Below are 57,222 nucleotides of genomic sequence, written 5' to 3' on the forward strand. Positions count from 1 at the left end.
GCCACCAGGGTCGTGGCCAGTCCGAGCGCGACCAGCCGTACGAGGCGGGTCCTGAGGTCGCGGGCGGTGGTGCTCACGGCCGCTCCTGGAGCCGGTGGCCGCAGCGGGGGCAGAACCGGGCGGTGACCGGTGCCCGCCCGTCGCACGCCGGGCAGGGGGCGGTGGCGGTCGCCGGGTCCCGCGGTGCGTCGCCGTCGTCCGGTTCGGGGCCGTACGTGCTGTGGCTGCTGGTGGTGATCAGGTGTTCGAAGTCGACGGGGGCGAGGTCGGGGCGGAGCCTGACCCGTCCGGCGGCGGCGTCGACGACCTCCACCAGCCGCTGGAGGTCGGCGAGGGGCCGGACCGCGCCGATGGTGTGGGCGAGCCGGACGCCGCGGCCGAGGTGGTGCTCGGCGCGTTCGCGGTCGTCCCGGCGGTAGGCGTCGGCCGCGGCGGCGACGGCCTGGCCGAGCTGCGCGTACAGCTGGAAGTGGGCGACCTGGGTGTCGGTGTGCCGGGAGAGCGCCGGGTCCTCCGTCCAGTGGACGACGCAGGGGCGCGGGGGCGGCAGGCGCACGGCGTGGCCGGCGGGCTGCGCGAGCGCGACGACGGCCAGCTGCAGGTCCTCGTGGCGGGGGCGCCCGGTGGGGTCGGCGGAGAGGCACAGGTGGTAGCGGCGGGTCTCGTCGCCCCAGGCGCGGGTGGTGAAGCGGTGCGCGCCGCCGGGCTCCAGCGGGCCGGCGGGCTCCAGGTCGGCCTCCGTGGGGAACACCTGCTTGAGGTACCGGAGGGCGGTGCCCGGCGCGGGCGTGACCTCGACGGTCAGTTCGGGCACGGTCTTGGCGAGCAGCCGGGCGGTGAGCCTCTCGTACTCGCCGGGCAGCGCGGACTCCTCGCGCACGGCTCCGGCGCCGCCGTGCAGCCGCCGGGTGATCCGCAGCAGTTCGCGGGCGTCCCAGCCGTCGCCGATGCCCCAGGCGTCGCAGACGAACCGGCCGTCCCAGGTGTTTAGGACCCGGTCGAGCGGCATGGCGCCGTCGTGCTCGTTCCTGCCGTCCGTGAGGAGCAGCACGTGCCCGATGGGCGCGCCCCGTTCGGCGAGGAGCCGCCCGGCCAGGTCGAGCCAGGCGCCGATGCAGGTGCCGCCGCCGGCCGGCAGGCCGTGCAGGGCCGACGTGGCGCGGCGGCGCTCCTCCGCGGAGGAGACGGCCATGCGCTCCTGCGCCGGGTACGCCATGACGGCGTCCTCGGTGCCCTGGACGACGGCGAACGGCGTGCCGTCCGGCAGCATCCGGATCGCCGCGGCGGCGGCCTGGCGGGCGGCGCGGAACTTCTCCTGCGGCCAGGTCATGGAGCCGGAGCAGTCCACGACGAGGACCTGGGCGAGCAGCGGGCCGCCGCCGGGCCGGCCCTCCGCCGCCGCGCCGCCCGTGCCCTCGACGCGGACGGTCAGCACGACGTGCATCTCCTGCTCGCGGCCCTGCGCCGGCAGGTACTTCCACTGGCTGGTCTCCAGGCCGGCCGTCGTGCCCGCCGTGTCGTCCCCGGTGCTTCCCGGTGTCATGTCCTCGCCTGCCCCTCGTCGCGCGTGCGCGCCCTCAGCCCTGTCCCTTGCCGTGCCGCCCCGCCGGTACGAGCCGCAGGCGCGGCGGCGGGAGGACCGCGTACGAGCGGTCCAGCAGGTCGCCGCGGAGGCGGCCGTCGCGCGCCCGGTCGGCGAGGTCCCGCAGGGAGCGGGAGAGCAGTCCGCTCAGCGCGGGCACGCTGTCCTCCGTGCCGAGCACCTCGCCCGCCGGGAAGCCGGGCCCCCATCCGCCGGGCGGCCGGCAGGCGAGCGCGCTCTCCCGCACCTCGGCGACGAGCCGCTCCCGGGTCGCGGGGTCGTCGCCCGCGCCGCCCGGTTCCGCGAGCCGCTCGACGGCCTCCCGCAGCTCCCGCGCGGTGGGCCCGCGGCCCGCGGTCCCGGCCGCGCCCGCTCCCCGGTGCCCGGCCGGCAGTCGGCCGGCCAGGGCGCGTACGGCGGCGACACGGGCCGCGTCGTGGTGGCGGGAGGTGGTGGGCACCGCGTCCAGCACGGCGACGGCGCCCCGCCGGTCGCCCTCCCGCAGGCGGGCCCGCACCAGGCCGAACGCGGCGCTGCCCTGCGTGCGGTCGCGCTGCCAGACCGCCTCGTAGCAGTCCCGCGTCCACTCCGCCTCGGCGTTCAGGTACTCGGCGCAGTAGCCGAGCGCCAGCTTGGGCGCCCACTCGCCGGGCAGCGCCGCGTACACGGCGGCGAACTCCTCCTCCGCGGCCCGCACCCGGTACTCCGCGAGGCGGACGAGGCCCCGGTGCCAGGAGAGCCGCCAGTCGTACTCGCCGGCGCCCCGCCGGCCGGCCGTGTCCAGCCAGCGCCCGGCCTCCTCGGGGGCGCCGCGGTCCGCGTACGCGCGGCACAGCCACAGGGCCGCCTCGACGGTGTCCAGCGCCGGGTCGCGCCCGGCCCGTTCGGCGACGCGTTCGGGGCTGTGCGCGGCGAGCCCGCCGAGCAGGACGGCCGCCGGGTCGCCGGGGTCCGGGATCGGGGTGGGCAGGCCCCGCAGGACCTCCCGGGGGTCCGGTGCGGCCGCGGGCAGGGGGCGCGGGCCGGCCGGGTCGGCGCCCGCCCAGTGGCGGAGGTCCGGCACCGTGCCGAGGGCGGAGCCGAACAGCGCCGCGGTGGGCGTGAACCGGGTGGACCGCTCGGGGTAGGGCTCGTGCCAGGTCAGGGCCTGGTGCTCGCGCAGCACCTCCCACAGCTGGCGGGACATCTCGGCGGCCGAGGAGAACCGGGCGGCCGGCTCGGAGCGGGTGGCGCGGTCGACGAGCGCCTTGAAGGAGCGGTCGGCGAGCCCGGAGGCGGGGGCGGCGCGGGCGGCGAGGGCCCGGAGGGTGCAGCCGACGGTGTACAGGTCGGTGTCGACGTGGAAGCCGCGCCGGTCGCGCTCCGCCTTCGGCGGCGCGTAGTCGCGGGTGTAGACGAGGCCGGAGTCGCGGTCGTCGACGCGGCGGATGGCGCCGAGGTCGATGACCTTGATGTCGCGGCCGTAGTGGATGACGTTGTCGGGCTTCATGTCGCAGTACAGGAGGCCCTGGTCGTGGAGGTACTCCAGGGCGCCGAGGATCTTGCAGCCGTACGTGAGGACGTGGTCGATGCCGAAGGGCCGGCCGAAGGCGGCCGTCAGCTCCTCGTCGGAGGCGCGCGTGATCCAGGCGAGGGAGCGGCCGGCTATGTACTCCATGACGATGTAGCCGGTCGGCTCGTCGTCGCCGGGCGCCCGGTGCTGGACGTGGGTGATGATGCGGACGATGTCCCGGTGGTGGAGTGTGGTGAGGGAGCGGCGCTCCTCGACGGCGGCACGGCGGGCGACGGCGTCGCTGGTGTTGATCAGGCCCTTGAGGACGACGAGGTGGTCGGGGACCTCGGTGTCCTCGGCGAGGTAGACCCAGCCGAGGCCGCCGGCCGCGAGGTAGCCGAGGACGCGGTAGTGGCCGCCGACGGTGTCGCCCGGGCGGAGGCGGGGCTCGAACGAGTACGGCCGTCCGCACTCGGGGCAGAAGCCGTGGTCGGGGGCGGGGCCGCCGTCGTAGCCGATGCCGATGGTGCCGGTGCAGTTCTCGAAGCCGCAGCGGCGGCCGCCGGTGGGCGGGCGTGCGGTGGCGGCGGCGGCGACGCCGGGGTCCGGGGCGGCGATGTGCGGAAGGAGGACGAGGCCGTCGCGGTCGAGCGGGGCCGGCCCGGCGGGCGGGTCGGCGGAGCCGGGGCCGGTGGAGCCGGGGCCGCCGGTGGGGCCCGGGTCGCCGGTGGAGGCGGCGGGACCGGCCGGGGGCAGGCGGTGGCAGGTGTCGCAGAAGCCGGTGGCCATGAGCGTGCCGGCGCAGCCGGGCCGGGCGCAGGGCGTGGGGGCGGATGGCGTCATGACGGTGTGGCACCTCCCCGCTCCCGCGGGTTCCGTTCGCTTCCGGGGCGGTCGGCGTGTTCGACGAGGCGGACGTACGCGTCGACGGCCTCCTCGACGGCGCGCATGTCGCAGGGCCGGGCGCGCAGCAGCCGGTGGGCGCTGCGGTAGAGGGCGTCGGTCTCCAGGTCCTCGGCGCCCCCGGTGAGGCTCCGGTGGAGGGCGTGGTAGCCGTCGAGCCGGCCGGCGAGCTCGCCGCGGCGGCGGCGCAGGGCGTCGAGGCGGCCGGCGGCGGCGCGGAGCCGGGCGTCCAGCCGGTCGGTGAGCCGCTCGAACGCGGCCAGGTCGGGGCCCCCGCCGGGCGGGTCCGGCCGCTCGGCGCCGGTGAGGATGTGGAGGGCGCCGCCGGCCCGGTAGAGGGCCTCGTGGACGGACTCGGGGTCCTCGGCCCGTACGGTCGCCATGGCCTCGCCGAGGGACGCGGCGAGCGGCCCGGTGAGCTCCCGGAGCCGGGTGACGAGACGGTCGCGGCGCTCCCGGGCGGGCCGGCCGACCAGGTCGGACCGGGCGCGTTCGTAGCAGGGGCCGGTCTCGTGGAAGACGAGGAGGAGGCGGCTTCCGCCTTCTCGGAGGACGGCGAGGAGGTCGAGGAGGGCGGGCGGGTCGGCGGCCCGGTCGACGCCGACGACCACGAGGGTGAGGGCGACGCCCCCGGTCCTGATCCGCTCGGCCGCCGGGCCGGCGGGGTGCCGCCACAAGCCCATGCGTTCCGCGACGCGCTCGGCCGTCTCGGCGGCGGTGACGCCGGTGACGTCGAGGGCCAGGTCGTGGCCGCCGGCGGAGGGGACGGTGCCGGGCGGGTCGAGGGAGGCCCTGCCGACGGAGGCGGCGGTGCGCAACTCGCGGTCGGCGAGGGTGATCGCGCGGCGTAAGGTCGCGGCGCGGGCGTGGTCCCCGGGCGGTACGAGGCTGATCTCCACCTGTTCCCCGTCGCCGCGGAGCCAGGCGGCGAGGCGCTGGGCGAACGGCTCGTCGAGGTCCCGTGCGGGCGGCCCGTCGGTGCGGGAGCGGAGCCGGTCGTCGACGGCGGTGGGGCCGCGGGTCCACGCGGCGACCTGCGGCAGGTGCCGGACGATGGTCTCGGCGGGGCTCATGAACGAGAACGCGTTGCCGTGCCGGTCGTGTTTGGCGGTGAGGACGATGCCGATGACCTCTCCGGTCAGGTCGTCGACGACGCCGGCGCCGCTGCAGCCGGGGCGGGCCGTCTCACCGGGGGTCCGCGGGCCGAGCTGGACCTGCCCGTCGCGTCCGCAGCCGCCGATGATGGTGGCGCGGAACCAGATCCCGCCGTTGTGCTCGTGGGGGAAGCCGTACATGCGGACCGTGCGGTTCGGCGCGGAGAGCCGGCGGAGGGCGACCGTCTCGTGGGCGGGCCGGGGGTGTTCGAGCCGGAGGAGCGCCACGTCGCCGCTGGGGTCGTCGTCCGCGTCGCAGGTCTCGGGGACGTACGCGTCCCCGTCGACCCGGGCGGTGACGGCGGGGACCTCGCGGCCGGGCGCGCCGACGAACTCGGCGGTGACGGGCGCGCCGGGGGCGACGACGTGGGCGCAGGTGAGGACGCGGTCGGGGCTCAGCAGGACGCCGGCGCCCGCGATCTCGCCGTTCCCCCACCGGATGCGGACCGCCCAGGGCGGGGTCTTCGAGGAAGGATCGGCTTGGACACCCCCGTCGGCCACCATGGTGCGAAACTATACGCGGGAGGTGCCTTCCACCCCATACTTGGCGATCGGGAAATCACGAACAGGGGGCCGTGTATGGCGGACGGACAGGACTTCGTCGGGCTGGCCGAGGTGGTGCGGCAGATTCGCGGGGAGTTGGAGAAGGCCCGCGACGAGGCGGAGGGCCGCGCCCTGGGATTCACCGTGGAGAAGGTGAACCTCGAGTTCACGGTGCAGGTGCACCGCTCCGGTTCGGGCCGCGGCGGGCTGCGCATCGGCGTGGTGACGGCCGAACTGGGCGGTCAGGTGGACCGCCAGACGACCCACCAGGTGCAGGTGGAGCTGGTTCCCGAGTACGAGGGCCGCCGCGTCCGGGTGAGCCGGGGCGCGCCGCCGCCCCCCGCCGCGCACTGACCTGCCGCCGCCCGGCTCCGGCTTCCCGCGGCGGGGCCGGGGCGGCGGTGCGGAGCGGGGAGCGCGACGGTACGGCGGTGCGGTGGCGGTACGGCGTCCCGACGGTGCGGCCGTCCACCGGGGGCGCGCGGCGCCGTGTGCATACCGGCCGGCACCGCCCGCGCCGGGAACGGAGAGCGCGCCCCGGTCGGTCCCGGGGCGAAACCGGCGGGACCGGGACCGGCCGGGGCCGGCCCTCGGTGCCGCTGCGGACCGGGGGTGGCACGGCGTGCAGGACCGCCCGCACCGCGCCCGGGACGGTCGGGACCGGCCGCGCCGCCCCGGCGGGCGGGCCGCCCGGACGGCGCCGGGCCGTACGGGGGCGGTGGCAGGCCGTAGGCGGCCGGTACCGGGCCGGTACCGACGGCACCGGCCCGTACGGGGGTGGTGCCGGAAGCCTCCGGGCGCCCCCGCACGGTCCCCGCGGGGCCGGCCCTGCGGCCACCGCGGAGCCCGGCGGGCGGCGGCGGGACGGGACGGGGGCGAGCGGGCGGGAGCGGCGCGGCCGGGCCGCGGGGACGTGTCCGGGGGTGTCCGATTGCCGGGGCATCGCCACCCGGTGTGTGGTGCACTATTGCCCCCAAGCGCAGGGTCCACGGGGAGGGAAGGCATGTTCACGGGGATCGACGAGGTCGACTGGGCCTCGCTGGGTCATGCCTACGGCCCGGCCGACGACGTGCCCGCGCTGCTGCGCGGTCTGGCATCCGACGACCCGGCGGAGCGCGAGTGGGCGCTGGACGGTATGTACGGGACGGTGCACCACCAGGGCGACGTCTACGACTCGACGCTGGCGTGCATCCCGTTCCTTCTGGAGCTCGCGGCCTGCCCGGACGTCCAGGACCGGGGCTGCGTCGTGGAGTTGCTCGCCAGCATCGGCGGCATCGACCTGTCCGGCGACGACGAGCTGCAGGAACTCGACCCGGAGGGCGAGGAGTTCGAGGGAGCCGCCAACTACGCCATGGCCGCGGCGGCCGTGGCCGCCGGTGCGGACGTGTTCCTGGCCCTGGTCGGCGACGGGGACCGGGAGGTGCGGCTCGCGGTCCCCGGCGCGCTGGCCTCCCTGCACGGCGACCCGGTGCGCGTGCTGGACCTGCTGCGGGAGCGGCTCACCGTCGAGCGCGACACGGAGGTGAGGCTCGCGCTGGTGGAGGCGGTCGGCAGGATCGCCCTGCGGTACGAGTCCCTGCGCCAGGAGACGGCGGGCTGGCTCTCCTGGCTCTCCGGCGCCGCCCAGGACCCCGCCCTGCGGCTGGCCGCGCTGGCCCAGCTCGCCCGGTGCGCGCCGGGACGGCTGCCGCGCGACGTCGTGCCGACCGTGACCGGGCTGCTGGCGGAGCTGCGCCTGCCCGGTCCCCGGCCGCCCGGCGTCGGCGCCGGGCGGCCGGGGACGGGCGGCGGCACGGCTCCCGGGGCGCCCGGCACCGCTTCGACCCCGTGGGATTCGGCCAACTCCTGGGCCCCGCCCGGTGCTCGGGAGGCGTCGGCCCCGGCGGGCCCGGTGCACCCCGTGCCACCGGTTGAGCCGGCCGAGCTGCGGCCCGCCGCCCCGACGCTCCTCGGACAGGTGCGGGAGCAGCGGGCGGGGCGCGGCACGGCGTGGGCGGACGACCTGCTCCGTACGCTGCACGGGGCCCTCGACGACCGGGTCGACGACCGCATCGCCCTGGTCGCCGCCCAGTTGCGCAGCCCCGACAGCGCGCAGCGGACCGACGCGGTGTGGATGTGCGGCAACCTCGTCCGCACCTGGCGCGGGGCGTACGACGAGGTGGTGCGGCTCGTGGGGGCGCAACTGCGCGACCCGGAGCCGCGGCTGCGGGCGGCGGCGGCGGGCCGGCTGGAGGAGCTCTTCTCGTTGGCGGCGCCCGCGGCGGACGATCTGGCCGCACGGGTGGCCGCGGACCCGGCGCCGTGGGTTCCCGAGCGGGTGGGCGGCCGGGCCGGCGCGGTGAGCGCGCTGCTGGCGCTGGCCCGGGCGGGGGACGCGCGGGCGGTGCCGGCACTGGCCCGGGCGCTGGAGCAGCCGGAGCCGGACGGCAGGCTGTTGTACGCGATCCCGCACCTGGCGGAGGCGGGCGGCCCGCTGGTGCCGCTGCTGCGCCGCAGACTGGGCGCGCTGCCGCTCGACGACGGGCTGGGCGAGCGCTCGGGCCCGCTGCTGCTCGCGCTGGCGGGGCTGCGGGCGGTGGAGGCGCTGCCGGAGGTGCTGCGGACGTTGCGCGGGGCGCCGGCGTTCCGCCGCGAGTGGGTGCTGGAGTCGGTCCTGCGGGCGGTCGCGGCGTTCGGGCCGGCCGCGCGGGAGGCGGCGGCGGACGTGCGGGTCCTGCTGGACGACGCCTCCACCGGGACGGTGACGGCGGCGGCGCGGGCGCTGTGGGCGGTGGAGGGCGACGCCGGGGCGGTCCTGCCGCGGCTTCGGGCGCTGCTGCGGGGGCCGGGGGCGCACGGGCGGCGGTCGGCGGCGCGGGTGGTGGGCGCGTTCGGCGGGTCGGCCGGGGCGGCGGCGCCGGAGCTGCGGGCGTGCCTGGCGGCGCCGGACGTGTGGCTGCGCGTCGACGCGGGGACGGCGCTGTGCCGGGTGACCGGGGACACCGGGGAGGCCCTGCCGGTGCTGCTGGCGGCGTGGCGGGAGAACCGGCACACGCGCCCGGAGATCGCCGAGTGCCTCGCCGAGCTGGGGCCGGTCGACCGGTTGGCGCCGGAGGCCGCGCCGCCGCTACGCGCCGAACTCGCCCGTACGCGGCGGCACAACGTCTCCGCCGGGGCGTCCGGGGACCACGACGTCCACGAGGACGAGCGGCTGCTCTCCCTGTGCCGCCGCGCGCTGGGCGCCCCGGCGGAGTGAGGCGCGCCCCGGCGGGCGCGGCCCGGGGCCGGGCGGGTGTGCCGGGGGTCCGGTTCACGCTTCCGGAGTACCGGCCTGCGTCGCGGGGGGCTGCGAGGGCTGCGGCGACGGCGTGGCGCAGTCTGACATAAGGGACATATCACTTATCGCTTGCTACGTTGCGGGGCATGACCGCAGCGACGGCGGAGTCCCCGCCATCCCGAGTGCGCCTCCCCAAGCGGCGCGGCGTGGAGTTCTCGCTGCTGTGCTGCGCCGTGCTGTGCGCCGTGTACGGCTACGCCGCCGTGGGCCTCGCACACGGCGGCGCCGTGCCGCACGACGTCGCCCGGTACGGGGCCGGCCTCGGCCTGCTGGCGCTCACGGGCCACCTGGCGGTGCGGTTCTGCGCCCCGTACGCCGATCCGCTGCTGCTGCCCGTCGCGCTCCTGCTCAACGGCCTCGGCCTCGTCCTCATCCACCGACTCGACCTGGAGACCCCCGCCGACCGGGCCGCGCCCGCGCAACTGGTGTGGACGGCGCTGGGCGTGGCGCTCTTCGCGGTCGTGGTGGTGTGCCTGCGCGACCACCGGCTGCTCCAGCGGTACGCGTACCCGTCGGTGGCCGCCGCGCTCGTCCTGCTGGCGGTGCCGATCCTCTTCCCCGCCGTGAACGGGGCGCGGATCTGGATCCGGGCCGGGGGGCTCTCCTTCCAGCCGGGCGAGATCGCCAAGATCATGCTCGCGGTGTTCTTCGCCGCGTACCTGGCCGCGAACCGCGGCGCGCTCGCGCGCGCGGGCCGCGTGCCGGGGCGGGCGCTGGGCCCGGTGGTCGCGGTGTGGACGGCCAGTGTGGGCGTGCTGGTCCTGGAGCGGGACCTCGGCACCTCGCTGCTGTTCTTCGGCCTGTTCGTGGTCCTGCTGTACGTGGCGACGGGGCGCACCGGCTGGATCGCGGTCGGGCTACTGCTCGCCTCGGCGGGCGCTTTCGCGGTGGGGGCGCTCGAACCGCACGTCCACGGGCGGGTGGAGGACTGGCTGCACCCGTTCGCGTCGATCGAGGCGGGCCGGGGGCCGGGGCAGCTGGCGCAGTCGCTGTTCGCGTTCGCGGCGGGCGGGATGTTCGGCTCGGGCCTGGGGCTCGGCCACTCGGCGCTCATCGGCTTCGCCGCCAAGTCGGACTTCATCCTCGCCACGGCGGGCGAGGAGCTGGGCTACGCCGGCCTCACCGCGCTGTTCCTGCTGTACGCGCTGCTCGTCGCGCGCGGCTACCACCACGGGCTGGCGCTGCGCGACCCGTTCGGCCGGCTGCTGGCGACCGGGCTGGCGTCGCTCCTGGCGCTCCAGGTCTTCGTCGTCGCGGGCGGGGTGACGGGGCTGATCCCGCTGACCGGGATGGCGATGCCGTTCCTCGCGCAGGGCGGCTCGTCGGTCGTCACCAACTGGATCACGGTGGCGCTACTGGTGCGCCTGAGCGACTCCGCCCGCGCCCCGGCCCCGGACGCCGGGCCCGCCGCGCTCACCGTGGTCGCCGTGGACCTGCCGCCCGTGCGGGAGGGCGTCCGGTGACCAAGGGCATCCACCGCGCCGCGGCCCTGTGCCTGGTCCTCCTCGCGGCCCTGCTGGTCAACACGGCGCGCGTCCAGCTCGTCCAGGCGGACCGGTTCGACGGCAACCCGGCCAACCGCCGCGCCGTGCTGTCCCGGTACTCCCAGCCGCGCGGCGACATCCTCGTCGAGGGCCGCCCGGTCACCGGCTCGCAGGACACCGGTCAACTCCTGCGGTACGAGCGCACGTACACCGACGGCCCCCTGTACGCGCCGGTCACCGGCCACGTCTCGCAGACGTACGGCACGACGCTCGTGGAGGAGGCCGAGGACGCCGTCCTCTCCGGCACCAGCGCGCGCCTCTCCCCGCTTCCCTCCTGGGGCGGCACGGGCCCCGGCGGCCACGTCGCCACGACCGTCAGGTCCGCCCTCCAGCAGGCCGCGTACCGGGGTCTGGCGGGGCGGCGGGGCGCGGTCGTCGCGCTGGAGCCGTCCAGCGGCCGGATCCTGGCCCTGGTGTCCAGCCCGTCGTACGACCCCGGCCTGCTGTCCGGCACGGGCAGCGAGGTGGCCACGGCGTGGGCGCGGCTCAACACCGCGCCGGGCCGGCCGATGCTGAACCGGGCGCTGCACGAGACGTACCCGCCCGGCTCCACCTTCAAGATCCTGACCGCGGCGGCGGCACTGGACGCGGGCGTCGTCACGGACGTGCACGCGCCGAGCGGCACCCCCGACCCGTACCGGCTGCCCGGCACGCGCACGACGCTGCCGAACGAGGCGAAGGGCTGCGACGACGCTTCCCTGGCGTACGCGCTGCGCTGGTCGTGCAACACGGTGCTGGCGCGGCTCGGGGTGGAGGTCGGCCTGCCGCGGATGCTCCGGACGGCGCGCGCGTTCGGCTTCAACGACCCCGGCCTGCGCGTCCCGTCACGCGTGGCGCGCTCCAACTTCGATACGGACATGTCCCCGGACCGGCTGGCGCTGTCGGCGATCGGCCAGTACGACACGAGGGCGACGCCGCTGCAGATGGCGATGGTCGCGGCGGCGGTCGCCAACGACGGGGAGCTGGCCCGCCCCCGCCTGGTCGAGTCGACGACCACGGCGGACGGCGGCCTCGTCGGGCGGACGCCCCGGAGCACGTACGCCCGGGCGATGACCCCGCCGACGGCGCGGCTGCTGCGGGAGATGATGGTCGACGCGGTCGAGCGGGGCTCGGGCAGCAGGGCGGCCGTCGAGGGCGCCGAGGTCGGCGGCAAGACGGGCACCGCCCAGCACGGCGTCGGCAACCAGGGCACGCCGTACGCCTGGTTCATCGGCTGGGCCCGTGCGGCGGACGCGGCCCGGCCGGCCGTCGCGGTGGCGGTGGTCGTGGAGGACGCCGAGGCGCGGCGCGAGGAGATCAGCGGCGGCGGCAGCGCGGCGCCGATCGCCCGGGCCGTGATGGAGGCGGCGCTCGCGCCGGGACGGGACGGCTGACGCGCCGCCCGCCCGGGCCGGACCCGGCCGGGCGCGCCGCCCCGCCGGATCACCCCTCGGTCCCGCCCTCGGCGATCGCCTCGGCGACCCCCGCGACGCGCTGCGCCTCCTCGGCCGCGAACCGCTCCGCGTCGAGCCGCTCGGCGGCCTCCTCGTCCTGGGACATCAGCAGGTCGAGGTCGGAGTCGCCCGGGTCGAGGACGCCCGTGTCGAGGTGGGCCCGCTGCGGCCGCTCGCCCCGCAGGCCGATGTCCCTGACGCACGGCACGATCCGGCCGAACAGCAGCTTCCGGAAGAGGCGCAGGGACTCCGAGCGCTCCGACATCTCCTCGGCCTCGCGCCGGGGGATGCCGAAGTCCTCCAGCACCTCGACGCCCCGCAGGCGGTCGCGCGTCAGGTGGCAGCCCTCGATGACGAACTCCTCGCGCTCGCGCGGTTCGGCGTCGGTCAGCCGCCGGTAGTGGTCGCGCAGGGCCATCCGGCCGAACGCCACGTGCCGGGCCTCGTCCTGCACCACGCAGGTGAGGATCTGCTTGGGCAGCGGCTTGTCGGTCGTGTCGCGGATCACGCCGAAGGCGGCGAGGGCCAGGCCCTTGATGAGGACCTGCACGCCGAGGTACGGCATGTCCCAGCGGGAGTCGCGGAGGGTGTCGCCGCGCAGGGACCGGAGGTGGTCGTTGATCGGGTAGAGCGTCCCGATCCTCTCGTGCAGGAAGCGGCCGTAGACCCCGGCGTGCCTGGCCTCGTCCATCGCCCGGGTGGCGGAGTAGAACGTGGCGTCCGTGTCGGGGACGGCCTCGATGATGCGGGCCGCGCAGACCATCGCGCCCTGCTCGCCGTGGCGGAACTGGCGGAACTGCCAGGACGCGTAGTGGCGGCGCAGTCCGCCGCGGTCCTTCTCCGACGTCTTCGCCCAGTGGCGGGTGCCGTGGACCGTCATCGCCTCGTCGGGGATCCCGAGGGGGTCGTACGGGTCCGCCTCCGGGTCCCAGTCGATGCGCCGGGCGCCGTCCCACTGCTTGTCCTTGCCCTTCCGGCAGAGGGCGAGGAGCCGGTCGCGGCCCTCGTCGTACTCCCAGGAGAAGCGGGCGGCCCCGGAGGCGGGCACCTCCCAGCCCGCGGACCCCGGGTCGTCGGCGTACAGGTCGAGCGTCGACACGGGCGGGCTCCTTCACGTCGGCTGCGGATGGCCGGTCCCCCGGGGGCGGCTGATGGTGCGGACCTGGATCGCGTCCGTCGAGGCGGCCTCGCTGATCCGGCTCGACGAGGGCAAGCGGCCGCCCGCGGAGGAGCTGCGCGGCTGGCTCGTCGACCACCTCGTCGCCCTGCTGGCCGCCACCGCGGCGACGGAGCCGCGGACGGCGCGGGCGGTGGCGGGCATGCCGGCGCTGGAGAGGGCGGACGGCCCCGTGGGGACGCTGGCCCGCCGGGTGGCGCCCGTGGTGGGCGGGGCCTCGCACCTGCTGTGAGACTGGCGGGGTGCGAACCGAGAACACCCCCTTCTCCGGCGGCCCCCTCGACGGTCGCGTCCTGCCGGTGCCGACCGGGCCGACGGGGCACCCGCCGAAGTGGTACGAGGTCCCCGTCCCCGACGGGGGCGGCGGCCCGCCCGCGGTCCACGCCTACCGCCGCGTGCCCGCCGGGTACACGAAGCGGCTCGGGCTGCAACGCGGCTGGAAGTACGTGTACGAGCCCGCCGGCCGCGAGCGGCGCGTGCCGCGGTGGCCGTGGTCCCGGCCGGGGGCGGGGCGGGGGCGCCGGGCCGGTCCGCGTAGCCGCCCCCGGCGCCGCGCGGGGGCGGTTCCCCCGGTCCGGTGACCGCACGGGGCCGGTCGGCCCATTCGTCGTTTCCTCCCTTCGTCTGATGATCCATCATCTTCCCGTCGACCGGAGGTGGTGGCATGACGTTCCGCAGGGGCGCGGCCGTGCTCGCGCTCGCCTCGTCGCTGGTGCTCGGCGCGCCCGCGCCGCCGGCGGGCGCCGAGGGCGAGTCCGTGTCCGAGCTGCTGACCCGCCTCCAGCGGCTCTACCGGGAGGCCGAGGCGGCCGGGGAGACGTACGAGGCCGCCGGTGAGGAGCTGGCCGCGCAGGCCGCCGCGGCGCGGCGGCTCGGCGGGGACCTGGCGCGCACCCGCGACGCGCTGACGGAGGCCCGGGACGCGGCCGGGCGGCTGGCCCGGGCGCAGTACCGGGGCCGCGGTGAACCGCCCCCGGCACTGCGGCTGCTGTTCACCGGGGACCCGGAGCACGCCCTGGACCACGCCCTGGACCAGACCCTGCTGCTGCGGCGCCTGGCCCGGGAGCGGGCGGCGGCGGTGGCCCGGCTGGAGGGCGGCGAGAGGCGGGCGGGCGCGGTCGCGGCGGCGGCGCGCCGGGCGCTGGACCGCACCCGGGCCCTGGCCGCCGCGCGGCAGCGGGTGCGCGACGGCGCGCTGGCGGGGCTGCGGGAGACGGAGGAGGCCCTGGCCGGGCTGGGGCCGGAACGGCTCGCCGAGCTGGCCGCGCTGGAACTCGGCCGGGCGGACCCGGCACGGAGCGGCCCGCCGGCCCCCGGGGCGCCGGACGCGGAGGGGGCGCCCTCCGCGGAGGGCGCCGAGGCCGTCGCGTACGCGGCCGGCCTGCTCGGCGAGGCGTACCCGGAGGCCCCCGGGGTCCCCGGCGACTCGGGGCTGACCGCGCGGGCGTGGGCGGCGGCGGGCCGGACGCTGCCGTCCACCGGCGGGGAGCAGTGGCGGACGCTCCCGAAGGTGCCGCTGGGGTCGCTGCGCCCCGGCGACCTGGTGGTGTACTTCCCGGAGGCCACCCACGTGGCGCTGTACGCGGGCGGCGGCCGGGTCCTCCACGTGCCCCGGCCCGGCGCCGCCGTGGCCGTGGCGCCGCTCACCGTGCACCCGGTGCTGGGTGCCGTCCGGCCCGACGCCGGGGCCCCGCCCCTGGCGTCGTACGCCCCGCCGGACCTCGGGGGCGGCGGGGCGTGAGGGTCACGCCGCGGCGGCGGACTCCAGGAAGGCTGCGGTCTTCTCCGGCTCGTACAGGAAGTCCTCGAAGTCGGCCGGGTCGTTGAAGCCGTTCGCGAAGCGGTGGGCGACCGCGGGGAGCCGCTCGCCCGCGCCGATCAGCCGGAGCACGTGCTCCGGCGGGACGCCCAGCATCGCGTTGGTCCACTTGGTGACGTGCCGGGCGGTCTCCCAGTAGCGGTCGAACGTCGCCCGCATCCACGCCTCGTCGAACGGCCGGTCGCCGTGGTCGACGATCGACGCGAGGTAGCTGGCGGCGCACTTGGCCGCGGAGTTGGAGCCCTGGCCGGTGATGGGGTCGTTGGCGACGACGACGTCCGCGACGCCCAGGACCAGACCGCCGCCGGGGAGGCGCCCGACGGGCTTGCGGACGGTCGGGGCGTACCGGCCGGCGAGGGTGCCGCCCTCGTCGGTCAGCTCGGCCTTGGTGGCGCGGGCGTGCTCCCAGGGCGTGAAGCGCTCCATCAGCCGCAGGGTGAGCTCCAGGTGCTCGGCCGGGTCCCTGACGCCCCGGAAGACGTCGAGCGGGCCGCCGGGGACCCCCTCCCAGAAGAGGATGTCGGCGCGGCCGCCGGTGGTGAGGGTCGGCATCACGAACAGCTCCCCGACGCCGGGCACGAGGTTGCAGCGGACCGCGTCGTACTCGGGGTGCTCGGGGCGCGGGCCGAGGCCGTGGACGTACGCCACGGCGAGCGCCCGCTGCGGCTCGGCGAACGGGGAGCGGGAGGCGTCCCGTTCGAACATCGACACCAGCTCGCCCTTGCCGGCGGCGACGAGGACCAGGTCGTAGGCGCGGGAGAAGTAGTCCAGGTCGGAGACGGCCGCGCCGTGGATGACGAGCTGGCCGCCGCGCCGGGCGAACTCCTCCATCCAGCCGGCCATCTTCACGCGCTGGTCGACGGACTGGGCGTAGCCGTCGAGCCGGCCCACCCAGTCGATCGCGCGGGTGCCGTCGGGGCCGGCGACCGAGACGCCCAGGCCCTCGATGCGGGGGGCCCGGGACTCCCAGAAGCCGAGGCCGAGGTCCCGCTCGTGCTGGAGCGCCGTGTGGAACATGCACTGGGTGGACATGACGCGCCCGTGGCGGATCTCGTCGGCCGTGCGGTTCGACATCAGGGTGACCTCGTACCCCTGCGCCTGGAGACCGAGGGCGAGCTGGAGGCCGGACTGGCCGGCTCCGACGATGAGGATCTTCCGCATGGGAGAGGGCTTCTTTCCGTGCGGCGCCGTGGTCGGCGCGGTGGGCGGGGGCGGCGCGGGCCGGGCGGGGCCGCTAGGCCGGGATCTTCTCCAGGGCGCGCGTGACGAGGGCGAGCAGCGACCCGACGACGGTGGACCGCTCCCGCGCGTCCATGATCACGATCGGTACGCCGTCCGGGACGGTCAGCGCGTCGCGCACGTCCTCGGCCTCGTAGCGCCGGGTGCCCTCGAAGTGGTTGACGGCCACCACGTACGGCAGGCCGCGGCTCTCGAAGTAGTCGAGCGCGGCGAAGCAGTCGGTGAGCCTGCGGGTGTCGGCCATGACGACGGCGCCGATCGCGCCCCGCACCAGGTCGTCCCACATGAACCAGAAGCGCTGCTGGCCCGGCGTGCCGAAGAGGTACAGGACCAGTTCGTCGTCGAGGGTGACCCGCCCGAAGTCCATCGCCACGGTGGTGGTGACCTTGTCCGGCGTCGCGGAGAGGTCGTCGGTGCCCGCGCTGGCCTGGGTCATCAGGGCCTCGGTGCGCAGCGGGGTGATCTCGGAGACCGATCCGACGAACGTGGTCTTGCCGACGCCGAAGCCGCCCGCGACGACGACCTTCGTCGCGATCGGTGCCCGTTCCGGGTCGAGCTGCCAGGGCGCCGGCGCCCCCTCGTCCGGGAGTTCAGAGACGGCGAAGTCCACTCAGCACCCTTTCCAGCAGTGCGCGGTCGGGCTGGCCGGAGCCGTGCCCGGTCCCGTACACACGCAGCTTCCCCTGGTCGGCCAGGTCGCTGATCAGCACCCGGACGACCCCCAGCGGTATCCGCAGCAGCGCGGAGACCTCGGCGACCGTCCGCATCCGGCGGCACACCTGGACGATGGCCCGCATCTCCGGCATGAGCCGCCCGCCGGGCCTGGCGGGGCGCCCCTCGGGCGCCTCGAGCGCGGCCACGAACGTCTCGACGAGCAGGACGTGCCCGAAGCGGGTCCGCCCGCCGGTCAGCGAGTACGGGCGGACGCGGGCGGGCCGGCGGCCCTCGCCGCGCACGGGCAGCTTGGCGGACAGCGCCGTCATCGGTCGCCCTCCATCGTCTGGCGCAGCTCACTGCGGAGTTCGGGGGTGAGCACGTGCCCGGCGCGGCCCACGAAGAGGGCCATGTGGTACGCGACGACGCTCATGTCGCAGTCGGGTGCGGCGTACACGCCGAGGAGCGAGCCGTCGCTGATCGACATGACGAAGACGCTGCCCTCCTCCATGGCGACCATCGTCTGCCTGACCGCGCCGCCGTCCATGAGGCGGGCGGCGCCCGCGGTGAGGCTGGCGATGCCGGAGACGATGGTGGCCAGGTCGGCGCTGGAGCCCTGGGGACCGTGCGGCCGGTGCGTGCGGCCGGCGGGGCCGGTTCCGGCACCCGCGTCCGCCGCCCCGGGGTCGGACGACAGCAGGAGCAGGCCGTCCGACGAGACCACGGCGACCGACCGGACGCCAGGCACCTCCTCCACGAGATTTCCCAGCAGCCAGTGCAGGTTGCGCGCTTCGCTGCTCAGTCCTTGGGTGCCGGTTCCGGTCGTCGGACTCAACTGTGTGCCTCCTCGACGGTGTTCCCCGTTCCTGGTGCCGCTTCCTCCGACGCCGTGATCTCGGCCTCGGCGTCGCGCCGGCCCTTCTCGGCGCCCCGGTGGAAGCCGCCGAGCCGGCGGCGCAGCTCCTCGGCGTTCACCCCGCCGGTGCGCTCGGCGCGGGGGCCCCCGGCGTCGACGGTCCGAGGCGTCCGCTTCGGCAGGCCCTTGTCGGTGACCCGTTCCCAGCCGTCCCCGTCGTCCGTGGTCCGCTCGTGCTCCCGCGCCCCGTCGGTCCGCGCCCCGTCGGGCTCGGGCAGCCGCACCTGGAGGGTCGTCTCGTGCGCGGCGGGCCCCTGCGCCGCGTCGCCCTCGGGGACGTCGGGGGCGGGGGTGGCGGGGGTGGCGGGGGTGGCGGGGGTGGCGGTGGCGGTCCGGTACCCCTCCGGCCCGGTCCGCTCGCCGTGCCCGCCGTGTCCGTCGTGCCCGTCCAGCTCGTCGTGCCCGCCGTGTCCGTCGTGCCCGTCCAGCTCGTCGTGCCCGCCGTGCCCGCCGTGCCCGTCCGGCTCGTCGTGCCCGCCGTGCCCGCCGTGCCCGTCCGGCTCGTCGTGCCCGCCGTGCCCGCCGTGCCCGTCCGGCTCGTCGTGCCCGTCCGGCTCGTCGTGCCCGCCGTGCCCGTCGCGTCCGTCGTACCCGTTCCGCTCGTCGTGCCCGTCCGGCTCGTCGTACCCGCCGTGCCCGCCGTGCCCGTCCGGCTCGTCGTGCCCGCCGTGCCCGTCGCGTCCGTCGTACCCGTTCCGCTCGTCGTGCCCGTCCGGTCCGGCCGGTGAATCCACCGGGCCGTCTTCCGCGTCCGGCCCGGCGGTCCCGTGGGCGACGTCCTCGGACGAGGCGCTCCCGGGACCGGCGTCCGCCTCGGACGCGGCGCCCACCTGGGCGGCCTCCCCGGGCCCGGCACCCTCGTCGTCGGCGGCGGTCCCCTCGGGAACGGCCTCCTGCCCGGCGCCGGTCCGCAGCGCGGCCGGTGCGGTCCCGTCCGGCGTCTCGGCCGCGGCCACCGGGGCGCCCTCGGCCTCCCCGCGCGTCGGCGGCGTGTCGGACCCCGTCTCCGCCACCCCCGGCAGGGAGACCGTCGGCACCCCCTCCGCGAAGGCGGCCACCGAGGGCCCCGCCGGCGGCGGCGCGTCCGGCAGGAGCGCCTGCGGGAGGACGGCGAGGGCCGTCACCCCGCCGTCCGGCTCCGCCCGCAGCTCGACCCGTACGCCGTGCCGCGCCGCCAGCAGGGCGGCCACCCGCAGCCCGAGGCCCTCGCCCTCGGCGGCGAGCGCCGGGTCCGCGAGACGGGCGTTGAGGTCGGCGAGGCGCGCCGGGTCGACCCCGATGCCCTCGTCCCGTACGGACAGCATCAGGTCGCCGCCGTCCAGCGACCGCCCGGACAACCGGACCCGCGCCTCCGGCGGCGAGAACGACGTGGCGTTCTCCAGCAGCTCGGCCAGCAGGTGGCTGACGTCGTCGGCGGCGAAGCCGGCCACGTGCGCGTGCTGCGGCAGGGACTCGATGACGACCCGCTCGTACCGCTCGATCTCGCTGACCGCGGCGCGCAGCACGTCGACCAGCGGGACCGGCCCCTGGTGGGCGTGGGTGTGCTCGTGACCGGCGAGGATCAGCAGGTTCTCGCTGTGACGGCGCATGACCGTGGCCATGTGGTCCAGCTTGAACAGCGTGGACAGCTGCTCGGGGTCCTGCTCGCGCTCCTCCAGCTTCTCGATGACGGTCAGCTGCCGTTCGACGAGGCCGAGCGTGCGCAGCGACAGGTTGACGAAGGTGTGGTGGGCGCCGTGCCGCTGCCGCTCCAGCTCGGCGGTCAGCCGCTCGGTCTCCTCGCGCAGCTCGGCGTGGCGGGCGGCCAGTTCGGCGGTCTCCCGCTCCCCGCCCCGCGCGGCGCGGGCGCCGAGCTCCAGGAGCTTGCCGTGCAGGGTGTTGAGGGACCGGACGACCTGGGCGAACTCGTCGTTGCGGCCGGTGAACCGGATCGGCTCCTCGCTCTCCGGCGCGGCGGCCACCCGGGCGGCGCCGAGGCGCAGGACCGCGAGCGGGCGGGTGAGGGTGCGGGCGACGGCCGTCGAGACGCCGATCGCGACGAGCAGACAGCCGCCGAGCACGGCGATCCGCAGCTCCAGGGCGGTGACGTCGTCGTCGCGGAGCCGCTCCATGCGCTCGACCTGGCGGGTGGCGAGGGCCGACTCGACGCCGCGCATCTGCTCGATCCGGGCGGTGAGCGCGTCGGACAGCCGCTCGGGGTCGGTCCTGCGCTCGGCCCGGCTCAGCTGGGGACCGTCGGCGAGCCTGCCGAGGTGGTCCTCGGCCGCCTTGACCTCGGGGCCGGTGACGGTGGCGGCGAGCGACTCGCGGGCGGTCGCGTCGGCGGTGCTCTCGAAGTCGGCGAGGGAGACCTGCTCGCGCACGCGGGCCCGGTGGGCGGCGGCGCTCAGCTCGTCGCGGACCCGCGCGGCCGCTCCCGCGCCGGGGTCCTCCTCGGTGACGTAGCGGCCGCTGGCCGGGTCGTACACGGTGCGTCCGCTGCCGCCCCGGTCGGGCACGGCGAGCGCGGCGAGGAGCAGTCCGCGGGTGGCGGAGGCCTGCTCCACGGCCTGGCCGAGTTCGGCGGGGGCGCGGCCGGGGCCGTCGGCGGCGCGGGCGGGGGTGCGGTCGGCGAGCCGGGCGGCGAGGGCCCGCAGCTTGTCGATGACCTCGGTGTACGCGCGGTGGGCGGCCAGCGCGGTGCCGTCGCCGGCGAGGGCGGTGCGGCGGAGGGAGGGGACGTCGGCGAGGGCGCGGCGCACGTCGTCGGGGGCGGCGGCCCGGATCTCCTCGATCTGCCGGTCCACGCGGGCGCCGTGGGCGCCGGGCGGGGCGGGCTTCGCGCGGTCCGCGCCCTCGCCGGAGCCGTCCGCGCCGCCGGAGCCGCCCCCCGCGGCGCCGCCGCGGCCCGCGGCGACGTACGCGGTGACCTCGTCGCGCTCGTCGGCGAGGGAGTGGGCGAGGGTGACCGCCTGCCGGTTCAGCTCGGCGAGGGTGACGAGGCCCTGCGACTCCGACAGGTCCGCGGAGGTCGCGAGCACACCGGGCGCCCCGGCGCCGATGACGGTGACGCCGACCAGGGCGACACCGGCCACGAGGCGGTTCCGTACCCGTACGCTGCGGCCGCCCGGAACATGGGGATCGCCGGGAGTCTCACTGCGCTTCTTCACCGGTGCTCACATTCTCGAACTCGTTCGCCCATGAAGCAGAGGTGACGACCGGTCACACATGGAGAGCGCCCCCACCCCTGGTACGGCTTCCGACCATTCCAGCCATTTTGGGCAGCGGGCACCCCTCGGCCGCTCCGCCACCCGAACGAGTGAACAACACTCCGGAGTCGGCTAACAACTCCCGGTCTCGCGCGCGGAGGGGGCGCGGGGCGCGCCGGGTTGGACCTTCCGCGCGGGCTTTGGCAATATTGCGCGCCCGCATGTCGCGGAACACTCCGGAGGCGCCCCGGGCGCGGTCGGGGGCACACCGCCGACCTGCCGGTACGGGTGCTTCCGACGGTCCGCGCCGGAGGAGGGGGACCGGCAGACTGGGGTGCATGCACACCGAGACCGCCTCCCTGCCCGGCGACCCCGGGCGCCCCAACGAGGACTGGGCCGCCACGGCGGTCCCGGCGTCCGGCCGGGGCGGCGCCCTGGTGGTCCTAGACGGGGTGACGCCGCCGTCCGCGGACGTGGGTTGCGCGCACCCGGTGCCCTGGTTCACGGCGCGCCTCGGGGGTTCCCTGACCGAACTGTCGGTTTCCAGGCCCGATCTGACCCTGGCACAGGTCCTGGCGGAGGCAATCCGGCGCACCGCGGACGCCCACTCCGCAACTTGTGATCTTTCTCACGTCCGAACTCCTCAGGCGACGGTGGCGCTGGCGCGTTGGGACGCTGAGGCCGTGGAGCACCTGGTGCTGTCCGACTCGGTGCTGCTGCTGGAGTCGCCCGAGGGGGAGGTGCGCGCGGTGCGGGACGGCCGGCTGGACCTCGTCCCGCCCGAGGTGCTGCGCTCCCACGCGGCGACGGACCGGCTGCGCAACGCGGAGGGCGGTTTCTTCACGGCGGCCGCGGACCCGGCGGTGGCGGCGCGGGCGGTGACCGGGGTGACGCCGCGGTCCGCCGTACGGGCGGTGGCGGCGCTGTCGGACGGGGCGGCGCGATGGGTGGAGCCGTTCGGCGAGGGCGGCTGGGCGGACTGCGTGGCCGTACTGCGGGAGGAGGGTCCGCGGGGCCTCCTCGGCCGGGTCCGGGCGCTGGAGGCCCGGACCCCGGGGGCCGTCGGGGGGCGCCTGCGGAAGCGCCACGACGACGCGACGGCGGTCTACGCCGAGCTGTGAGCCCCCGGGGTCACGACCCCGCGGGGTCCCGGTCCTCGGCGCGGGTGTTGAGCTGGTGGAGCAGCCGGGCCAGTTCCGCCACCTCGGCGCGGTCCCAGCCGGCGAGCTTGCGCACGTACCGGGCGCGGCGGGCGTCGCGGACGCGGCGGAAGCGGCTCCGTCCCTCCTCGGTGAGGCGCACCAGCGAGGCGCGGCCGTCCGCCGGGTCGGGCTCGCGGACGATGAGCCCCAGTTCCTCCAGAGCCCGGAGCTGGCGGCTCATCGTGGCCTTGCCCACGCCGAAGTACCCGGCGAGTTCGGTGGCCCGCCGGCCGCCCGCCTCGTCGAGCCGGACGAGCAGCCCGTACGCGGCGGGTTCGAGGTCGGGGTGGACCTCGCGGGCCATCTCGCCGGAGGACGCGCGGGCGCGGCGCAGGAACACGGCGAGTTCGCGTTCGAGGGCGAGGTACGCCTGGTCCGCGCCGCCGTCCGGGTCCTGCTCGCCGGGCCCCTCGTGCACCGGTTCGCCGCCCGTACCGCTTTCCCTCATGCCCGCACCCCTCGCGCGTCCCGGCCGCCCTGCCGCGGCGTGCCCCGCGGCACGGCAAGTATCCCGCAGGGGCCGGGCGTCGGCGCAGGTCGACGGGGCGGCGGGGCGGCGGGGCGGCGGGACCGATCGGCGGAGGCCCGGCCCCCCGCCGACCCGGCCCCCGGCCGGCCGGGGGCCGGGTCGGCGGGGGGCCGGGTCGGCGGGGGCGCCGTCCCGCGGGGTGCGGCGTACGGCGCCGTCGGCGCCGGGTACGACGGTCCGGGCGGCCCTTCCCGCCGGACGACGGCGGCCCGGACGGTCCTCCCCACCGGGCGCGTCGACCGGACGGCCGCCTTCCGGTCCCGGTGCGCCGCCGCGCCGCCGCCCGGTGCGCCGAAGCCCCGTCGGCCGGTACCGCTCCGCGGGCGCGCCGGAGCACGGCTGCGGAGGCACCCCCCTCGGCCCGGCGGGTCCGGTCGTGCCCCACCGGGCCCGGCGGTCCCGTCCTGCCGGCCCCGGCGGGGAGGGGGACCTCCGGTCGGCCCCCTCCGCCCGGCGGGCCGTTCACAGCGGGAGGACCGCCCGCACGAGGAAGCCGCCCTCCGGACTGCGCGTCGCCGACAGCGACCCGCCGAGCAGTTCGGCCCGCTCCCGCAGTCCGACGAGCCCGTACCCGCCCCCGGGCAGGCCGGCGCCGGCCGGGTCCGGACCGGGGTGCGGGGCCGGGGGCCGGGCGGCACCGGGCGGTGCGGAGTTTCCGACCTCCACGGTCAGCGAGCACCCGTCCGGGCCGGGGGCGACGCGGACGGCGACCCGGGCGCCCGGGGCGTGTTTGCGGACGTTGTTCAGGGACTCCTGGACGATGCGGAACACCGCGTTCTCCACCTCCCCGGCGGGTGCCGTCCGGAGCTCGGCCACGTCGAGCGCGACCTCCAGGAGGCTGCCGTCGGCCAGGTCCCGCAGCCCGTCGAGGCCGGTGCGGCCGGCGGACCGGGCGGCGGCCGGGTCGGAGGCGCGCAGCACGCCGACCATGTCGCGCAGCTCCTCCAGGGCCTGCACTCCGTGGCGGCGGATGCTCTCGGCGGTGTCCCGCTTCCAGGCGTCGGTCTCGGCGGCCCGCAGGGCGCCCGCCTGGACGGCGATGATGCCGACGTGGTGGGCGATGGTGTCGTGCATCTCGCGGGCGAGCCGGGCCCGTTCGCGGGCGACGGCGCGCTCCGACTCCAGGTGCTGCTCCCGCTCGCGGGTGGCCGTGAGCTCGGCGAGGCGGGCGCGCAGTTCGCCGCGGGTGGCGACGAGCAGGCCCAGCGCGGTGGGGCCCGTGCTCATCAGGGCGGCGGCCTCGACGGAGGTGAGGATCTCCTGGCGGGTCATCGAGGCGAACTCCCACACGGGCCAGGGGCAGGCCGCCGCCGCGAACAGCAGGGCGCAGGCCACCGCGGTCCGGTGCCGGGAGCGGCCGGACGCCATCTCCAGCATCGCCACCATGGACGGCAGCCACATGTGCCCGGTCAGCATCGCCGGCAGGGTGGCGCACAGCGTGGTGAGGGGCAGGCGCCGCCGCAGCGGCAGAAAGAACAGCGCCGCCGCGCACACCGCGAGGGGAAGGGCGGCGAACAGCCCCTCCACGGCCAGCAGTTCGGCAGCCGCGGTGGCTGCCAGGACCCGCCCGGCGGCCGAGCGGCGCCGCCTCATCACACGAGTCGCAGCTGGTGCGCCCGTACCGCCGCCTGCACCCGGTTCGCCACGCCCAGCTTGCCCAGCACCGTGCTGACGTGGTCCTTCACCGTCGTCGTCCCGATGCGCAGCCGCCGTGCTATCTCGGAGTTGGACAGGCCCTCCGCGAGGAGGACGAGGACCTCGCGCTCACGGGGCGTCAGCCCACCGGATCCCGGGCGGTCGCCGAATCCCGGGCGGTCGCCGGACGCGGCCGGCCGGCGCTCCGGTTCCCCGCCCCCCGCGCGCAGGTAGCCGTCGACGACCGTCCGGGCGACCTTCGGCGCGATGACGCGGCCGCCCGCCGCCAGCTCCCCGATCAGGTACCGGAGCTGCTCGGGCGCGGTGTCCTTCAGCAGGAAGCCGGCCGCCCCGCCCCGCAACGCCGCCGACAGGTGTTCGTCCGCGTCGAACATGGTCAGCATCGCCACGACGGGCGGGTCGGGCAGGGCCCGCAGGTCCGCGAGGACGGCCAGGCCGTCCCGGTCGGGCATGCGGACGTCGAGCAGGACCACGTCCGGCCGGTGCTCGCGCGCCCCGTCGACCGCCTCCGCGCCCGTGCACACCGCGACGACGCGCGTGCCGTCGAAACCGTCGACGATCCGCCGCAGGCCCTCTCTGATCAGGACCTCGTCATCGACGATCATCACGTGCACTGCTGGACGGTTCATACGGCGGGACCCCACTCAGGCGTTCTGGAGCGCCCTCAGCATAGGCGTTGCGCGTCTCCGCGAGGGGCCTGCGCCCCGCTGCGGCACGGGGCCCGCGCGCGAGCCGCGGGAGGCCCCGGCAGCGGGGCGCCGGGACCTCCCGCGAGCGGCGCGGGCCGTCCTCGCGGAGGGGCGGCGGGGCGGGGCGACGGTCCGTCACCGGGCGGCGGGGCGGGGCGACGGTCCGTCACCGGGCGGCTGGCCCGCAGCCGTACGGGCCCGTACGCGTCCGTACCGGCCCTCCGGCGGGGTCAGGCGGCCGCGGGCGCCGCCGGAGCCTCCTCGTCGCGGCCCCGGTGCGCCCCGGCGCCGGCGGTCGCGGGCGTCAGGGCGATGTCCAGGACCTGCCGGACGTCCGTCACCGTGTGGACCTCCAGCCCGTCGAGGACCTCGGCGGGCACGTCGTCGAGGTCGGGCTCGTTCCGCTTCGGGATGACGACCGTGGTGATCCCGGCCCGGTGGGCGGCGAGCAGCTTCTGCTTGACGCCGCCGACCGGCAGCACCCGCCCGGTCAGCGACACCTCGCCGGTCATGGCCACGTCCGTCCGCACCAACCGGCCGCTGAGCAGGGAGGCGAGCGCGGTCGTCATGGTGACGCCGGCGCTCGGTCCGTCCTTCGGCACGGCCCCGGCGGGGAAGTGGATGTGGACGCCCCGGTCCTTGAGGCCGGTGACGGGCAGTTCGAGCTCCGCGCCGCGGGAGCGGAGGAAGGAGAGCGCGATCCGCGCGGACTCCTTCATCACGTCGCCGAGCTGCCCGGTGAGGGTGAGTCCCGCGGCGCCGGTCTCCGCGTCGGCGAGGGACGCCTCGACGAACAGCACGTCGCCGCCCGCGCCGGTGACCGCCAGGCCGGTCGCGACGCCGGGGACGGACGTGCGGCGCTCGGCCGGCTCCTGGGCGGACTCCGGCACGTGGTGCGGGCGCCCGAGGAGGCTCTCCAGGCCGTCCGCGCGGACGGTGAACGGCAGCTCCCGCTCGCCCAGTTCGGCCCGGGCGGCGATCTTCCTCAGGAGCCGGGCGACGGACCGCTCCAGGTTCCGCACGCCCGCCTCGCGGGTGTACTCGCCGGCGAGCCTGCGCAGCGCGGCCTCCTCGACCACCACCTCGTCCCGGTCGAGCCCGGCCCGCTCCAGCTGGCGCGGCAGCAGGTGGTCGCGGGCGATGACGATCTTCTCGTCCTCGGTGTAGCCGTCGAGCCGGACCACCTCCATGCGGTCCAGGAGCGGCTCGGGGATGGCCTCCGCCACGTTCGCCGTGGCGAGGAAGACGACGTCGCTCAGGTCGAGTTCGACTTCGAGGTAGTGGTCGCGGAAGGTGTGGTTCTGCGCCGGGTCGAGGACCTCCAGCAGGGCGGCGGCCGGGTCGCCCCGGAAGTCGGAACCCACCTTGTCGATCTCGTCGAGGAGGACGACGGGGTTCATGGAGCCGGCCTCCCTGACGGCGCGGACGATCCGGCCGGGCAGGGCGCCGACGTACGTCCGCCGGTGGCCGCGGATCTCCGCCTCGTCCCGTACGCCGCCGAGCGCGACGCGCACGAACCTGCGGCCCATGGCGCGGGCGACGGACTCGCCGAGGCTCGTCTTGCCCACACCGGGCGGCCCCACCAGCGCGAGCACGGCGCCGCCGCGGCGCCCGCCGACGACGCCGAGGCCCCGGTCGGCGCGGCGCTTGCGGACGGCGAGGTACTCGGTGATGCGCTCCTTCACGTCCTGCAGTCCGGCGTGCTCGGCGTCGAGGACCTCCTGGGCGCCCCGGACGTCGTAGTGGTCCTCGGTCCGCTCGTTCCACGGCATCTCCAGGACCGTGTCCAGCCAGGTGCGGATCCAGGATCCCTCCGGGGACTGGTCGCTGGCGCGCTCCAGCTTGTCGACCTCCTTGAGGGCTGCCTCGCGGACCTTCCCGGGCAGGTCGGCGGCCTCGACGCGGGCCCGGTAGTCGTCCGTGCCGCCGTCGGCCTCCTCGCCGTTCAGCTCGCGGAGCTCCTTGCGCACGGCTTCGAGCTGGCGGCGCAGGAGGAACTCGCGCTGCTGCCTGTCGACGCCCTCCTGGACGTCCTTGGCGATGGACTCCGCCACGTCCTGCTCGGCCAGGTGGTCGCGCAGCTGCTCGGTGGCGAGCCTCAGCCGCGCGACGGGCTCGGCCGTCTCCAGCAGGGCGACCTTCTGGGCGGTGGTGAGGAAGGGGGAGTACCCGGCGTTGTCCGCCAGGGCGGAGACGTCGTCGATCTGCTGGACCCGGTCGACGACCTGCCAGGCGCCGCGCTTGCGCAGCCAGCTGGTGGCCAGGGCCTTGTACTCCTTGACCAGCTCGGTGACGGCGCCGGGCAGCGGGTCGGGCGCGGTCTCCTCGACCAGGGCGCCCTCCACCCACAGGGCGGCGCCCGGCCCGGTGGTCCCGGCTCCGATCCGCACGCGCGCCCGGCCCCGGATGAGCGCTCCGGGGTCTCCGTCGGAGAGCCGCCCGACCTGCTCGACCGTCCCGAGGACGCCGATGCCCGCGTACGTGCCGTCCACCCTGGGGACCAGCAGCACCCGCGGCTTGCCGCTCCCGTCCCGGGCGGCCGCCTGGGCGGCCTCGACGGCGGCGCGCACCTCGTTGTCGGACAGGTCCAGCGGCACCACCATCCCCGGTAGCACGACCTCGTCGTCGAGCGGCAGCACGGGCAGGGTGAGCGAAGCGGACGTCGAAGCCATGATCTCCCTTTCGGCAGTCAAGTTGAGCTACGTCGACTCAATGTTCGGGAGTCCGGCATCGTTCCCGCACCCTGTTCGCTCTGAGCGATCTTCCGTCCCGTCCCGGTCCGGAGGCGCCCGGCCGAAGCGCCCGCTCCGGTACGCGGCGGGGGCGCACCCCCGCCCACCGGTCCCCACCGGTCCCCACCGGGGCGGCGCCCGGCCGGCCGCGCGCCCCCCTCACGCCCGCTGCCCCGGACCGCGCCCCGCCGGAACCGTCCGAACCGGCGGCGCGGAACCGGGCCGGACGGCGCCCCTCCGCGGGCGGGCCCGCCCGGAGCGCCCCCGGGAGGACCGGTGGCACCGCGCGGCCGGACGGCCCGGCCGCCGCACGGGGGACCCGCAACGCCCGTTCCGTCGGCGGTCGTTGTCAGTGGCGGCTCCTACGATCGGCCCATGAGCATGATCGGGGAGTACGTGAGGCTGACCGCCGACGAGTTCGCGCGGGCGCTGAGGGATCCGCAGTGGGCGCAGGAGCGGGTCGACGAACTGGTCGAGGCCGAGTTGCGCGGCGGGGGCGGCGGGGACCGGGCGCGGTGCCTCGACACCGACAAGGCGTGGCACGCGCTGGATTTCCTGCTGTCGCGGATCGGCTTCCCCGTCGACGTCGTCTTCGGGGAGGGCGCGATACCGGGCGCCGAGGAGTGGGGGTACACCCCGCCGCGCTATCTGACGCCCGAGCGGGTCGGGGTCGCCGCCGAGGCGCTGCGGCGGACCCCCGCCGAGCGGCTCGTCGAGGGGTGGGCCCCGAGGACCTGGCGCGGGCCGAGGTGTACCCGGTGGTGGTCTGGGAGCGGGGGGAGCCGCTGGAGTACGTGACGGCCTACTACGAGGAGCTGGTCCCGTTCTTCGGCGCCGCCGCCCGCGAGGGGGACGCCGTGCTCATGTGGCTGGACTGAACCGGTCCTCGCAGCTCGCCGGGACCGTGTCGCCCGGATCCGCCGCGACGGCGTCCGCGCCCGCGCCGCAGGAGGCGACGCGGTCGCCGGGTCCGCCATCGCCGAGGGTGATCCGGTCGCCGCCGCCGTGCGTGGTGACGTCGTCGGCGCCGGTCCCGGGGTCGACGACCGCGTCGAGGGGCACCGCGACGTGGACCCGGTCGTCCTGGTCCCCCGTCCGGACGGTGATCCGGGTGACCCCGGCGGCGGCGCCACAGGTGACGAGGACGTCGCTGCGCCGGACGCACCCGGGGCCCGCCGCGGCCCCGGTCTCGTCCTGGACCGCCAGCTCGCCGAGGAAGAGGCCGACGGCCACGTCGTTCTCGACGCCGGGGCCGGCGTCGTAGACGACGGTGCCGCCGAAGCGGGCGGCCGTGCCGCCCTGGGCCTGGGCGGCCTGGGCGGCCAGGGCGAGGGGGGCGGCCAGGCCGAGACCCAGGGCGCCCGCCGCCGCGGACACGGCCGCGCGGCGCAGCGCGCGGGCTGCGGGGTTCCTCATGGTCGGGTTCTCCCTTCACACGTCTTCCCGGTCACCGAAACAGACAGCGACACGATCCGCACCATTTGTTACACCCTGGCGCCGCACCGCCCCCTCGGGTGTAATGGCCTCATGCACAGCGCAGACATTACCGACGCGTGGGTCCGGGGCTGGGCCGTCTCCCGCGGCGCCCCGCCCCCCGTCGAGGAGCCGTGGGGGTACCGCATCGACGTGGGTCTGAACCGCCACGTCCTCCGGCACGTCGTGCCCGAGCCCGACGGGCCGACCGTCCGCGAGCTCTGCGCGACCGTGACGCGGCCGTACGCCTGGTTGAAGGTCCTCGCCGAGCCCGAGGAGGTCGCCGGCTGGATCACCCCCGGCTGGACCGTCCCCGACGACCCGGGCTTCATGATGTACACCGCCCTGCGCCCCGGCCCCGCCCCGGCGCTGCCCGCCGGGTACGCCCTGCACGCCGAGGTCCACGAGGGCGTCCACCTCGTGCGCGTCCTCACCGAGGACGGTTCGCTCGCCGCGCGCGGCCAGGTGGCGCCCACGGGCCGCACGGCCGTCTTCGACCAGATCGAGACGGACGGGGCGCACCGCAGGCGCGGCCTCGGCAGCACCGTCATGCGCCTCCTGCACAACGCCGCCGCCGCGGCCGGGGCCACCACCGGCGTCCTCGGCGCCACCGTCGACGGCTTCGCCCTCTACACGTCGCTGGGCTGGCGGTACCAGGGGCCGCTGACCGGGGTGGTGCGCGACGGCGGCCCGGCCGCGGACGGCACCGGCGGCTGACCGCCGGCCGCGAACGCCCCTCCCGCCCGCGGCCGTTCCGCATAGGCTGGGGCGCATGCCCGTGACGCTCGACCGACGTGAAGGCCCGTACGGTGAAGTCGTGCTGCGGCAGCGCGGCGAACACTTCGAGATCATCGCCAACGGCACCTTCCTGATGGACACCTCCGACGGCCGCTCCGAGCGGCTCCTCGTCGACGCCGCCCTGCACGCCCTGGGCGGGGGCCGCGCCGCCCGCCCCTCCGTGCTCATCGGCGGGCTGGGCGTCGGCTTCTCCCTCGCCCACGCCGCCGCCGACCCCGCCTGGGGCCGCATCGCCGTGGTCGAACGCGAGCGGGCCGTCATCGACTGGCACCGCGCGGGCCCCCTCGCCGCCCTCTCCGCCCCCGCCCTCGCCGACCCGCGCACGGTCCTGGTCCACGCCGACCTCGTCGCCTACCTCCGCGACCCGGACACCGCCGACACGTACGACGCGCTCTGCCTCGACGTCGACAACGGCCCCGAGTGGACGGTCACCGAGGACAACGGCGGCCTGTACTCGCCGTCCGGCCTGGCCGCCTGCGCACGCCGCCTCAACCCCGGCGGCGTACTGGCCGTCTGGTCCGCCCGGCCGTCCGCCGCTTTCGAGGAGTCCCTCCGGAATGCCGGTTTCCGCGGGGTACGGACGGAAGAGGTCCCCGTTGCCCGGGGCGTACCGGACGCGGTCCACCTCGGGGTTCGACCCGCGTAGCCGCGACGCGGCCGCTGCCTTTATGTTGTTGACGGAAGCGCACGGATCTACAGCTCGCGCAGGACGCGACAGGGGCGGGGCATGGAGCACGCACACACCGGCCACACCGGCAACGCGGTCACGGCGGGTACCCAGCGCCGGGTCCTGGTCGTCGAGGACGACGCGACCATCGTGGAGGCCCTCTCCGCGCGGCTGCGCGCCGAGGGGTTCCTCGTGCAGACCGCGTCGGACGGACCCGCCGCCGTCGACGCGGCGGAGGCCTGGCAGCCCGACCTGATGATCCTGGACGTCATGCTGCCGGGTTTCGACGGGCTGGAGGTCTGCCGCCGCGTCCAGGCCCAGCGGCCGGTCCCCGTCCTGATGCTCACCGCGCGGGACGACGAGACGGACATGCTCGTCGGGCTCGGTGTCGGCGCCGACGACTACATGACGAAGCCGTTCTCGATGCGCGAGCTGGTGGCCCGGGTCCACGTGCTGCTGCGCCGCGTCGAGCGCGCCGCGCTGGCGGCGGTCACGCCCCGCAGCGGCATCCTGCGCCTCGGCGAGCTGGAGATCGACCACGCCCAGCGCCGCGTCCGCGTCAGGAGCGACGACGTGCACCTGACGCCGACCGAGTTCGACCTGCTGGTCTGCCTGGCCAACACCCCGCGCGCGGTGCTCTCCCGGGAGCAGCTGCTCGCCGAGGTCTGGGACTGGGCCGACGCCTCGGGCACCCGGACGGTGGACAGCCACATCAAGGCGCTGCGCCGGAAGATCGGCGCCGAGCGGATCCGCACCGTGCACGGCGTGGGGTACGCCCTGGAGACCCCGGCGCCGTGAGCCTCGGGCAGCCCGGCACCCGGGCGGCGGACGACGACCGGCCGGCGGCCCGCGCCGGCCGGGACCGCCCGGCCGGCGGCCCGTACCGGAGGGGCGCGCGCGGCGACCGGCACACCGGCCGCCCGGCGCCGGCCCCCGGGCGGCGGACCTCGGACGGCGGGGCGGTCCGCCGCCCGCGCGGCCGGTTCCGGCCCCTCACCATCTCGATCAAGACGAAGCTCTGCTCCCTCGTCGTCGTCTCCGTCTTCATCACCACCGGGCTGCTCCTGGTCGCCCTGCGGACCGAGACCGAGCTCCGGTTCATCACGGTCTTCTCGGTGATCGCGACCCTGCTGCTCACCCAGTTCGTCGCGCACGGCCTCACCGCCCCGCTCGACGAGATGAACAAGGTCGCCAAGGGCATCTCGCACGGCGACTACACCCGCCGCGTCCACGGTGCCGGCCGCCGCGACGAGCTCGGCGACCTCGCCTCCACGATCAACCGCATGGCGGACGACCTGGAGGCCGTCGACCGGCACCGCAAGGAGCTGGTCGCCAACGTCTCCCACGAGCTGCGCACCCCGATCGCCGCGCTCCGGGCCGTCCTGGAGAACGTCGTGGACGGCGTCTCGGCCGCCGACCCGGAGACCATGCGCACGGCACTGGCGCAGACCGAGCGGCTGGGCCGCCTGGTGGAGACGCTGCTCGACCTGTCCCGGCTGGACAACGGCGTCGTACCGCTCCGGTCGCGCCGGTTCGAGGTGTGGCCCTACCTGTCGGGCGTCCTGAAGGAGGCCGGCCTGGCCGCGTCCCAGCGCGCCGTGGGCTCCGGGGCGGTCCCCCACACGCGTACGGACGTGCACCTGCACCTGGACGTCTCCCCGCCCGAGATGACCGCCCACGCGGACGTGGAGCGGCTCCACCAGGTGGTGGCGAACCTCGTGGACAACGCCGTGAAGCACTCGCCCCCGCACGGCCGCGTCACGGTGCGGGCCCGGCGCGGGCCGTTCCCGGAGTCGCTGCGGCTGGAGGTCGTGGACGAGGGCCCCGGCATCCCCGAGTCGGAGCGGCACAAGGTGTTCGAGCGGTTCAACCGGGGCAGCGTCCCCGCTCCGCACGGACCGGGCAGCGACGGCGGCACGGGGCTGGGCCTGGCCATCGCCCGCTGGGCCGTGGACCTCCACGGCGGCCGCATAGGCGTGGCCGAATCCGCGAGGGGCTGCCGCATCCTCGTCACCCTTCCGGGGATTCCGCAGCAGCGGAGTTGACATAGGGTTCGAACCGGAGCCGCTCCGGGTCCGCGTGGGTGTGCGTACGCGTGCGCACCCCCTCCGGGGCCGGTTCGGAGCCGACCGGAGGTGCGGGGAGCGGAAGCCGCAGCTCAGTCGAGTGGTACCCGCTCGCCGCCGAACCACGCATGTTTCCCGGCGCTTCTTCCCCCGAAACCCGCCGTTCGATGTGATGTACGCGACGATGGCACGCCCCGCCTGCACCTTCCGCCCACGGAGGCGTAGCCTTTATTTCCGCTGTCCATCACCTTGTGAAGCGGAAGAGGGCGGTTGCCGCCGTGTCGTCTCAGTCCCCCAGTAACTCGAGCATCTCGACCGACCAAGACGGCCGGGGTCAGAGCCCTGCGGCCGCCTTCGGCGCCAACGAGTGGCTCGTCGACGAGATCTACCAGCAGTACCTCCAGGACCCGAATTCGGTCGACCGCGCCTGGTGGGACTTCTTCGCCGACTACAAGCCGGGTGCCTCCGGCTCGGCGGACAAGCCCGCAGGTCAGGCTCCCGCGGCCTCGGGGGCCGCGGGCACCGTGACGCAGCCGGCCCCGGCCGCGGAGGCGCCCGCCGCACAGGCCCCCGCCGCCCCGGCCCAGCCCGTCCGGCCCGCGCCCGCGCCCGCCGCGCAGGCCCCCGCCCCGGCCCCGGCGAAGCCCGCGTCCGCCGCTCCCGCGCAGGCCCCCGCCGCCCCGGCGAAGGCGGCCCCCGCCGAGCCCGCCGCCGCGAAGCCCGCCCCGGCGAAGCCCGCCCCCGCGGCCGAGGCCCCGGCCGGCCCGGAGTTCGTGACGCTGCGCGGCCCCGCCGGCGCCGTCGCCAAGAACATGGACGCCTCGCTGGAGGTGCCGACCGCCACCTCGGTCCGCGCCGTCCCGGTGAAGCTGCTGTTCGACAACCGCATCGTCATCAACAACCACCTGAAGCGCGCCCGCGGCGGGAAGATCTCCTTCACCCACATCATCGGCTACGCGATGGTGCAGGCCATCAAGGCGATGCCCTCCATGAACTGGTCGTACCAGGTCAAGGACGGCAAGCCGACCCTGGTGAAGCCGGAGCACGTCAACCTCGGCCTCGCCATCGACCTGGTCAAGCCCAACGGCGACCGCCAGCTGGTCGTGGCGGCCATCAAGAAGGCCGAGACGCTGGGCTTCTTCGAGTTCTGGCAGGCGTACGAGGACATCGTCCGCCGCGCCCGCGCCAACAAGCTCACGATGGACGACTTCACCGGCGTCACGGTCTCGCTGACCAACCCGGGCGGCCTCGGCACGGTCCACTCCGTGCCGCGCCTCATGCCCGGCCAGTCGGTGATCATGGGTGTCGGCTCGATGGACTACCCGGCCGAGTTCCAGGGCACGTCGCAGGACACCCTGAACAAGCTGGGCATCTCCAAGGTGATGACCCTCACCTCGACCTACGACCACCGCGTCATCCAGGGCGCCGCGTCCGGCGAGTTCCTGCGGGTCGTCGCCGACCTCCTCCTCGGCGAGGACGGCTTCTACGACGACGTCTTCAAGTCGCTGCGCATCCCCTACGAGCCGGTCCGCTGGCTCAAGGACATCGACGCCTCGCACGACGACGACGTCACCAAGGCCGCGCGCGTCTTCGAGCTGATCCACTCCTACCGGGTCCGCGGCCACGTCATGGCCGACACCGACCCTCTGGAGTACCGCCAGCGCAAGCACCCCGACCTGGACATCACCGAGCACGGCCTCACCCTGTGGGACCTGGAGCGCGAGTTCGCGGTCGGCGGCTTCGGCGGCCGGTCGATGATGAAGCTGCGCGACATCCTCGGCGTGCTGCGCGACTCGTACTGCCGCACCACCGGCATCGAGTTCATGCACATCCAGGACCCGAAGCAGCGCAAGTGGATCCAGGACCGCGTCGAGCGCCCGCACTCCAAGCCGGAGCGCGAGGAGCAGCTGCGCATCCTGCGGCGGCTGAACGCCGCGGAGGCGTTCGAGACGTTCCTGCAGACGAAGTACGTCGGCCAGAAGCGGTTCAGCCTGGAGGGCGGCGAGTCCGTCATCCCGCTGCTCGACGCGGTGATCGACTCGGCCGCCGAGTCCCGCCTCGACGAGGTCGTCATCGGCATGGCCCACCGCGGCCGCCTGAACGTCCTGGCGAACATCGTCGGCAAGTCGTACGCGCAGATCTTCCGCGAGTTCGAGGGCAACCTCGACCCGAAGTCCATGCACGGTTCCGGCGACGTGAAGTACCACCTGGGCGCCGAGGGGACCTTCACCGGCCTCGACGGCGAGCAGATCAAGGTCAGCCTGGTCGCGAACCCCTCCCACCTGGAGGCCGTCGACCCGGTCCTGGAGGGCGTCGTCCGCGCCAAGCAGGACATCATCGGCAAGGCCGGCACGGACTTCACCGTCCTGCCCGTCGCCCTCCACGGCGACGCGGCCTTCGCCGGCCAGGGCGTCGTCGCCGAGACGCTGAACATGTCGCAGCTGCGCGGCTACCGCACCGGCGGCACGGTCCACATCGTCATCAACAACCAGGTCGGTTTCACCGCCGCCCCGGAGTCCTCGCGCTCCTCGATGTACGCCACGGACGTGGCCCGCATGATCGAGGCGCCGATCTTCCACGTGAACGGCGACGACCCGGAGGCCTGCGTCCGCGTGGCGCGGCTCGCCTTCGAGTTCCGCCAGACGTTCAACAAGGACGTCGTCATCGACCTCATCTGCTACCGCCGCCGCGGTCACAACGAGGGCGACAACCCGCAGTTCACGAACCCGGCGATGGTCTCGCTGATCGACAAGAAGCGCTCGGTGCGCAAGCTGTACACCGAGTCGCTGATCGGCCGCGGCGACATCACCCTGGAGGAGGCGGAGCAGGCGCTCCAGGACTTCCAGGGCCAGCTGGAGAAGGTCTTCACGGAGGTCCGCGAGGCCACCGCGCAGCCGAGCCCGGCGGTCGGCACCGACCCGCAGGCCGGCTTCCCCGCGGAGGACGTGAAGACGGCCGTCCCGCAGGAGGTCGTCAAGCGGATCGCCGAGTCGCAGGTCAACGTCCCCGACCACGTCACCGTGCACCCGCGCCTGATGCCGCAGATGCAGCGCCGCGCGGCGTCCGTCGAGGACGGCACGATCGACTGGGGCATGGGCGAGACCCTCGCCATCGGCTCGCTGCTGATGGAGGGCGTCCCGGTCCGCCTCGCCGGCCAGGACTCCCGCCGCGGCACGTTCGGCCAGCGCCACGCGGTGCTGGTGGACCAGGAGACCAACGAGGACTACACCCCGCTGCTCTACCTCTCCGACGACCAGGCCCGCTACAACGTCTACGACTCGCTGCTCAGCGAGTACGCGGCGATGGGCTTCGAGTACGGCTACTCGCTGGCCCGCCCGGACGCGCTGGTGATGTGGGAGGCCCAGTTCGGCGACTTCGTCAACGGCGCGCAGACCGTCGTCGACGAGTTCATCTCCTCCGCCGAGCAGAAGTGGGGCCAGACCTCCGGCGTCACGCTGCTGCTGCCGCACGGCTACGAGGGCCAGGGCCCGGACCACTCGTCCGCCCGACCGGAGCGCTTCCTCCAGCTGTGCGCGCAGAACAACATGACGGTCGCCATGCCGACGCTCCCGTCGAACTACTTCCACCTGCTGCGGTGGCAGGTGCACAACCCGCACCACAAGCCGCTGGTCGTCTTCACGCCGAAGTCGATGCTGCGCCTGAAGGCCGCCGCGTCGAAGGTGGAGGAGTTCACGTCCGGCTCGTTCCGCCCGGTCATCGGCGACGCGTCGGTCGACCCGTCCGCCGTCCGCAAGGTCGTCTTCTGCGCCGGCAAGGTCTACTACGACCTGGACGCCGAGCGGCAGAAGCGCGGCGTCGCGGACACGGCGGTCATCCGCCTGGAGCGGCTGTACCCGCTGCCGGGCGCCCAGCTCCAGGCCGAGATCGCCAAGTACCCGAACGCCGAGAAGTACATCTGGGCGCAGGAGGAGCCGGCGAACCAGGGCGCGTGGCCGTTCATCGCGCTGAACCTGATCGACCACCTGGACCTGGCGGTCGGCGCCGACATCCCGCAGGGCGAGCGCCTGCGCCGCATCTCGCGGCCGCACAGCTCGTCCCCGGCGGTCGGCTCGGCCAAGCGCCACCAGGCCGAGCAGGCGCAGCTGGTCAACGAGGTCTTCGAGGCCTGACCGGCGGTCGCGCACGCGTACGGCGCCAGGGCCCGGCACCCGGAGGGGGTGCCGGGCCCTCCGGCGTACCGGCCGCCCTACCCTGGGGGGAGCACCCGGGGAGCGCCCCGGCAGGATTCAGGAGACGTGTCTTGTACTTCACCGACCGTGGCATCGAGGAGCTGGAGAAGCGGCGCGGCGAGGAGGAGGTCACCTTCGAGTGGCTGGCCGAGCAGCTGCGGACGTTCGTGGACCTGAACCCGGACTTCGAGGTGCCGGTCGAGCGCCTGGCGACGTGGCTGGCGCGGCTGGACGACGAGGACGACGAGTAGCCGCCCCCTACGGCACCGGGCGCCGCTCCCGGTCACGGCGGACGAGGCCCAGCCCCAGTGCGCCCTGGACGGCGAGCAGCGCCCCCGCCGCGGCCCAGCCGGAGGCGGGGGCGCGGCGGGTCAGGGACCAGGCGAGGAGCGGCAGGCCGACGGCGAGCTGGACGCCGGCGACGGCGAGGCGGATCCGGTCCGCGTCCCGGGCCGCGGCCCCGGGCCCGTGGCGGCGTGCGGCGGCCGGTCCGGTGCGTACGGCGTCGCGCGGGTCGCGGCCCGGGACGTCGCGCGCGCCGGGGTGGGCCCGTGCGGTGGCGAGCAGGCGCTCGGCGGTCTCGCCGGGCCGCACACCGGGCGGCGGCTCCAGCCCGAGGCGGGTGAGCACGGCGAGGAGGCCGAGGAGGCGGGCGCGGGCGTCGGCGTCCGGGTCGGGGCGGGTGAGCGCCTGCAGGTCCCGCACGTCGAGGACCGGATCGAGGCCGAGGCGCTCGGCGAGGGTGAGCACGGCCTCGTCCTCGCCGACGGGGGTGCCGTCCGCGAGCCAGGTGTAGTCGACGGGCCTGCGGAACCCGTACGCGAGGGTGTGGCCGGCCCGTTCCCGGTCCCACCAGAGGGCGACGACCGGCCAGGGCCCGCCGACGGCGAGGGCGGTGGCCCACCCGGTGGCGATCCGTTCGACCGGCTCGGAGCCGTCGCGCCAGGGGCGCCCCTCGGGGACGAGGAGGCTCCAGCCCGTGCCGGCCGGAACGAGGACCGCGCGCTCGCGCAGCAGGCGGGCCGGTGCGGCGACCGCGTCGGGGTCGGCCCGGCAGAGCAGCAGCACGCCGGTCGGTGTCGCGTCCATGGGTCATACGCTAGGGCAGTTCGCCCGTTCCCGGCGGATCTGACGCGTTGCGCCCGGTCCGCACCCCGTACGGGGCGGAGACGAGGCGCGCCGCTCCCCGCCCGCCGCAGACGGCGGACGGCGAAACGCGGAAGCGGCGGACCGGGCGGGCGGCGGGGTGCGACGGGGCCGGGGACGGGCCCGGGTCGGGGCCCGGGTCGGAGGCGTACGGGACGACGGGGCACGGCGGGCCCTCGGGGGCCTCGGGGGCCTCAGGTTCCAACGGTCCCCGCCCGTACGCGCCCGGCCCCGGGCCCCGTCCCGAGCCGGCCCGTCCGAGCCGGCCCGTCCGAGCAGGCTCGTCCCGAGCCGGCCCCGTGCGGGCGGCCTCAGGAGGCGGGCGTCAGCACGATCTTCCCGAACAGGTCGCCCGACTCCATCCGGGCGAAGCCCTCCCGCGCCCGGTCCAGCGGCAGCACCTCGTCGATCACCGGCCGGACCCCGGTCTCGGCGCAGAAGGACAGCAGGTCCTCCAGCTCGTCCTTGGAGCCCATCGTCGAGCCGACGACCTTCAGCTCCAGGAAGAAGATCCGGGTCAGTTCGGCGTGCGGGGGCCGGTCACCGCTGGTCGCGCCGGAGACGACCAGGGTGCCGCCGGGCCTCAGCGACTTGATCGAGTGGGACCAGGTGGCGGCGCCGACCGTCTCGATGACGGCGTCCACCCGCTGCGGCAGCCGCGCGCCCGGCTCGAACGCGTCGGCGGCGCCCAGGTCGACGGCGCGCTTGCGCTTGGCCTCGTCGCGGCTGGTGGCGAAGACCCGCAGCCCGGCGGCCTTCCCCAGGACGATCGCGGCGGTCGCGACGCCGCCGCCCGCGCCCTGGACGAGCACGGAGTCGCCGGGGCGGACCCCGGCGTTGGTGAAGAGCATCCGGTACGCGGTGAGCCAGGCGGTGGGGAGGCAGGCGGCCTCCTCGAAGCTCAGCTCCTTCGGCTTGGGCAGCACGTTCCAGACGGGCACGGCGACCCGCTCGGCGAACGTGCCCTGGTAGCGCTCGGTCAGGATGGAGCGGGGCTCGCGGGGTCCGACCCCGTGGCCGGTCTGGCCGATGACGGAGTGGACGACGACCTCGTTGCCGTCCTCGTCGACGCCGGCGGCGTCGCAGCCGAGGATCATCGGCAGTCTCTCCTCGGGCAGGCCGACCCCGCGCAGGGACCACAGGTCGTGGTGGTTGAGGGAGGCGGCCCTGACGGTGACGGTGGTCCAACCCGGCCGTGCCCCGGGCTCCGGGCGGTCGCCCAGCTCGAGGCCGTCGAGGGGGCTGTCGGGGTCGATGCGTGCGGCATAGGCGGCGAACATGGCCCCGAGACTAGGTGGGCGCGGTGCGCCGCGGAACCACGCCCCCGTGTGACGCGTGTCCCTCCCCGGGGACCCGGCGCCCACGCCGGGGGGCGCTGAACCCTCCGGCGACGTGACCGTCGCGAGACCCTCGGCCGCGCAGTGGCGCGGTTTCGGCGACGCCGCTTCCGGGGGAAGCGGTCAGGAAGCTGAACCGTCGAGGCCGAGGCGGATCACGGCGAGCGCCTCGGCGATCTCGACGGTCATCTCGTCCCCCGGGCCGAACACCATGCACATGTCCTGGTGGAGTGGTTCGAGGACCTGCCGGGCCTCGGCGGTCCGGCCCTGGGCGAGCAGCAGCATCCCGATGTTGTGCCGCAGCTCCACGGCTTCCTCGCCCACGTCGCTGTCGACGGTCCGCACGACGTTCAGCACGCCCTGGAGCGCGGCCAGCGCGTCGGTGACCTGGCCGAGCTCGGCGCGGCACCGGGCCGCCTGGGCGCGGCAGGCGCGGGCCTGCTCGCCGGTGGGCCCGGCGACACGGGCGTAGGCGTCGGCGAGGGCGTCGAACTCGGGCAGGGCGGCCCGGTAGTCGCCGCCGAGGAGGTGGATCGCCGCCCGCTGGCGGCGCAGCGCCAGGACCTGCCTGCTCTCGGAGCCGAGGGCGAGGGCGGCGGGTGCGACGACCTCGCCGAGCACCTCGGCGGCCTGCGTGAACCGCTCCTCCTCCAGCAGGGCGTCGGAACGCGCGTACGCCTCCTCGATGTCCTCGCGCAGCCGGGCGGGGACCGGCACCGGCGGGGCCCCCGGGAGGACGGCCGTCGGCGCCGGATCACCGGGCGCCGGGGCCTGGGCGCGGGCGCGGGGCGCGAACGGGCGACGGAACACGCCCGTGGGGTCGGGCGCGCCGGCCGGCCCCGTGTCCGCCGTGCCGGGGTCCCGGCCCGGCGGCGGGAGGAACGGCAGCAGCCGCGCGTACACCTCCTGCGTGTCGGCGGGCCGCGCCTCGGGCGCCTTGCGCAGCAGGTGCAGGACCAGCTCCTCCAGCGCCTCGGGGACGTCGGGCCGCAGCTGTCGCAGCGGGGTGGGCGCGGCGTTGACGTGCTGGTACATCAGCAGGTACTCGCTCTCCGCCTCGAACACGAGGCGCCCGCAGAGGAGTTCGTGCAGTACGCAGCCGAGCGCGTACAGGTCGGTCTGCGGGGTGACGCGTCCGCCGCGGACCTGCTCGGGCGACATGTACTGGTGGGTGCCGACGGGGCTGCCGGTGGCGGTCAGCTTGGTGACGTCGGTCCGCAGGATCGCCGCGATGCCGAAGTCGAGGACCTTCACCGTGCCGTCGCGGGCGACGAGGACGTTGCCCGGCTTGAGATCCCGGTGGATCACCGGCACGTCGTGCGCGTACGACAGCACGGTCGCGACCTGCGCGGCGACGGCGGCGGCCCAGCTGACCGGCAGCGGCCGGCCGGGGTCGAGGTAGGCGGACAGCGGTACGCCGTCCACGAGCTCCATCACCAGGAACAGCCGCTCGTACGACGCGTCGAGCACCGCGTCGTACACCTGCGGCACGCCGGGGTGCTGGATGCGCGCGGTGATGCGGGCCTCGCGACGGAAGCGCTTGGCGAACTCCTCGGCCAGCTCCGGGGAGGTGACCGACGCCTGCCGGATGAGTTTCACCGCGACGGGCCGGTCGAGGACGGCGTCGTAGCCCCGCCACACGTCGCCCATGCCGCCGTGGCTGAGCTCCTCCAGGAGTTCGTAACGGTCGGAGATCGCCTCCTGCGGCACCTTGCCCCCGGTGTGCGCGATGAACGGTCACGGTCAGGGGTCAAGTGTGACCGCCGCGTCAGGACGCCGTCCAGGGTTCGCGGTGCGAGAGGGGCACGGGCGCGGTGGTGGACGAGGGGTGGGAGGGCGCGCCGTCCGGTCGGCATCCCGCCGACCGGACCGTCTGAGCCGTACCTTCACCACCGCCGTCGGGCCCAGTCGGGCGGGCGGCTGGGTCCTCACGTCGTGCACGGTCAGCCGAGGCAGCAAAACGCCCCCGCTCCGAAGAGCCGGGGACCACCTGCTGGGGTCGGATCCAGGTGACCTGGAGGACGTAGCCGCACTCGAACCGGGGGACGATCAGGAAGACGAACATGCCTCCGGGGACATCCACGGTTTCGCTCTTCGGCCCTATGCCTTCGTACCTCGTGCCGTCGAGGTAGAGAGCTTCAGCGGCGCGGATCAGCTCGTCGGCTTTCTTCTCGACCTCGGCGATGAAGGCCGGCGGAGCTCCGCCGACCACGTACTCCTCGCTAGGGTCGTACTCCCATCTCCAGGTCACTCGGACACCGCCTTGTACGCGGCGCGGATGATGTCGCCGGAGATCTTTACGTAGCGGCGGCTTTCTTCAAGGGTCTCGGCGGCGTTGGCCATGTACTCGGCGCGGCGCAGCTCACGCGCCGCCTCGGGAAACCGCTCGATTTCGATGTTGGCGGCCCACGCGATCATGAAGAGCTGGAGGGGCTTGATGCTGCTCTGCTCGATGGCGGCGGCGACGGCCCTGCGCTGATCGGCGTCCATTTCCGGCAGTCGCTCCGGCGCGATGGCGGCAAGGGCGGCCCGGAGGGCCTCGGGGGGTCCGCGCGGGGCGCGGAATCAGCTCTGTGTCGTGGTCGGGCTGTGTGCTCACGATGTCCTCCAAGGGATGCCCCGGCCAGCATATCCAGCCGGGGCACACGCATCAGATGTCGTCGTCCAGCCCCTCCTCGCGGCGGATCATCCGCCAGGCCGCCGCAGGAGACGATCTGCGCCAGGAAGCCGTACTTCCTGACGTAATCGTTGAGGTCGGCGCGGAAGCCCCCCGCCGCCTCCTGGTCGTCCCCGTCCTCGCTGTCGAGCAGCGCGGTGGAGCGGGCGACGGCGGGGAAGAGCAGAAGGCACCACCGGCCCTGCGGCCGACTTGCCGCTACGCCATCACTCCTTGTCGGCTGCCATGATGCCGACGCATTCTTCGAGCGCGGCGTGCAACGGCCTCACGAAGGCGGCGAGCTCGGTGTCCGACGCCTTCCCCACCTCCAGCACCGCGCCGACGACCGTCGCCAGGACGGTGGCGGCCTTCAGCGCGTGCACGTCGGCCAGCTTCTCGAGAATGCCCCCGGGGTGCGTGACCGCCAGGGCCTCCTTGCCGGTGGCCGGGTCGAGACCGAGACTGCGCAGACGCGGCGCGTGCGAGCTCATGCGGCGGCCTCCCACGGAACCGGAACGTAGTCCTGCCCCAGCGTCGCCAGGACCGCCGCCCTGCGCCGCTCGCGCTGGAGACGCCGCCGCTCGCGTTCGTCCCGCTCGCGCTCCCATTCGACGACGTACGGGCGGACCAGGGGCATGCCGTCGGCGGTGATGAGGTCCGCCGGGCGCGGACGCGTGATCACGGGCGGACGTTCCGGAGCGGGCGGACGGAGGGTGGGGGGCAGCGGTGGCGAGGATGCCGTGGAGCGGTGGGCACCGCGGGCGGGCAGGAAGAGGGCCAGGATCGCGGCCAGTAGGGTGCGCATAGGTCGACTCCTAATCAGTCGGCTCAGGCCCCGGCTGGGAAGTAGCCGCTTCCCGTCGGGGCCGCTCTGTGTAGGGAACCTACACTAGCGCGGATAACCGCAGATAACTACGGATGCACGGAAACCCGTGGTCACCCACGCTGACGTCATGGAGCTTGACCGCACACGCCCCCTCTGGCGGCAGATCGCAGCGGAGATCATCCAGCGCATCCGGAACGGCACGTATCCGCCGGGAAGCCGCGTGCCCTCCACTCTGGAAATCGCCCAGGAGTTCGGCGTGGTGAATGCGACTGCGGCGAAGGCGATGCGGCATGTCAGGGAGCAGGGGTGGACGCGGGGCGAGGTCGGGCTTGGCACTTTCGTCTCCGACCCCCTGCCGCCCTCCCCCGAAGCTCCCGAGCCCTCCGCATAGCCCGAAGCCACGCACCCCCGGCGGGAGGGCGCACCCGCGACAGGGCACCCCACCGACCGAGTCGGCGGCCACGGGCCTGACGCCGCGCTGCTACTTCACGTCTTTGGCCAGGACGGCGACGGCAACCCCGCCCACCACCCTCGTCAGCACGTAGTTGGTCGAGCTGCTGAAGGCGACACCGATGCCGGCCGGAATCGCCTTGGCCATCGCCTTCTGGGTGAAGGTGATGGACACCCGCTTGAACAGCTGCTTGATCGTGACCAGAGCGGGCCCTGTGAGGTACTGGTAGACCAGCTTCTCGGCGATCTTCATGACCGCCGCCTTGCCGCCCTTCGACGCCATCTTCTCCACCGAGCCCGCCAGAGCGAGGGTGAAGGCGAGGTGCTTCTTGTCCTCGGCACTCAACTCGGTCTCGAACACCTCGACCAGGCACATGCACATGTCGACCTGGAGCTTGAGTGCTGCGGCGGTATCGGCGACACCCCCGCTCACGACTGCGACCGCCGTCCCGATGCCTGGGATGACACCCGGGGCCGCGGTGACCGCCCCAGCTGCTGCCGAGAGCTTGGAGTACCGGCCGATGATCTTGGCCGCGATCCGGCACTTGTCCTCCAGGCTCTCGGGCTTCCGCTCGTTCTTCTCCTCGAAGGCCGCACGGTAACCGTCCACGACCTTGGCGGCCGCCGCCGGTGTCATGACGATCGTCTCGACGGCCTTCTGGAGCCGGGACTCTTCGGGCCCGTCCACCTCGTTGTTCATGTACCCCTCCCCATTCGTTGCACCTCGCGCAGAGGGCAACCCTTGTGCTTCCCGCTGTACTGCTGACGTTCTCGAAGGACGCCCCGGCCGACCTCCCGGCCGGGGCGTACACGTCAGATGCCGTCGTCGAGCCCCGCCTCGCGGCGGAGCATCCGCCAGGCGGCCTTGCGGGCGCTGCGGTCCAGGCTGGACTTGAAGCCCTTGTCGGGACCGAAGTACTGGCGGCCCAGTCCCGCGATGGTGTCGATGTGGTCGGCCATCTTGTCCGCGAAGACGGTGTCGAAGACGAGGCCGAAGTTCTCCTCGTCGTTGACGACGGCCGCCGCCTTCACCTTCGGGTCGGCCGTGGTCTCCTCGAACGGGCGGATGAAGTCCTGCTCGGTGAAATCGGTGCCGAACCGCTCGTTGAACTTCTCGATCAGCTCGGAGAGCAGCGACTTCTCCGCCTCCTTCGCGCCGCCCGAGCCGTCGCCGAAGCCCGGCATCGTCGCCGGCCCCTCGGGGGTGAGGGAGACGTCGTACTCGCCGGTCTTCTCCACCCGCAGGTGGCTGAGGTCGACCTCGCCTATGTCCACCCCGCCGTCCGCGCGGCGCGGCAGCCGGTTGAGGAGGTAGCGGCCGTAGAGGTGCAGCCGTTCCAGCTCGGCGTCCTGGTAGGGGACGATCTGCGCGAGGAAGCCGTACTTCCTGACGTAGTCGTTGAGGTCGGCGCGGAAGCCCTCCGCCGTCTCCTGGTCGTCCTCGTCCTCGCTTTCGAGCAGAGCGGTGAAGCGGGCGACCGCCGGGGAGAGCAGCCGGTACAGCTCGGCGTGCAGCTTCTCCCACTTGGACTGCGAGCCCGCCGCCTTCTCCTTGGCGGCGAAGTACGCGGCGGCGAACTCGTCCATCTCCTGCCCGGACAGGACCGCCGCCTGCATGACCCGGCTCTGCGCGGTGTAGAGGAGGTTGGGGTCGGAGGGGAGGGTGTTCGCCTCCTCGAAGTACGGGCGGAAGGACTCCTGTATGTCCTCGGCGTCGTTGACGAAGTCGAGGACCGCCAGGTCGGCCTGGGTCTTGCGCTCGGCGGTCCGGTTCAGCCGGGACAGCGTCTGGACGGCGGAGATGCCGGTCAGCGTCTTGTTGACGTACATCGTCGTCAGGAGCGGCTGGTCGAAGCCGGTCTGGTACTTCTCCGCCACGACGAGGATCCTGTACTCGCGCTGGCCAGGACCACCGGCCCGGACGGCCTTGTCGTCGGCGCGCGTGTAGGCGAACGCCTTCGGCAGCGCGCTCTCCGACAGCCCGCCGTTCTCCTTCGGCTCGGTGGTCTCCTCGCCGTCGATGGTGAGCGATCCGGAGAAGGCGACGAGGACACCCAGGTCGGGGTACTTGGTGTCGTAGTCCCGGTCCTTGATGTAGCTCTTGATGGCCCGCGCCATCTGCACGGCGGACTGCCGGGAGGCGGTCACCACCATCGCCTTGGCCCGCCCGCCGAGACGGCCCCGGCTGTGCGCCGCGAAGTGCTCCACGATCACCTGGGCGTGCTGGGCGACCGTCGAGTCGTGGGTCAGCGCGTACCGGGCGAGCAGGGGGTTCGCCTTCGACGGGTCGACCTCCCGCTCGTCGGGGTTCTGGTTCACCAGCTTCCAGTACGTGTTGTACGTGACGTAGTTGCGCAGCGGGTCGAGGATGAAGCCCTCCTCGATCGCCTGCCGCATGGAGTACGTGTGGAAGGGCCGGTAGGCCGCCTTGCCGTCGACGTCCTGGAGCGTGCCGAAGAGTTCGAGGGTCTTGGCCTTCGGCGTGGCGGTGAATGCGAAGTAGGAGAGGTTCGCGGCGCGGGAACGCTGCTCGGCCCTCTTCTTGAGCTGCTCCTCCAGGGTGGCGCCCTCGGCCTTGACCGTGGTCGCGCCCGCGTCGTCCGAGTCGGAGTCCAGGCCGAGATCGCGCAGCGCGGACCGTACGGCGGTCGCGGCGTCGCCGGACTGCGAGGAGTGCGCCTCGTCCACGATGATCGCGAAGCGGCTGCCCCGGATCTCGGTGGGGTTGCGCTGGAGGTAGTCGAGCAGCGCCGGGAACGAGTGCAGAGTGACGGTGACGATCTTCCCGGTGTCGCGGGAGAGGGCCCTGGCGAGCTGCTCGCCCTTCGCCCCGTGCTTCTCGTCGATCTTCACGACGAGGCCCGCGGTCTGCTCGAAGCTGCCGACCGTCTCCCGGAGCTGCGCGTCCAGGTTGCGGCGGTCGGTGATGACGATGACCTTGTCGAAGACCGGCACGCCCGGCTTGAGGCCCTTGGCGACGGCCTCGGGGTCGAGTTCGCGGGGGTCGGTGGGGGTGTGCAGGTCGCTGAGGCGGTGGGCCAGCCAGCCGATGGTGTTCGACTTGCCCGAGCCGGCCGAGGCCATGACCAGGTAGTCGTGTCCGGCACCGTGGGTGGCGGCGTGCGCGGTGAGCTTCTTGACTACGTCCCACTGGTGGAACCTGGGGAAGATCATCGTCTTGGTGGTGCCGCCGCCGGGCGTTTTGCTCTTGTGCAGGTGCACGAACCGCTGGAGCAGGTCCAGCCAGTTGTCCGGCTGCCAGACCTGCTCCCAGAGGTAGGAGGTGGCGTACGTGCCGTAGGCGGTCGGGGCCGGGTTGCCGGCGCCGCCCGGCTGACCGGGGCCGTTGGAGCCGGTGTTGAAGGGGAGGAAGCGGGTGTTCTTGCCCTTGAGCTGGGTGGCGACGAAGACCAGGTCCGGGTCGACGGCGAAGTTCGCGACGACACGGCGGGTGAAGATCAGCTCAGTGGGGTCCCGTTCGGTGCGGTACTGCTCCTTGGCCTGCTCCACACCCTGCCTGGTCAGCGGGTTCTTCAACTCGGCCGTGGCAACCGGGATTCCGTTGAGGAACAGGACGAGGTCGAGCCGGTTGCCCCAGTCGGCCTGCTTGGTCGCGTACTCCAGCTCCCGGACGACGGTGAGGCGGTTGGCCCGGTACCCGTCCAGCACGGAGTCGTGGGCGACGAGGTTCGGTTTGAAGTAGGCGACGCGGAGCAGGACGCCCCGGTCCTTAACGCCGTTGCGAAGCACGTCGAGAAGGCCGTTGGTGGTGATGGCCTGGTCCAGGCGGGCGGCGAACCCGCGCTGGGCCTCGCTCGGGTCGCCGCCGTAGACGGTGAGCAGCTCGCCCCACTCGTCGGGCTGGGTCTCCCGGATGAAGGCGAACAACTCGCCGGTGTCCAGGCCGAGATCGGCCCGGTAATTCTGCGGACTTGCCTCGCGCCAGCCGCGCTCGACCATGGCGGCGACGATGGCGTCCCCGAAGGCGGATTCCGTGTGGATGGGGCTCATGGCTACGCGGTGACTCCGTCCGTTACGTTGCGCCCGCTGGCGGTGGATACGTCGAACTGGCCGGTTACGGCGGCGGTGATGAGGGACTGGCGGCGTTCGGTGATCAGCGCTCGCTGTCGTGACAACTCACTCTGCAGGCTTTCGACCTGAGACACCTGGCTCTGCAATTGCGCCAAGCGTTTTTTCGCCTCTGCAGGTTTCAAAACCGGAATGGGGACTCCGCGCAACCTGTCGGCCTTGATACCCAAGGCGGTTGATCCGGTGGCCCTGAGTTCCAGCTCCGCCTGTCCCTGGGGGGAACGCAGGTACCAGTAAAGCCATTCCGGACTACAGAACCTCTGATCGACCCTGAGTACAATCACACGCTGCGCGAGAGCCACTCCTGCATCATCGACCATGGCCACCTGTCCAAGCGGAGCCTCAGTGGTCAACAACACGTCGCTGTGCATGAGTAGCCCACGACGCATCCAATCACTGTAGGCGTCTTCAGCAATATACTCGCGACTTGCAGCCAAGTCGATCTTTCCGTCGCGAATGTTCTTGGCAGTGACCAATGGGATCCCGGATACGGTCTTCTCGGGTGTCGCTCCGCGATAGTCGATCCATCGACTAACGACGCGTCGCAATGCAAGATTGATTGGAAGTGCACCGTCAGCTTGTACTGTGTGTGACGCAAAGCAATTCGACAGCAGTGACGCCTGCCGCTCGCCCAGGAGGCGTGAGAGCTTATTGGAGAGGAGCTGGATTCGATCTAGCTTGCCAGTCTCGGCGTCGAGGAAGTCGGCGATGCGGCGCTGTTCCCCTTCGTCGGGAAAGCTGATCCGCAAGTCTCGAATTTGAGCTTCATTGACGAACGGAAGTGGGCCGGAGCCAGCCAACTCGCCAAGATCGATTATCGACAGTGCGTAGATCCAGAAGCGAGGATCACCCACTTGCGGTACTACAGCCATCAAGTTGTTGTCCATTGCTGACGGTTGCCGCAGTAGTCGCCGAGGGTTCTTAAGAAGGGCTGCGCCGACTTTGGGGAAGACTACTGAGCCACTTGGGGCCAAGCGCGCACCAAGTGAGCTGATGTCTCCACGGCTGACCCAGTTTTGCGCCCCGATCACGCTGTAGCCGCTTCTCCGCGTAGCAAGATCGGCAACCTTCAGAAACGGGTAGTCGCCAGAATTCCTGCCCTGGAAGGTGTGGGGGAACCCCACACCGCTGATGATCCGGGCGACGCGTCCAAGCTTGACCGTAGGGTAGGAAAGCGTCATTCCGTCACCTCACCCAACAGCGCCTGAATCTCCGCCTCCAGCGACTTCAGCTCCGCGTCGATCTCCGCCAGCGGCCTCGGCGGCTTGTACACGTAGAAGTGCCGCGTGAACGGGATCTCGTAGCCAATCTTCGTCTTCGTGTGGTCGATCCACGCGTCCGGCACGTGCGGCAGCACCTCGCGCTTGAGGTACTCCTCGACGTCCTCGCCCAGCGGGACGTTCTCGTAGTCCCGCAGGTCCGTGTCCGGCTCCGGGGTGCCCTTGATCTTCTGCACCTCGCCTTCCGGGTCCCGGACCCCCACCGCCTCCCGTACCGCCTTCGCGAACGGCGCGCCCGACGGCCACGTCAGGCCGGCCGCGACCACGGCGTCCTTCAGGGCGACGAACGCCTCGGACTTCGTCGCCCAGGACGAGCCGAGCAGCGTACGCACCGCCGCGACGAACTCCTCGCTCCGCTCCAGCTTCGCCACCGCCTTGGCCTCCGCCAGTGCGGCCAGGGTCTCCTCCGTCACCTCGAAGCGGAGTTTCAACGGCCGCTCCACGGTGATGCGCTGGTAGCCGAAGTCCTCGTTGGCGAAGACCTTCACCTTGCCGTGCAGCGGGTGCTCGGGGTTCTTCGCGACGTGCAGCGCCTCCGCGTACAGCCGGGTGATGTCCCCGATGTGGTCGGGACGGCCGTTCGTCCCGTCGCCCAGCTCCTTGCGCTTGTCGCCCAGCGACTTGCGCATCTTCACCCACTGGTCGCGCGCGTCCAGCAGGACGACCTTGCCCTTGTGGTCGGCGTCCTTGCGGTTCGTCAGGATCCAGAAGTACGTCGAGATGCCGGTGTTGTAGAAGAGCTGGTCCGGGAGGGCGACGATCGCCTCCAGCCAGTCGTTCTCCAGGATCCAGCGGCGGATGTTGGACTCGCCCGACTCGGCCGCGCCCGTGAACAGCGGGGAGCCGTTGAAGACGATGGCGACGCGGGAGCCGCCCCCGCCGTTGACGTCCACCGGCTTCATCTTCGCGATCATGTGCTGGAGGAAGAGCAGCGAGCCGTCGTTGATGCGGGGTAGGCCCGCGCCGAAGCGGCCGGCGTCGCCGAGCGACTTGTGTTCGTACTCGACCTCCTCCCTGACCTTCTTCCACTCCACGCCGAACGGCGGGTTGGCCAGGATGTAGTCGAACCTGCGGCGGGCGTGGCCGTCGTCGGAGAAGGAGTTGCCGAAGCGGATGTTCTCCGGGTCCTGGCCCTTGATCATGAGGTCGGACCGGCAGATCGCCCAGGACTCGGGGTTGAGCTCCTGCCCGTACACCTCGACCGTCGCGTCCCGGTTGAGGGCCTTGATGTGGTCGTCCGCGGCGCTGAGCATGCCGCCCGTGCCGCAGGCCGGGTCCATGACCGTGCGGACGACACCGGGCACGGTGAGGGCGTCCGCGTCGGGCGCCACCAGCAGGTTGACCATCAGCTTGATGACCTCGCGCGGGGTGAAGTGCTCACCCGCGGTCTCGTTCGACTGCTCGGCGAAGCGGCGGATCAGCTCCTCGAAGACGTAGCCCATGTTGTGGTTGGGCACGGTGTCGGGGTGCAGGTCGAGGTCGGTGAACCTGCCGATGACCCGGTAGAGGAGGTTCGCGGAGTCGAGCTTCCTGATCTGCTGGTTGAACTCGTACCTGTCGAGGACCTCGCGGGCGTTGTCGGAGAAGGCGCCGACGTAGACCTGCAGGTTCTTCGCCGCGTTCTGCGGGTCGGCCGCGATCTTCCGCAGGGTGAGGTCGCTCTTGTTGTAGAAGGAGTGGCCCGAGGCGCGGCGCAGGAAGTGGTCGGTGTCGATGTCCTGGCCCGCGAACCTGGCGACGGTCTCGACGACCTTGTCGCGCGTCGGCTCCAGGACGCACTCCAGGCGGCGCAGCACGGTGAACGGCAGGATGACCTTGCCGTAGTCGGACTGCTTGTAGTCGCCGCGCAGGAGATCGGCGACGGACCAGGCGTGGTTCGCCAACTCCGTGTGCTTGCTGCTGTTCAAGAGGTCCCGGCTTCCTTCCGAAAAGACGCCGCCCGGGCGGGGGACGGCAGGGATCCAGTGTGGTCGTACGTGGTGGGGCGCGTGGGGCGTTTCAGGCGGAACGGCTGTCCGGGGTGCCCGGCGTGTCCGGGCTGCCCGGGGTGTCCGGTGGCAGGAGTGCGCCGGCGGTGAGGCCGGTGGTCAGGGTGGCCGCGGTGTCGGCGGCGAGGTCGGCGGTACGGCGGACGGCCGCGCGCAGCTCGTACACGCGGCGGAACGCCGCCCCGTAGCGCCGCTGTTCCTCCAGCGGCAGCAGCGGTACGCGCAGGCGGCCCGGTGCGACGTGCACGAGGGTGGAGCCGGTGGACGCGGAGGCGATGTTGTCGTCGGCGCCGAGGAACCCGGCCAGGAACCACGGGTCGAGGCGGGCCGGGTCGGGGCGCAGGAGGTGGACGTGCTGACCGAGCAGGGCTCCGGCGTCCCGGTCGTCCGCGACGCGGGTCATGGCGGCCTGGCTGCCGCTGCTCGCGACGGCGCGCACCAGGACGTCCCCGGCGGCGACGGGCTGCGCGGCGTCGGCGTGGAGGTCGACGGCTCCGCCGGACGGGGGGTTGCCGGTGGAGACGTCCTCGGCGGTGAGGACCGGCCGGTCGACGGCGGGGGCGGCGGAGTCCTTGGAGCCGCGGGTGCCGGGCGGCGCCGCCCGCAGCACGGTCAGGGCGCCGCCGCGCGCCAGGTCGGAGACGGTCGCCGTACGCCACTCGCGGGGCGAGTCCCCGGACGGCTGCCAGCCGCCGGGCGCGGAGGCGGAGGTCAGGGCGGCGACCTGCTCGGCCAGTCGTTCGTGCAGGTCGTGGACGCGCCGGGCCAGGGCCGCCGGGTCGATGTCGGCCGCGGTCGCCCTGACGTGGCGGGCCGGGGTGACGTCGACGACGTCGTCGAGGAGGTCGACGACCGGCACCGCGCGGGCGACGCCTGGCTCGCCGGCGTAGGTGCCGGGGGCGGTGGTGAACGCGGCCCACTGGCGGAGGACCCGCTCCGACAGCGCCTCCCAGTCGACGGTGGCGGCGGAGGCCGAAGAGGTGGGGGCGGAGGCGGAGGCGGAGGCGGAAGGGCCGGGCCGGCGGGAGCGCGAGCCGGCGCGGGAGCCGGCACCCGCCGTCGCCGTACCGGTGGCGGACGGCGTGCCCGCGGCGCCGTCCCGCTGCTCGCCCTCCCCGTCGACGAACAGCACCGTCGCACGGTCCGCGCCGCCCGGTTCGGGGCGCTGGAGCACCCAGATCTGCAGGCCGACGTGGAGCGGGTACGCGGCACGCGCCGGGAGGGAGACGACGGCGCGCAGGGCCCCGCCGCGGATGAGTTCCGCGCGGACGCGGCGGCCGGAAGAGCGGAAGGCGACTCCCGGCGGCAGCAGCATGACCGCGTGGCCGCCCGGCTCCAGGTGCGCGAGGGCGTGCTGCACCCACGCCAGTTCGGATTCGAAGCGGGGCGGGACCCCGTACGCCCACCTCGGGTCGTAGGCCAGCTCGTCGTGGCCCCAGTCGCGGTCGGCGAACGGCGGGTTGCACAGGACGGCGTCCACGGTGACGTCGGGGAAGGCGTCGGCGCGCAGGCTGTCGCCGACGCGGATCGCCGTCTCGGCGTCGGGTGCGGCGATCAGCAGCCGGACCGCGGTGCGCCGGCCCTGGACGGGGAGCGAGTCCTGCCCGAACAGCTCCCGCGCGCCCTGCCGGGCGGCGGCGGCGAGGAGCGTTCCGCTGCCGCAGGCGGGGTCGAGGACGCGGGAGGCGCCGGCGGGCAGGAGCCGCGCCATGAGCAGGGCCAGGCCCTCCGGGGTCCGGTAGACGCCGCCGGCGGCGCCCTCGTCCAGTTCGCGTTCGGCCAAGACGTCGAGGGCGGCCTGGGCCCCCGCCTCACGGACGCAGCCCAGCAGCGCGCGGACCGCGCCCGCGTCGTCCGGGCCGTAGTGGACCGGTTCGGCCTCGGGCACGGTGGCCGGGAGCTCGCCCGCGGCCTTCTCCGCCCGGGCGAGCAGCCGGTCGTCGGGCAGGGCGGCGAGCTCGGCCAGCTCCTCCGGTGTGCGGCGGGAAGCGGCGGCCACCAGGGGGAACAGTCGCGCGGCCACTCCCGAGCCGGGCCCCAGCAGCCGTAGTGCCGTCCGCAGCTCCTCGGCCGGCGAGGCGGCGGAGGTGTGCCCGCGTCCCCGCAGCCATGCCTGGACGGCCGGCAGGTCGTAGAGCGGGCTGGATTCCGTGCCCGCGCTGGGAGCCGGGAAGTCGTCGTGGCGGCGGCGCCAGTTGCTGACGGTGGCGCGCGTGACCCCTGCGATGCGGGAGATCTCGGCGGCCGTCACGTGTGCGGCAGGCGCCGGTCGGGGGGTGGCTGCTGGGGCATGGCGTGGGGTTCCGCACCTCTCGGGCCAGTCGAACAGGGACGTTAACACGCTACAACATTCGCCAAGTGCGTCAATCTGTTTGACGTAGCTTTCAAGGCTGCTCTTATCTGGTTGAGCTTCCGAATGGAAGCGTGCAGCGCAACTCCGGGACCGCACCGCCAAGCGTCCTGGCGCCGTACCGCGCCACGCATCCGATCGACTCCCCGGTCGTCGGTGTCAGCCGGATCGCGGACGACGGTCACTTCCTCCACGAGGTTCTCGGTGCCGGCCGCTCCACCTACGCCGACCTCCGCGCGGGAGCCACCCGCCTCCTGGAGATCGGCCACACCCTGCCCGCTCCCGCCGACCGCCTCTACCCGGTGCTCTCCGAACCGCTCGCCGAGGCCTGGTCGGCCGACACCGTGTCAGGTGTCTTCGGGGTGCAGGTCCCGTGGCGCACCTCCGACAGCGGGGGCGGCCACGGCGCGGAAACCGCCCCGGGGGAGAAACCCCGGCTCAGAGCGGTAACGCGTGGTGTCCCGGCATGAGGATGCGAAGCTGCGACACCCGCTTGAGGGGAACGGATGCCCCGACCGCCGCCCGAGGGGCCCCGCGCCCCCTGCCGCCGCCCGTGCGCCCCGGACGCCGAAGGGCCGTGCCCCTCCCCCGCACGGGGAGGGGCACGGCCCTTCGGGCTCCTGTCGGCGCGGACGTCGAGCCCACGGGCGCCCGGCTCGCGCGTCAGCGGCGGGCGACGCCCTCCGCGCGGGCGGCCGCCGCGACGGCCGCGGTGACCGCCGGGGCGACGCGCTCGTCGAAGGGCGACGGGATCACGTAGTCGGCGGCGAGCTCGTCGCCGACCACGTCCGCCAGCGCGTCGGCCGCCGCGATCTTCATGCCCTCGGTGATGCGGGAGGCCCGCACCTGGAGGGCGCCCGCGAAGATCCCGGGGAAGGCCAGCACGTTGTTGATCTGGTTCGGGAAGTCCGACCGGCCGGTGGCCACGACCGCCGCGTACCTGTGCGCGACGTCGGGGTGGACCTCCGGGTTCGGGTTGGCCATGGCGAACACGAACGAGTCCGGCGCCATCGACGCCACCGCCGCCTCGGGGACCGTACCGCCGGAGACGCCGATGAAGACGTCCGCGCCGGCGAGGGCCGACTCCAGCGAGCCGGACAGCCCGGCCTTGTTGGTGAGCTCGGCGAGCTCCCGCTTGACCGGGTTCAGGTCGTCCCGGTCGCGGCTGACGACGCCCTTGCGGTCGGCGACCGCGACGTCTCCCAGACCGGCCCCCAGCAGGAACTTCGCGATCGCCACACCGGCCGCGCCCGCGCCGGAGATCACGGCCCGCAGGTCGCCGAGACCGCGCCCGGTGAGCCTGGCCGCGTTGCGCAGGGCCGCGAGGGTGACGACGGCGGTGCCGTGCTGGTCGTCGTGGAAGACCGGGATGTCGAGGCGCTCCTGGAGCTTCCGCTCGATCTCGAAGCACCGGGGCGCCGAGATGTCCTCCAGGTTCACCCCGCCGAAGGAGGGGGCGAGCCGGACGACGGTCTCGACGATCTCGTCGGCGTCGGTCGTGGCGAGCGCGACGGGCACCGCGTCCACGCCGCCGAACTGCTTGAACAGGATGGCCTTGCCCTCCATCACGGGGAGGGAGGCCTCGGGCCCGATGTCGCCGAGGCCCAGGACGGCCGTGCCGTCGGTGACGACGGCGACGACCTGGGACTTCCAGGTGTAGTCGTGGACGAGTTCGGGACGCTCGGCGATGGCGCTGCACACCTTCGCCACGCCGGGCGTGTACGCGAGGGACAGGTCGTCCTTGTCGCGGACCGGGACGGTGGCCCGCACGGCCATCTTCCCGCCCCGGTGGAGGGCGAATGCCGGATCGAAGGGCTCGTCCGAGACGCCTTGCGCACCGTCGTCGGTATCGCTGGCGCCACGAGGGTTGACGATCTCCGCTGCCATTGGGTTGACCCCTTAATTCTTCATGGTTCGAGGGTGGCCACTCCTGGTTGAGGAGGGGTGGGCGGGCACCGCGTCCGCGCCTCGCGGAAGGCGGTTGGCCCACCCCCGCGGGGACTGGTACGAACGCGCGGGCGCGCCGCACAACGCGCCCTGAGCCCCGGGTGAGGGGTGTAAGGATCCTTCTTACCCGACGGACGCCCCGGGGGACGAGTCAGGCCCCCGTGGGGCCGGTCACCCCCGGGCCCGCGGCGCCGGGCCGGGCCGCCCCGGCGCGGCGGCCCCGGGGGGCGGGGGGCCCGGGCGTCCGGCCCGGAGCGCTCCGCGCCCGGTGACATGACTCATAGGCGAATGTCTGGACAAGTCGTCCCCGGGTCCGGATTGCCGCTGTCATCGCGTCCATATCGCGAGATCGGCAGGAGATTTTCCGGTGCGGTGACGCGCGGTCCGCAGAAGGTCCGGCCTTGATGGACCGGGGCGTTGAGGTTCGGAGGTCGCCCGTTATCCGATTTTGACATGCGGAGCCCCTTGTGAGGGCCGACCCGAATGGCAAGATGCCGTAACCACACGGGGTCACGACGTTCGAAAACGCGTACCGACCCATTGGCATTCCTTTCACCCGCCGGAGGAACCCGACCATGACCGCAAGCACCACCCGCCGCCCGGCCTCCGCGAATCCCCGGACGCCGCGGTCGTCCCGGACCGTCGTGGTCGCCGCGACGGCGGTCGCCGGCGCCCTGCTGCTCACCGCGTGCGGCGACCAGACGCAGAGCGGGGCCTCCGGTGGGGGGACGAAGGCGGCCGCCCCCTCCGCCCCGCTCGCCGACAGGCTGCCGCAGGACATCCGCGACAAGGGCGTCATCAAGGTCGGCTCGGACATCGCGTACGCGCCGGTCGAGTTCAAGGACGAGAACGGCAGGGTCGTCGGCATCGACCCCGACCTCGCCGAGGCCATGGGCAGACAGCTCGGCGTGACGTTCCAGTTCGAGAACGGCACCTTCGACACGCTGATCACCGGTCTGCGCGCCGACCGGTACGACATCGCGATGTCCGCCATGACGGACACGAAGGACCGCCAGCAGGGCATCGACTCGGAGACGAAGAAGAAGGTGGGCGAGGGCGTCGACTTCGTCGACTACTTCAGCGCCGGCGTCTCCCTCTACACGAAGAAGGGCGACGACAAGGGCATCACGTCCTGGTCGGACCTCTGCGGCAGGAAGCTGGTCGTGCAGCGCGGCACGGTCTCCGAGGACCAGGTCAAGTCCGAGTCGAAGAAGTGCACGGACGCCAAGAGGCCCGCGATCGCGATCGAGTCCTTCGACAACGACCAGCTGGCCCAGACCCGTCTGCGCGCGGGCGGCGCCGACGCCGGCTCCTCCGACTTCCCGGTCGCCGCGTACACGGTGAAGACCTCCGGCGGCGGCAACGACTTCCAGATCGTCGGCGAGCAGGTCCAGGCGGCCCCGTACGGCATCGCCGTCGCCAAGAAGGACAGCCGGCTGCGCGACGCGATCAAGGCCGCCATGGACGCGATCATCGCCAACGGCGAGTACAAGAAGATCCTCGACAAGTGGGGCGTCGCCCAGGGCGCCGTGACCGAGGCCAAGATCAACGGCGGTTCCTGATTACCGGTCGGCACCGACAGGCCACTGAGAGGCACCACCACTGTGACAACTGACCTGAAGAAGGACCCGGGGGGCTCCGTCCCGCCCTCCGGCCCCGAGGCGATCAAGGCGATCCCGGTCCGCCACTACGGCCGGTACGCCAGCGCCGCCGTCGCCATAGCCGCCTTCGTCGCGATCGTCTACGCGTTCGCGCAGGGCAAGATCAACTGGGACGCGATCCCCGACTACTTCTTCGACGACCGGATCGTCGAGGGCGTCGGCCAGACGCTGCTCCTGACCGTCCTGTCGATGACCATCGGCATCGTCGGCGGCATCCTGCTCGCCGTCATGCGGCTGTCGAAGAACCCGGTCACCTCGTCCATCGCCTGGTTCTACATCTGGTTCTTCCGGGGCACCCCGGTCCTGGTCCAGCTGTTCGTCTGGTTCAACCTGGGCCTGGTCTTCGAGTACATCAACCTCGGCCCGGTCTACAAGGACGAGTGGTCCGACTTCATGACGCCGTTCCTCACGGCGCTCCTGGGCCTGGGTCTCAACGAGGCCGCGTACATGGCCGAGATCTGCCGGGCGGGCCTCCTCGCGGTCGACGAGGGCCAGACCGAGGCCGCCCACGCGCTGGGCATGAGCCACGG

At 74.3% G+C, this 57,222-nt stretch carries 45 protein-coding genes and 2 pseudogenes (2 of these 47 running past the window's edge); 19 read left to right on the forward strand and 28 right to left on the reverse strand.

Annotation, left to right across the window (positions count from 1 at the left end; all coding sequences use genetic code 11):
- The 4 genes in view from LUW75_RS06020 to LUW75_RS06035 are tightly spaced (at most 34 nt apart) and all read right to left on the reverse strand, a layout consistent with a single transcriptional unit that may run on beyond the window.
- On the reverse strand, nt 1–77 hold the 5' end (the start) of the coding sequence (locus tag LUW75_RS06020; protein WP_250334692.1) for a hypothetical protein. 847 nt of this gene lie to the left of the window's left edge; the window shows 77 of its 924 coding nt (coding positions 1–77); it begins with the start codon at nt 75–77; its stop codon lies beyond the left edge, outside the window.
- Nucleotides 74–1,543: a VWA domain-containing protein gene (locus tag LUW75_RS06025; RefSeq protein ID WP_250334693.1), complete on the reverse strand. Its 1,470-nt coding sequence runs from the start codon at nt 1,541–1,543 to the stop codon at nt 74–76. The genes LUW75_RS06020 and LUW75_RS06025 overlap by 4 nt, the downstream gene beginning before the upstream one ends.
- A 34-nt stretch (nt 1,544–1,577) precedes the next feature.
- Entirely contained in the window at nt 1,578–3,917 is a 2,340-nt protein-coding gene (locus tag LUW75_RS06030; protein ID WP_250334694.1) for a tetratricopeptide repeat protein, read from the reverse strand.
- Nucleotides 3,914–5,635 carry a S1 family peptidase gene (locus LUW75_RS06035; protein ID WP_250334695.1) on the reverse strand — a complete coding sequence of 574 codons (1,722 nt, stop codon included), beginning with the start codon at nt 5,633–5,635 and terminating at the stop codon, nt 3,914–3,916. The genes LUW75_RS06030 and LUW75_RS06035 overlap by 4 nt, the downstream gene beginning before the upstream one ends.
- Before the next feature lie 75 nt (nt 5,636–5,710).
- On the opposite strand from LUW75_RS06035, the gene LUW75_RS06040 reads away from it, so the two are divergent.
- The 4 genes from LUW75_RS06040 (at nt 5,711) to LUW75_RS06055 (ending at nt 11,907) form a co-directional block, all read left to right on the forward strand.
- Nucleotides 5,711–6,028, forward strand: a complete 318-nt coding sequence (locus tag LUW75_RS06040; protein ID WP_250334696.1) for a trypco2 family protein — start codon at nt 5,711–5,713, stop codon at nt 6,026–6,028.
- Between the two features lie 649 nt (nt 6,029–6,677).
- Entirely contained in the window at nt 6,678–8,909 is a 2,232-nt protein-coding gene (locus tag LUW75_RS06045) for a PBS lyase (protein ID WP_250334697.1), read from the forward strand.
- 167 nt (nt 8,910–9,076) lie between these two features.
- A complete protein-coding gene (locus LUW75_RS06050; RefSeq protein ID WP_250334698.1) occupies nt 9,077–10,453 on the forward strand; it encodes an FtsW/RodA/SpoVE family cell cycle protein in 1,377 nt (458 codons plus the stop codon).
- The gene (locus tag LUW75_RS06055; RefSeq protein WP_250334699.1) at nt 10,450–11,907 is read left to right on the forward strand and encodes a penicillin-binding transpeptidase domain-containing protein; all 1,458 of its coding nucleotides are present in this window, start codon (nt 10,450–10,452) and stop codon (nt 11,905–11,907) included. Before LUW75_RS06050 ends, LUW75_RS06055 begins: the two co-directional genes overlap by 4 nt.
- A 49-nt stretch (nt 11,908–11,956) precedes the next feature.
- Here LUW75_RS06055 and LUW75_RS06060 read toward each other — a convergent pair whose 3' ends face one another.
- The gene (locus LUW75_RS06060) at nt 11,957–13,066 is read right to left on the reverse strand and encodes a ferritin-like domain-containing protein (RefSeq protein ID WP_250334700.1); all 1,110 of its coding nucleotides are present in this window, start codon (nt 13,064–13,066) and stop codon (nt 11,957–11,959) included.
- A gap of 7 nt (nt 13,067–13,073) precedes the next feature.
- On the opposite strand from LUW75_RS06060, the pseudogene LUW75_RS06065 reads away from it, so the two are divergent.
- The 3 genes and pseudogenes from LUW75_RS06065 to LUW75_RS06075 form a co-directional block, all read left to right on the forward strand.
- Nucleotides 13,074–13,376, forward strand: a pseudogene (locus tag LUW75_RS06065) (TetR/AcrR family transcriptional regulator); the annotation flags it as partial.
- A gap of 10 nt (nt 13,377–13,386) precedes the next feature.
- Nucleotides 13,387–13,725: a hypothetical protein gene (locus LUW75_RS06070; RefSeq protein ID WP_250334701.1), complete on the forward strand. Its 339-nt coding sequence runs from the start codon at nt 13,387–13,389 to the stop codon at nt 13,723–13,725.
- A gap of 83 nt (nt 13,726–13,808) precedes the next feature.
- Nucleotides 13,809–14,885: a C40 family peptidase gene (locus LUW75_RS06075; RefSeq protein ID WP_250334702.1), complete on the forward strand. Its 1,077-nt coding sequence runs from the start codon at nt 13,809–13,811 to the stop codon at nt 14,883–14,885.
- Nucleotides 14,886–14,888: 3 nt separating this feature from the next.
- On the opposite strand, the gene LUW75_RS06080 is transcribed toward LUW75_RS06075, so the two are convergent.
- The 5 genes from LUW75_RS06080 to LUW75_RS06100 all read right to left on the reverse strand — a co-directional run bounded on the left by LUW75_RS06080 (nt 14,889) and on the right by LUW75_RS06100 (nt 20,846).
- The gene (locus LUW75_RS06080; protein ID WP_250334703.1) at nt 14,889–16,124 is read right to left on the reverse strand and encodes a styrene monooxygenase/indole monooxygenase family protein; all 1,236 of its coding nucleotides are present in this window, start codon (nt 16,122–16,124) and stop codon (nt 14,889–14,891) included.
- Between the two features lie 73 nt (nt 16,125–16,197).
- The gene (locus tag LUW75_RS06085; protein ID WP_250334704.1) at nt 16,198–16,812 is read right to left on the reverse strand and encodes a GTP-binding protein; all 615 of its coding nucleotides are present in this window, start codon (nt 16,810–16,812) and stop codon (nt 16,198–16,200) included.
- Complete coding sequence (locus LUW75_RS06090) at nt 16,793–17,185, reverse strand: DUF742 domain-containing protein (RefSeq protein WP_250334705.1); 393 nt, start codon at nt 17,183–17,185, stop codon at nt 16,793–16,795. Before LUW75_RS06090 ends, LUW75_RS06085 begins: the two co-directional genes overlap by 20 nt.
- Nucleotides 17,182–17,691 carry a roadblock/LC7 domain-containing protein gene (locus LUW75_RS06095; RefSeq protein ID WP_250334706.1) on the reverse strand — a complete coding sequence of 170 codons (510 nt, stop codon included), beginning with the start codon at nt 17,689–17,691 and terminating at the stop codon, nt 17,182–17,184. The genes LUW75_RS06090 and LUW75_RS06095 overlap by 4 nt, the downstream gene beginning before the upstream one ends.
- Nucleotides 17,688–20,846, reverse strand: coding sequence for a sensor histidine kinase (locus tag LUW75_RS06100; RefSeq protein WP_462933696.1), 3,159 nt, complete (start codon nt 20,844–20,846; stop codon nt 17,688–17,690). The genes LUW75_RS06095 and LUW75_RS06100 overlap by 4 nt, the downstream gene beginning before the upstream one ends.
- Nucleotides 20,847–21,298: 452 nt before the next feature.
- Between LUW75_RS06100 and LUW75_RS06105 the strand changes: the two genes are divergently transcribed.
- Nucleotides 21,299–22,081, forward strand: a complete 783-nt coding sequence (locus tag LUW75_RS06105; RefSeq protein WP_250334708.1) for a protein phosphatase 2C domain-containing protein — start codon at nt 21,299–21,301, stop codon at nt 22,079–22,081.
- Nucleotides 22,082–22,091: 10 nt separating this feature from the next.
- On the opposite strand, the gene LUW75_RS06110 is transcribed toward LUW75_RS06105, so the two are convergent.
- The 4 genes from LUW75_RS06110 to lon all read right to left on the reverse strand — a co-directional run bounded on the left by LUW75_RS06110 (nt 22,092) and on the right by lon (nt 27,708).
- Entirely contained in the window at nt 22,092–22,610 is a 519-nt protein-coding gene (locus LUW75_RS06110; RefSeq protein ID WP_250334709.1) for a MarR family winged helix-turn-helix transcriptional regulator, read from the reverse strand.
- Nucleotides 22,611–23,153: 543 nt separating this feature from the next.
- Nucleotides 23,154–24,284, reverse strand: a complete 1,131-nt coding sequence (locus LUW75_RS06115; RefSeq protein WP_250334710.1) for a sensor histidine kinase — start codon at nt 24,282–24,284, stop codon at nt 23,154–23,156.
- Entirely contained in the window at nt 24,284–24,976 is a 693-nt protein-coding gene (locus LUW75_RS06120; protein WP_250334711.1) for a response regulator, read from the reverse strand. The genes LUW75_RS06115 and LUW75_RS06120 overlap by 1 nt, the downstream gene beginning before the upstream one ends.
- A gap of 290 nt (nt 24,977–25,266) precedes the next feature.
- A complete protein-coding gene (gene lon, locus LUW75_RS06125; RefSeq protein WP_250334712.1) occupies nt 25,267–27,708 on the reverse strand; it encodes an endopeptidase La in 2,442 nt (813 codons plus the stop codon).
- A 441-nt stretch (nt 27,709–28,149) separates the two neighbouring features.
- Between lon and LUW75_RS06130 the strand changes: the two are divergent.
- Nucleotides 28,150–28,646 (forward strand): annotated as a pseudogene (locus tag LUW75_RS06130) (YfbM family protein).
- Here the strand turns inward: LUW75_RS06130 and LUW75_RS06135 are convergent.
- Nucleotides 28,630–29,184 (reverse strand): hypothetical protein, encoded by a 555-nt coding sequence (locus LUW75_RS06135; RefSeq protein WP_250334713.1) that lies wholly within the window; start codon nt 29,182–29,184, stop codon nt 28,630–28,632. The pseudogene LUW75_RS06130 and the gene LUW75_RS06135 sit on opposite strands and share 17 nt — an antisense overlap.
- 111 nt (nt 29,185–29,295) lie before the next feature.
- Between LUW75_RS06135 and LUW75_RS06140 the strand changes: the two genes are divergently transcribed.
- From LUW75_RS06140 to LUW75_RS06165, 6 genes are all read left to right on the forward strand, one after another.
- On the forward strand, nt 29,296–29,958 hold the full coding sequence (locus tag LUW75_RS06140; protein WP_250334714.1) for a GNAT family N-acetyltransferase: 663 nt from the start codon (nt 29,296–29,298) through the stop codon (nt 29,956–29,958).
- Between the two features lie 55 nt (nt 29,959–30,013).
- A complete protein-coding gene (locus LUW75_RS06145; RefSeq protein ID WP_250334715.1) occupies nt 30,014–30,685 on the forward strand; it encodes a spermidine synthase family protein in 672 nt (223 codons plus the stop codon).
- Between the two features lie 81 nt (nt 30,686–30,766).
- Nucleotides 30,767–31,504: a response regulator transcription factor gene (locus LUW75_RS06150; protein ID WP_250334716.1), complete on the forward strand. Its 738-nt coding sequence runs from the start codon at nt 30,767–30,769 to the stop codon at nt 31,502–31,504.
- 200 nt (nt 31,505–31,704) lie between these two features.
- Nucleotides 31,705–32,751 (forward strand): HAMP domain-containing sensor histidine kinase, encoded by a 1,047-nt coding sequence (locus tag LUW75_RS06155; protein WP_250337567.1) that lies wholly within the window; start codon nt 31,705–31,707, stop codon nt 32,749–32,751.
- A gap of 299 nt (nt 32,752–33,050) precedes the next feature.
- Complete coding sequence (locus LUW75_RS06160; RefSeq protein WP_250334717.1) at nt 33,051–36,902, forward strand: multifunctional oxoglutarate decarboxylase/oxoglutarate dehydrogenase thiamine pyrophosphate-binding subunit/dihydrolipoyllysine-residue succinyltransferase subunit; 3,852 nt, start codon at nt 33,051–33,053, stop codon at nt 36,900–36,902.
- A gap of 131 nt (nt 36,903–37,033) precedes the next feature.
- Nucleotides 37,034–37,213, forward strand: coding sequence for a DUF6104 family protein (locus tag LUW75_RS06165; protein ID WP_003992906.1), 180 nt, complete (start codon nt 37,034–37,036; stop codon nt 37,211–37,213).
- 7 nt (nt 37,214–37,220) lie between these two features.
- Here LUW75_RS06165 and LUW75_RS06170 read toward each other — a convergent pair whose 3' ends face one another.
- The 7 genes from LUW75_RS06170 to LUW75_RS06200 form a co-directional block, all read right to left on the reverse strand.
- Nucleotides 37,221–38,051, reverse strand: coding sequence for a hypothetical protein (locus tag LUW75_RS06170; protein ID WP_250334718.1), 831 nt, complete (start codon nt 38,049–38,051; stop codon nt 37,221–37,223).
- Nucleotides 38,052–38,419: 368 nt separating this feature from the next.
- Complete coding sequence (locus LUW75_RS06175) at nt 38,420–39,388, reverse strand: zinc-binding dehydrogenase (protein ID WP_250334719.1); 969 nt, start codon at nt 39,386–39,388, stop codon at nt 38,420–38,422.
- Nucleotides 39,389–39,568: 180 nt separating this feature from the next.
- Nucleotides 39,569–41,155, reverse strand: a complete 1,587-nt coding sequence (locus tag LUW75_RS06180; protein ID WP_250334720.1) for a serine/threonine-protein kinase — start codon at nt 41,153–41,155, stop codon at nt 39,569–39,571.
- Between the two features lie 58 nt (nt 41,156–41,213).
- Nucleotides 41,214–41,696 carry a hypothetical protein gene (locus LUW75_RS24570; RefSeq protein WP_349816398.1) on the reverse strand — a complete coding sequence of 161 codons (483 nt, stop codon included), beginning with the start codon at nt 41,694–41,696 and terminating at the stop codon, nt 41,214–41,216.
- Nucleotides 41,693–41,935: a hypothetical protein gene (locus tag LUW75_RS06190; RefSeq protein ID WP_250334721.1), complete on the reverse strand. Its 243-nt coding sequence runs from the start codon at nt 41,933–41,935 to the stop codon at nt 41,693–41,695. The genes LUW75_RS24570 and LUW75_RS06190 overlap by 4 nt, the downstream gene beginning before the upstream one ends.
- Before the next feature lie 393 nt (nt 41,936–42,328).
- A complete protein-coding gene (locus tag LUW75_RS06195) occupies nt 42,329–42,592 on the reverse strand; it encodes a hypothetical protein (protein WP_250334722.1) in 264 nt (87 codons plus the stop codon).
- On the reverse strand, nt 42,589–42,906 hold the full coding sequence (locus tag LUW75_RS06200; RefSeq protein ID WP_250334723.1) for a hypothetical protein: 318 nt from the start codon (nt 42,904–42,906) through the stop codon (nt 42,589–42,591). Before LUW75_RS06200 ends, LUW75_RS06195 begins: the two co-directional genes overlap by 4 nt.
- A gap of 148 nt (nt 42,907–43,054) precedes the next feature.
- Here LUW75_RS06200 and LUW75_RS06205 point away from each other — a divergent pair, with 148 nt between their 5' ends.
- Nucleotides 43,055–43,318, forward strand: coding sequence for a GntR family transcriptional regulator (locus LUW75_RS06205; RefSeq protein ID WP_250334724.1), 264 nt, complete (start codon nt 43,055–43,057; stop codon nt 43,316–43,318).
- A gap of 90 nt (nt 43,319–43,408) precedes the next feature.
- Here LUW75_RS06205 and LUW75_RS06210 read toward each other — a convergent pair whose 3' ends face one another.
- The 5 genes from LUW75_RS06210 to LUW75_RS06230 all read right to left on the reverse strand — a co-directional run bounded on the left by LUW75_RS06210 (nt 43,409) and on the right by LUW75_RS06230 (nt 52,985).
- Nucleotides 43,409–44,077, reverse strand: a complete 669-nt coding sequence (locus LUW75_RS06210; RefSeq protein ID WP_250334725.1) for a hypothetical protein — start codon at nt 44,075–44,077, stop codon at nt 43,409–43,411.
- A gap of 113 nt (nt 44,078–44,190) precedes the next feature.
- The gene (locus LUW75_RS06215; RefSeq protein WP_250334726.1) at nt 44,191–47,388 is read right to left on the reverse strand and encodes a type I restriction endonuclease subunit R; all 3,198 of its coding nucleotides are present in this window, start codon (nt 47,386–47,388) and stop codon (nt 44,191–44,193) included.
- A 2-nt stretch (nt 47,389–47,390) separates the two neighbouring features.
- Nucleotides 47,391–48,647: a restriction endonuclease subunit S gene (locus LUW75_RS06220; protein WP_250334727.1), complete on the reverse strand. Its 1,257-nt coding sequence runs from the start codon at nt 48,645–48,647 to the stop codon at nt 47,391–47,393.
- A complete protein-coding gene (locus LUW75_RS06225) occupies nt 48,644–50,653 on the reverse strand; it encodes a type I restriction-modification system subunit M (protein WP_250334728.1) in 2,010 nt (669 codons plus the stop codon). Before LUW75_RS06225 ends, LUW75_RS06220 begins: the two co-directional genes overlap by 4 nt.
- 91 nt (nt 50,654–50,744) lie before the next feature.
- Nucleotides 50,745–52,985 carry an N-6 DNA methylase gene (locus tag LUW75_RS06230; protein ID WP_250334729.1) on the reverse strand — a complete coding sequence of 747 codons (2,241 nt, stop codon included), beginning with the start codon at nt 52,983–52,985 and terminating at the stop codon, nt 50,745–50,747.
- 173 nt (nt 52,986–53,158) lie between these two features.
- Between LUW75_RS06230 and LUW75_RS06235 the strand changes: the two genes are divergently transcribed.
- On the forward strand, nt 53,159–53,554 hold the full coding sequence (locus tag LUW75_RS06235; RefSeq protein WP_250334730.1) for a hypothetical protein: 396 nt from the start codon (nt 53,159–53,161) through the stop codon (nt 53,552–53,554).
- Between the two features lie 193 nt (nt 53,555–53,747).
- On the opposite strand, the gene LUW75_RS06240 is transcribed toward LUW75_RS06235, so the two are convergent.
- A complete protein-coding gene (locus LUW75_RS06240; RefSeq protein ID WP_250334731.1) occupies nt 53,748–54,971 on the reverse strand; it encodes an NAD(P)-dependent malic enzyme in 1,224 nt (407 codons plus the stop codon).
- Nucleotides 54,972–55,606: 635 nt separating this feature from the next.
- Between LUW75_RS06240 and LUW75_RS06245 the strand changes: the two genes are divergently transcribed.
- Both LUW75_RS06245 and LUW75_RS06250 read left to right on the forward strand, forming a co-directional pair.
- Entirely contained in the window at nt 55,607–56,593 is a 987-nt protein-coding gene (locus LUW75_RS06245; RefSeq protein ID WP_250334732.1) for an ABC transporter substrate-binding protein, read from the forward strand.
- 42 nt (nt 56,594–56,635) lie between these two features.
- Nucleotides 56,636–57,222, forward strand: the 5' portion of a protein-coding gene (locus LUW75_RS06250) for an amino acid ABC transporter permease (RefSeq protein ID WP_250334733.1). 349 nt of this gene lie beyond the right edge of the window; the window shows 587 of its 936 coding nt (coding positions 1–587); the start codon lies at nt 56,636–56,638; the stop codon falls past the right edge of the window.

It is taken from the genome of Streptomyces sp. MRC013 (assembly GCF_023614235.1).
GTDB lineage: Bacteria > Actinomycetota > Actinomycetes > Streptomycetales > Streptomycetaceae > Streptomyces.

What these genes read in the sequence shown, in the direction of transcription:
- LUW75_RS06025 (WP_250334693.1), bottom strand. Translation starts at nt 1,543, where the DNA reads ATGACACCGGGAAGCACCGGGGACGACACGGCGGGCACGACGGCCGGC.
- LUW75_RS06030 (WP_250334694.1), bottom strand. Translation starts at nt 3,917, where the DNA reads ATGACGCCATCCGCCCCCACGCCCTGCGCCCGGCCCGGCTGCGCCGGC.
- LUW75_RS06035 (WP_250334695.1), bottom strand. Translation starts at nt 5,635, where the DNA reads ATGGTGGCCGACGGGGGTGTCCAAGCCGATCCTTCCTCGAAGACCCCG.
- LUW75_RS06040 (WP_250334696.1), top strand. Translation starts at nt 5,711, where the DNA reads ATGGCGGACGGACAGGACTTCGTCGGGCTGGCCGAGGTGGTGCGGCAG.
- LUW75_RS06045 (WP_250334697.1), top strand. Translation starts at nt 6,678, where the DNA reads ATGTTCACGGGGATCGACGAGGTCGACTGGGCCTCGCTGGGTCATGCC.
- LUW75_RS06050 (WP_250334698.1), top strand. Translation starts at nt 9,077, where the DNA reads ATGACCGCAGCGACGGCGGAGTCCCCGCCATCCCGAGTGCGCCTCCCC.
- LUW75_RS06075 (WP_250334702.1), top strand. Translation starts at nt 13,809, where the DNA reads ATGACGTTCCGCAGGGGCGCGGCCGTGCTCGCGCTCGCCTCGTCGCTG.
- LUW75_RS06080 (WP_250334703.1), bottom strand. Translation starts at nt 16,124, where the DNA reads ATGCGGAAGATCCTCATCGTCGGAGCCGGCCAGTCCGGCCTCCAGCTC.
- LUW75_RS06090 (WP_250334705.1), bottom strand. Translation starts at nt 17,185, where the DNA reads ATGACGGCGCTGTCCGCCAAGCTGCCCGTGCGCGGCGAGGGCCGCCGG.
- LUW75_RS06105 (WP_250334708.1), top strand. Translation starts at nt 21,299, where the DNA reads ATGCACACCGAGACCGCCTCCCTGCCCGGCGACCCCGGGCGCCCCAAC.
- LUW75_RS06110 (WP_250334709.1), bottom strand. Translation starts at nt 22,610, where the DNA reads ATGAGGGAAAGCGGTACGGGCGGCGAACCGGTGCACGAGGGGCCCGGC.
- LUW75_RS06115 (WP_250334710.1), bottom strand. Translation starts at nt 24,284, where the DNA reads ATGAGGCGGCGCCGCTCGGCCGCCGGGCGGGTCCTGGCAGCCACCGCG.
- LUW75_RS06120 (WP_250334711.1), bottom strand. Translation starts at nt 24,976, where the DNA reads ATGAACCGTCCAGCAGTGCACGTGATGATCGTCGATGACGAGGTCCTG.
- lon (WP_250334712.1), bottom strand. Translation starts at nt 27,708, where the DNA reads ATGGCTTCGACGTCCGCTTCGCTCACCCTGCCCGTGCTGCCGCTCGAC.
- LUW75_RS06135 (WP_250334713.1), bottom strand. Translation starts at nt 29,184, where the DNA reads ATGAGGAACCCCGCAGCCCGCGCGCTGCGCCGCGCGGCCGTGTCCGCG.
- LUW75_RS06140 (WP_250334714.1), top strand. Translation starts at nt 29,296, where the DNA reads ATGCACAGCGCAGACATTACCGACGCGTGGGTCCGGGGCTGGGCCGTC.
- LUW75_RS06145 (WP_250334715.1), top strand. Translation starts at nt 30,014, where the DNA reads ATGCCCGTGACGCTCGACCGACGTGAAGGCCCGTACGGTGAAGTCGTG.
- LUW75_RS06150 (WP_250334716.1), top strand. Translation starts at nt 30,767, where the DNA reads ATGGAGCACGCACACACCGGCCACACCGGCAACGCGGTCACGGCGGGT.
- LUW75_RS06170 (WP_250334718.1), bottom strand. Translation starts at nt 38,051, where the DNA reads ATGGACGCGACACCGACCGGCGTGCTGCTGCTCTGCCGGGCCGACCCC.
- LUW75_RS06175 (WP_250334719.1), bottom strand. Translation starts at nt 39,388, where the DNA reads ATGTTCGCCGCCTATGCCGCACGCATCGACCCCGACAGCCCCCTCGAC.
- LUW75_RS06190 (WP_250334721.1), bottom strand. Translation starts at nt 41,935, where the DNA reads ATGGACGCCGATCAGCGCAGGGCCGTCGCCGCCGCCATCGAGCAGAGC.
- LUW75_RS06195 (WP_250334722.1), bottom strand. Translation starts at nt 42,592, where the DNA reads ATGAGCTCGCACGCGCCGCGTCTGCGCAGTCTCGGTCTCGACCCGGCC.
- LUW75_RS06200 (WP_250334723.1), bottom strand. Translation starts at nt 42,906, where the DNA reads ATGCGCACCCTACTGGCCGCGATCCTGGCCCTCTTCCTGCCCGCCCGC.
- LUW75_RS06205 (WP_250334724.1), top strand. Translation starts at nt 43,055, where the DNA reads ATGGAGCTTGACCGCACACGCCCCCTCTGGCGGCAGATCGCAGCGGAG.
- LUW75_RS06210 (WP_250334725.1), bottom strand. Translation starts at nt 44,077, where the DNA reads ATGAACAACGAGGTGGACGGGCCCGAAGAGTCCCGGCTCCAGAAGGCC.
- LUW75_RS06215 (WP_250334726.1), bottom strand. Translation starts at nt 47,388, where the DNA reads ATGAGCCCCATCCACACGGAATCCGCCTTCGGGGACGCCATCGTCGCC.
- LUW75_RS06220 (WP_250334727.1), bottom strand. Translation starts at nt 48,647, where the DNA reads ATGACGCTTTCCTACCCTACGGTCAAGCTTGGACGCGTCGCCCGGATC.
- LUW75_RS06240 (WP_250334731.1), bottom strand. Translation starts at nt 54,971, where the DNA reads ATGGCAGCGGAGATCGTCAACCCTCGTGGCGCCAGCGATACCGACGAC.
- LUW75_RS06245 (WP_250334732.1), top strand. Translation starts at nt 55,607, where the DNA reads ATGACCGCAAGCACCACCCGCCGCCCGGCCTCCGCGAATCCCCGGACG.